45 protein-coding genes, 1 tRNA gene and 3 pseudogenes (1 of these 49 running past the window's edge) are annotated in these 57671 nt (G+C 70.7%); 16 read left to right on the top strand and 33 right to left on the bottom strand.

Annotated features, from left to right (window positions below):
* From AB0I53_RS29180 to AB0I53_RS29210, 7 genes and pseudogenes are all read right to left on the bottom strand, one after another.
* A pseudogene (locus AB0I53_RS29180) lies at window positions 1-492 on the bottom strand (type VI secretion protein); the annotation flags it as partial.
* A gap of 490 nt (window positions 493-982) precedes the next feature.
* Entirely contained in the window at window positions 983-2875 is a 1893-nt protein-coding gene (locus AB0I53_RS29185) for a conjugal transfer protein TraC (protein WP_358609739.1), read from the bottom strand.
* Window positions 2872-3156: pseudogene (locus AB0I53_RS29190) on the bottom strand (PrgI family protein); the annotation flags it as partial. The gene AB0I53_RS29185 and the pseudogene AB0I53_RS29190, both read right to left, overlap by 4 nt.
* A gap of 16 nt (window positions 3157-3172) precedes the next feature.
* Entirely contained in the window at window positions 3173-3763 is a 591-nt protein-coding gene (locus tag AB0I53_RS29195; RefSeq protein WP_358609742.1) for a LuxR C-terminal-related transcriptional regulator, read from the bottom strand.
* Between the two features lie 255 nt (window positions 3764-4018).
* The gene (locus AB0I53_RS29200) at window positions 4019-4840 is read right to left on the bottom strand and encodes a creatininase family protein (RefSeq protein WP_358609745.1); all 822 of its coding nucleotides are present in this window, start codon (window positions 4838-4840) and stop codon (window positions 4019-4021) included.
* Window positions 4841-4943: 103 nt separating this feature from the next.
* Window positions 4944-6521, bottom strand: coding sequence for a cytochrome c biogenesis protein DipZ (locus tag AB0I53_RS29205; RefSeq protein ID WP_358609748.1), 1578 nt, complete (start codon window positions 6519-6521; stop codon window positions 4944-4946).
* A gap of 383 nt (window positions 6522-6904) precedes the next feature.
* Window positions 6905-9427, bottom strand: coding sequence for a BTAD domain-containing putative transcriptional regulator (locus AB0I53_RS29210; protein WP_358609751.1), 2523 nt, complete (start codon window positions 9425-9427; stop codon window positions 6905-6907).
* Window positions 9428-9835: 408 nt separating this feature from the next.
* Between AB0I53_RS29210 and AB0I53_RS29215 the strand changes: the two genes are divergently transcribed.
* Window positions 9836-10591: a BTAD domain-containing putative transcriptional regulator gene (locus tag AB0I53_RS29215; RefSeq protein ID WP_358609754.1), complete on the top strand. Its 756-nt coding sequence runs from the start codon at window positions 9836-9838 to the stop codon at window positions 10589-10591.
* Window positions 10592-10881: 290 nt separating this feature from the next.
* The gene (locus AB0I53_RS29220; protein ID WP_358609756.1) at window positions 10882-11313 is read left to right on the top strand and encodes an organic hydroperoxide resistance protein; all 432 of its coding nucleotides are present in this window, start codon (window positions 10882-10884) and stop codon (window positions 11311-11313) included.
* Window positions 11314-11490: 177 nt separating this feature from the next.
* On the opposite strand, the gene AB0I53_RS29225 is transcribed toward AB0I53_RS29220, so the two are convergent.
* Window positions 11491-12528, bottom strand: a complete 1038-nt coding sequence (locus AB0I53_RS29225) for an alpha/beta hydrolase (RefSeq protein WP_358609759.1) — start codon at window positions 12526-12528, stop codon at window positions 11491-11493.
* A 160-nt stretch (window positions 12529-12688) separates the two neighbouring features.
* The gene (locus tag AB0I53_RS29230; protein WP_358609762.1) at window positions 12689-15415 is read right to left on the bottom strand and encodes an AAA family ATPase; all 2727 of its coding nucleotides are present in this window, start codon (window positions 15413-15415) and stop codon (window positions 12689-12691) included.
* Window positions 15416-15812: 397 nt separating this feature from the next.
* Here AB0I53_RS29230 and AB0I53_RS29235 point away from each other — a divergent pair, with 397 nt between their 5' ends.
* From AB0I53_RS29235 to AB0I53_RS29250, 4 genes are all read left to right on the top strand, one after another.
* Window positions 15813-17444 (top strand): tannase/feruloyl esterase family alpha/beta hydrolase, encoded by a 1632-nt coding sequence (locus AB0I53_RS29235; RefSeq protein WP_358609765.1) that lies wholly within the window; start codon window positions 15813-15815, stop codon window positions 17442-17444.
* A 127-nt stretch (window positions 17445-17571) separates the two neighbouring features.
* Complete coding sequence (locus tag AB0I53_RS29240) at window positions 17572-18342, top strand: alpha/beta hydrolase (RefSeq protein ID WP_358609768.1); 771 nt, start codon at window positions 17572-17574, stop codon at window positions 18340-18342.
* Window positions 18343-18380: 38 nt separating this feature from the next.
* Window positions 18381-18974 (top strand): TetR/AcrR family transcriptional regulator, encoded by a 594-nt coding sequence (locus tag AB0I53_RS29245; protein WP_132481709.1) that lies wholly within the window; start codon window positions 18381-18383, stop codon window positions 18972-18974.
* A gap of 384 nt (window positions 18975-19358) precedes the next feature.
* Window positions 19359-19844 (top strand): DUF6130 family protein, encoded by a 486-nt coding sequence (locus tag AB0I53_RS29250; RefSeq protein ID WP_358609771.1) that lies wholly within the window; start codon window positions 19359-19361, stop codon window positions 19842-19844.
* 93 nt (window positions 19845-19937) lie between these two features.
* Here AB0I53_RS29250 and AB0I53_RS29255 read toward each other — a convergent pair whose 3' ends face one another.
* Entirely contained in the window at window positions 19938-20900 is a 963-nt protein-coding gene (locus tag AB0I53_RS29255) for a quinone oxidoreductase (RefSeq protein ID WP_358609774.1), read from the bottom strand.
* Window positions 20901-21033: 133 nt separating this feature from the next.
* On the opposite strand from AB0I53_RS29255, the pseudogene AB0I53_RS29260 reads away from it, so the two are divergent.
* Window positions 21034-21411, top strand: a pseudogene (locus AB0I53_RS29260) (nuclear transport factor 2 family protein).
* Window positions 21412-21449: 38 nt separating this feature from the next.
* Window positions 21450-22559 carry an aldo/keto reductase gene (locus tag AB0I53_RS29265; RefSeq protein ID WP_358609777.1) on the top strand — a complete coding sequence of 370 codons (1110 nt, stop codon included), beginning with the start codon at window positions 21450-21452 and terminating at the stop codon, window positions 22557-22559.
* A gap of 775 nt (window positions 22560-23334) precedes the next feature.
* Here AB0I53_RS29265 and AB0I53_RS29270 read toward each other — a convergent pair.
* The 13 genes from AB0I53_RS29270 to mftA all read right to left on the bottom strand — a co-directional run bounded on the left by AB0I53_RS29270 (window position 23335) and on the right by mftA (window position 35666).
* Window positions 23335-23408 (bottom strand) — tRNA-Pro (locus AB0I53_RS29270).
* A 33-nt stretch (window positions 23409-23441) separates the two neighbouring features.
* A complete protein-coding gene (gene mftE / locus AB0I53_RS29275) occupies window positions 23442-24179 on the bottom strand; it encodes a mycofactocin biosynthesis peptidyl-dipeptidase MftE (protein WP_358609780.1) in 738 nt (245 codons plus the stop codon).
* The gene (gene mftF / locus AB0I53_RS29280) at window positions 24176-25528 is read right to left on the bottom strand and encodes a mycofactocin biosynthesis glycosyltransferase MftF (protein ID WP_358609783.1); all 1353 of its coding nucleotides are present in this window, start codon (window positions 25526-25528) and stop codon (window positions 24176-24178) included. The genes mftE and mftF overlap by 4 nt, the downstream gene beginning before the upstream one ends.
* Complete coding sequence (locus AB0I53_RS29285) at window positions 25525-26307, bottom strand: mycofactocin-coupled SDR family oxidoreductase (RefSeq protein ID WP_358609786.1); 783 nt, start codon at window positions 26305-26307, stop codon at window positions 25525-25527. The genes mftF and AB0I53_RS29285 overlap by 4 nt, the downstream gene beginning before the upstream one ends.
* Window positions 26304-27152 (bottom strand): mycofactocin-associated electron transfer flavoprotein beta subunit, encoded by an 849-nt coding sequence (locus AB0I53_RS29290; RefSeq protein WP_358609789.1) that lies wholly within the window; start codon window positions 27150-27152, stop codon window positions 26304-26306. The genes AB0I53_RS29285 and AB0I53_RS29290 overlap by 4 nt, the downstream gene beginning before the upstream one ends.
* A 1-nt stretch (window position 27153) precedes the next feature.
* Window positions 27154-27444 (bottom strand): 4Fe-4S dicluster domain-containing protein, encoded by a 291-nt coding sequence (locus AB0I53_RS29295; protein ID WP_358609792.1) that lies wholly within the window; start codon window positions 27442-27444, stop codon window positions 27154-27156.
* Window positions 27445-27666: 222 nt separating this feature from the next.
* The gene (locus tag AB0I53_RS29300) at window positions 27667-28971 is read right to left on the bottom strand and encodes an FAD-dependent oxidoreductase (RefSeq protein ID WP_358609795.1); all 1305 of its coding nucleotides are present in this window, start codon (window positions 28969-28971) and stop codon (window positions 27667-27669) included.
* Window positions 28964-29899: a mycofactocin-associated electron transfer flavoprotein alpha subunit gene (locus AB0I53_RS29305; protein WP_358609798.1), complete on the bottom strand. Its 936-nt coding sequence runs from the start codon at window positions 29897-29899 to the stop codon at window positions 28964-28966. Before AB0I53_RS29305 ends, AB0I53_RS29300 begins: the two co-directional genes overlap by 8 nt.
* Complete coding sequence (locus AB0I53_RS29310; RefSeq protein WP_358609801.1) at window positions 29896-31839, bottom strand: mycofactocin system FadH/OYE family oxidoreductase 2; 1944 nt, start codon at window positions 31837-31839, stop codon at window positions 29896-29898. The genes AB0I53_RS29305 and AB0I53_RS29310 overlap by 4 nt, the downstream gene beginning before the upstream one ends.
* Window positions 31836-33776, bottom strand: a complete 1941-nt coding sequence (locus AB0I53_RS29315; RefSeq protein WP_358609803.1) for a mycofactocin system FadH/OYE family oxidoreductase 1 — start codon at window positions 33774-33776, stop codon at window positions 31836-31838. Before AB0I53_RS29315 ends, AB0I53_RS29310 begins: the two co-directional genes overlap by 4 nt.
* Window positions 33773-34963, bottom strand: coding sequence for a mycofactocin radical SAM maturase (gene mftC, locus AB0I53_RS29320; protein WP_358609806.1), 1191 nt, complete (start codon window positions 34961-34963; stop codon window positions 33773-33775). Before mftC ends, AB0I53_RS29315 begins: the two co-directional genes overlap by 4 nt.
* A gap of 323 nt (window positions 34964-35286) precedes the next feature.
* Entirely contained in the window at window positions 35287-35559 is a 273-nt protein-coding gene (mftB, locus tag AB0I53_RS29325) for a mycofactocin biosynthesis chaperone MftB (protein ID WP_358609809.1), read from the bottom strand.
* The gene (gene mftA, locus AB0I53_RS29330) at window positions 35559-35666 is read right to left on the bottom strand and encodes a mycofactocin precursor MftA (protein WP_358304006.1); all 108 of its coding nucleotides are present in this window, start codon (window positions 35664-35666) and stop codon (window positions 35559-35561) included. Before mftA ends, mftB begins: the two co-directional genes overlap by 1 nt.
* 154 nt (window positions 35667-35820) lie before the next feature.
* On the opposite strand from mftA, the gene mftR reads away from it, so the two are divergent.
* Complete coding sequence (gene mftR, locus AB0I53_RS29335; RefSeq protein ID WP_358609812.1) at window positions 35821-36399, top strand: mycofactocin system transcriptional regulator; 579 nt, start codon at window positions 35821-35823, stop codon at window positions 36397-36399.
* 22 nt (window positions 36400-36421) lie between these two features.
* Here mftR and AB0I53_RS29340 read toward each other — a convergent pair whose 3' ends face one another.
* From AB0I53_RS29340 to AB0I53_RS29350, 3 genes are all read right to left on the bottom strand, one after another.
* The gene (locus AB0I53_RS29340) at window positions 36422-37549 is read right to left on the bottom strand and encodes an NDMA-dependent alcohol dehydrogenase (RefSeq protein WP_358609815.1); all 1128 of its coding nucleotides are present in this window, start codon (window positions 37547-37549) and stop codon (window positions 36422-36424) included.
* A 133-nt stretch (window positions 37550-37682) separates the two neighbouring features.
* Window positions 37683-38558: a universal stress protein gene (locus AB0I53_RS29345; RefSeq protein ID WP_358609818.1), complete on the bottom strand. Its 876-nt coding sequence runs from the start codon at window positions 38556-38558 to the stop codon at window positions 37683-37685.
* A gap of 65 nt (window positions 38559-38623) precedes the next feature.
* Window positions 38624-40333: a TIGR03767 family metallophosphoesterase gene (locus tag AB0I53_RS29350; protein ID WP_358609821.1), complete on the bottom strand. Its 1710-nt coding sequence runs from the start codon at window positions 40331-40333 to the stop codon at window positions 38624-38626.
* A 403-nt stretch (window positions 40334-40736) separates the two neighbouring features.
* Between AB0I53_RS29350 and AB0I53_RS29355 the strand changes: the two genes are divergently transcribed.
* Complete coding sequence (locus tag AB0I53_RS29355) at window positions 40737-40859, top strand: hypothetical protein (protein ID WP_358609824.1); 123 nt, start codon at window positions 40737-40739, stop codon at window positions 40857-40859.
* Window positions 40860-40898: 39 nt separating this feature from the next.
* Here AB0I53_RS29355 and AB0I53_RS29360 read toward each other — a convergent pair whose 3' ends face one another.
* Window positions 40899-41723, bottom strand: a complete 825-nt coding sequence (locus AB0I53_RS29360) for an oxygenase MpaB family protein (RefSeq protein ID WP_358609827.1) — start codon at window positions 41721-41723, stop codon at window positions 40899-40901.
* 90 nt (window positions 41724-41813) lie between these two features.
* Here AB0I53_RS29360 and AB0I53_RS29365 point away from each other — a divergent pair, with 90 nt between their 5' ends.
* The gene (locus AB0I53_RS29365) at window positions 41814-42440 is read left to right on the top strand and encodes a TetR/AcrR family transcriptional regulator (RefSeq protein ID WP_358609830.1); all 627 of its coding nucleotides are present in this window, start codon (window positions 41814-41816) and stop codon (window positions 42438-42440) included.
* A 313-nt stretch (window positions 42441-42753) separates the two neighbouring features.
* On the opposite strand, the gene AB0I53_RS29370 is transcribed toward AB0I53_RS29365, so the two are convergent.
* Window positions 42754-45066 carry a pyruvate dehydrogenase gene (locus AB0I53_RS29370; protein ID WP_358609833.1) on the bottom strand — a complete coding sequence of 771 codons (2313 nt, stop codon included), beginning with the start codon at window positions 45064-45066 and terminating at the stop codon, window positions 42754-42756.
* Between the two features lie 133 nt (window positions 45067-45199).
* Here AB0I53_RS29370 and AB0I53_RS29375 point away from each other — a divergent pair, with 133 nt between their 5' ends.
* Window positions 45200-45688 carry an Lrp/AsnC family transcriptional regulator gene (locus AB0I53_RS29375; RefSeq protein ID WP_358609836.1) on the top strand — a complete coding sequence of 163 codons (489 nt, stop codon included), beginning with the start codon at window positions 45200-45202 and terminating at the stop codon, window positions 45686-45688.
* Between the two features lie 124 nt (window positions 45689-45812).
* Here AB0I53_RS29375 and AB0I53_RS29380 read toward each other — a convergent pair whose 3' ends face one another.
* Window positions 45813-46844, bottom strand: a complete 1032-nt coding sequence (locus AB0I53_RS29380; protein WP_358609839.1) for a DNA polymerase IV — start codon at window positions 46842-46844, stop codon at window positions 45813-45815.
* 117 nt (window positions 46845-46961) lie between these two features.
* Between AB0I53_RS29380 and AB0I53_RS29385 the strand changes: the two genes are divergently transcribed.
* Both AB0I53_RS29385 and AB0I53_RS29390 read left to right on the top strand, forming a co-directional pair.
* Complete coding sequence (locus tag AB0I53_RS29385) at window positions 46962-47441, top strand: NUDIX domain-containing protein (RefSeq protein ID WP_358609842.1); 480 nt, start codon at window positions 46962-46964, stop codon at window positions 47439-47441.
* A gap of 143 nt (window positions 47442-47584) precedes the next feature.
* The gene (locus AB0I53_RS29390; protein WP_358609845.1) at window positions 47585-48415 is read left to right on the top strand and encodes an MOSC N-terminal beta barrel domain-containing protein; all 831 of its coding nucleotides are present in this window, start codon (window positions 47585-47587) and stop codon (window positions 48413-48415) included.
* A 14-nt stretch (window positions 48416-48429) separates the two neighbouring features.
* Here the strand turns inward: AB0I53_RS29390 and AB0I53_RS29395 are convergent, their stop codons facing one another.
* Window positions 48430-49434, bottom strand: a complete 1005-nt coding sequence (locus tag AB0I53_RS29395) for an aminoglycoside phosphotransferase family protein (protein ID WP_358609848.1) — start codon at window positions 49432-49434, stop codon at window positions 48430-48432.
* 91 nt (window positions 49435-49525) lie between these two features.
* Here AB0I53_RS29395 and AB0I53_RS29400 point away from each other — a divergent pair, with 91 nt between their 5' ends.
* Window positions 49526-50677: an aminotransferase class I/II-fold pyridoxal phosphate-dependent enzyme gene (locus AB0I53_RS29400; RefSeq protein WP_358609851.1), complete on the top strand. Its 1152-nt coding sequence runs from the start codon at window positions 49526-49528 to the stop codon at window positions 50675-50677.
* On the opposite strand, the gene AB0I53_RS29405 is transcribed toward AB0I53_RS29400, so the two are convergent.
* The gene (locus AB0I53_RS29405; RefSeq protein WP_358609854.1) at window positions 50663-52000 is read right to left on the bottom strand and encodes an MFS transporter; all 1338 of its coding nucleotides are present in this window, start codon (window positions 51998-52000) and stop codon (window positions 50663-50665) included. The two genes, AB0I53_RS29400 and AB0I53_RS29405, sit on opposite strands and share 15 nt — an antisense overlap.
* Before the next feature lie 472 nt (window positions 52001-52472).
* Here AB0I53_RS29405 and AB0I53_RS29410 point away from each other — a divergent pair, with 472 nt between their 5' ends.
* Window positions 52473-55454, top strand: a complete 2982-nt coding sequence (locus tag AB0I53_RS29410; RefSeq protein ID WP_358609857.1) for a GH116 family glycosyl hydrolase — start codon at window positions 52473-52475, stop codon at window positions 55452-55454.
* Here the strand turns inward: AB0I53_RS29410 and AB0I53_RS29415 are convergent.
* Both AB0I53_RS29415 and AB0I53_RS29420 read right to left on the bottom strand, forming a co-directional pair.
* Entirely contained in the window at window positions 55437-56594 is a 1158-nt protein-coding gene (locus AB0I53_RS29415) for a hypothetical protein (protein WP_358609860.1), read from the bottom strand. The genes AB0I53_RS29410 and AB0I53_RS29415 overlap by 18 nt on opposite strands.
* Window positions 56595-56686: 92 nt before the next feature.
* Window positions 56687-57671, bottom strand: the 3' portion of a protein-coding gene (locus AB0I53_RS29420; RefSeq protein ID WP_358609863.1) for a hypothetical protein. The gene runs 143 nt beyond the window's last position; only the last 985 of its 1128 coding nucleotides appear in the window; its start codon lies beyond the right edge, outside the window; it ends in the stop codon at window positions 56687-56689.

The raw sequence follows: 57671 nt of genomic DNA on the forward strand, positions 1-57671 counted from the left end.
GAGCAGGGTGGCGACGGCGTAGCGGATGACGGTCTCGTACTGGCTGCCACGTTGTTTGGCCACGATCGCGCGGTTGGCGGCGGAGTGCTCCAGCGTCACCTGCGGATCACGACTCGTCACGTCCCGGACGCTGCGGCCGCGGGTGGTGGCGCCGGGTGTGACGAGGTCCAGGATCCCGCCGGCGATGTGCCCGGCGGTGCTTGCGGTGTGGGCTTGCCGGGCGATGCGACGGGCGTGTGTGAGGCGGCGTCCGGTGACGGGGCGGGCGAGGATCTGCACGCAGGCATGCTCATCGCGATTCAGGCCGACGGGCGACCCGATCAGCGCCCTGATCGGGTCGGCGTCGAAGTCGGTTCGGATCGGCAGCGCATCGGGGCGTGCGAGACGAAGCTCGCCGCCGACAACGACGCTGCGCTGGCCGGTCCCGGCAGTGGGCAGGGGTGGCTCGGCGGGGTGGGTGTGGGTGTGTGCGCCGGGCCAGGCTGCTTCCACCGCCCGCTCGACCAACCCCGGGGGAATGACGCTGGGAACCCACAGTCGAATCTCTACGCCGGTGTGGGAGAACACGTACTCGCAGGCCACGTGTGGCTGGCCGGTTACCAGGCGTTTCCACCGTGGGCGCAGCACTCCGACGAGGTGGGCCCACAAGCCGCTCCGCCTGCCGGATCGACTGTGGGTGGTGCCAGCACGGTCACCACGCGAGCGTTGGTCATCAGTCGCGCATGGCAGTGTCGACGCCACCATCGCCTCGATCCCATCACGACAGCCAGACCCACGAGTAGACCTGGCACGGCGACAGGGGCTGCGGTGCTCGCCCAGTCGAGCAGGCCGGTGAGTGCGCGGTGCAGAGTGCCCCAGGGATCCCGCAGGTAGTCGTCGATCACTCTCCCGGCCAAGGTGGCCGGCGATGACGGGACGATCATGGCGTACCTCCTCGTCGTGACGTGCGCGGAGAACCCGGTGCGCGGAAATAGGGAAATAGTCACCGCGCGGGTTGGACATGGCTGACGCCGGAATCCGTGCCGGACTCATCACCCGTCAACGGCGCCGAAGCGTCGTCGATGTCGAGGTATCCAGAGTCCACTTCGGATTTCTCGCGGCTAGTGGCGTGGGCGAGTTCGGCGGGGTTGCTGGTGACCAGGGCGTGTTCGGTGGGTGAGGCGACGGTCTGGAAGGCCACGCGTTGGGTGCCGGCGGACAGCAGTCCTTGGCCTTGCTCCGCGGCGAGGAGAAAGTGGCGTTCGCCTGCGGAGAGGTCGAAGGTGCGGGTGATGTCGTCGATGGCTTGCGGTGCCTGCCGCAGCAGGATCTGGGTGGCGGCGTTGGCGACTACGGCTTTGCCGAGATCGCTGCCGAGGACGTCGGCGGTGTCCTGGGTCGCCACGGTCAGCCCGGCCCAGTGTTTCCGGGATGCCTTGGCCATGCGGAACAAGAACTCCGCGCCCGCGGGTTGGCGCATCAGCAGCCAGGCTTCGTCGACGACGACCAGCCGTGGCCGGCGCAGCACGGGGTTGGCGACCTGCCGCCATACCGCGTCGAGTGTGAGCAGGGTGCCGAGGGGTTTGAGTTCCTCAGGAAGATCCCGCAGCGAGAACACCACGAGGTGCCCCTCGGGGCGGGTCGTGGTGGGCCCGTTGAGGAGTTCTTTGAACGCTCCGTCGACGTAGGGGTGCAGTCGCGCCGCGAGCTCCGTTGCAACAGGGTCGCCGTGGGCGGTGAGGGTGTCGCGGAGGTCGCGGAGGGTCGGTGCGGGCCTGGTCCAGGTGCGGGAGTCGGAGGTGATCCCGGCCGTGCGGTAGGTGGCGGCGATCGCCTCATCCAGCATGGCCCGCTCCCCCGCGCTCAGTGGCGCGTCGAGCAGAACACTGATCACGGTGTGGAGGAACAGGCTGCGGCGCACGAGCGCGTCTTTCGGTGCCGTGCGCCGACCGTTGGTTCCGGTGGTGATGGGAAGGTCGAACGGGTTGAGGCGGACGCCGGCGGAACCGAGAGGGAGGTAGGTGCCTCCGACGGCCTCGGCGAGACGGCGGTACTCGTCTTCGGGGTCGATGATGGCGACTTCGATGCCCCGATACAGCGAGCGCAAGGTTTCCAGTTTGACGAGGTAGCTTTTTCCGGCGCCGCTGCGGCCGAGGATCACGCTGTTGTGGTTGTCGGCGGCGAACCGGTCCCAGTGCACCAGTCCTTGGCTGCCCACGTTGAATCCGTAGAGCACTCCCGTCGGCGCCGACACCGAGGTGGGGTCGGCGGGGGGGAGGTCGGCGCTGGTGAAGGGGAACGCCGCGGCCAGGGCGCTGGTGTCGAAGCTGCGGCGCATCCCCAGCAAATCGAGTCCCATGGGGAGGGTGGATACCCAGCCTTGCAGGCTGCGGTAGGTGGCGGGTTTGGCGTCCAGCAACAGCGACGCCGCCAAGGCGCGGACCGCGGCGACCTCGTCGGTGAGCGCTTCTTCGGTGGTGGCGTGGACGGTGAGGTAGAGGCCGAGGCGGAACAGTCGGCCTTCGCCGCGGGCGATCCGGGCGGACATTTCGTAGGCGTCTTCGGTGGCCGCGTCCACCTGCGGGTCGGCGAGGCGGCCGTGTTCGGCGGTGTGCCGGCGGCCGGATTCCAGTTTCGCCAGTTGCTTGCGCAGGCGGGTCGCGGCGGTGGTGGGGTCGATCGGCTCCACGTGCAGCGACACATCGAGGCGGCCGGGGTAGGTCAGCAGCGGCTGCAGCCATCCGGGGTGGACTTCGCGGGGATAGCCGGTGATGGCGAACGTGGCGACCCAGTCACCTCCGACCTCGACGTGCCGGGACCCGATGCTCAATGCCTCCGGTGCGAACACCTCCGCGCTCGTATCCAGTGGAGTGCGGTGGCGGGTGTGTGTCCTCATACGACTCGCCTCCACTCGTCCTCGCCGCCACCGTGCGCATCGGCGGTGTCGTGGAGGTGCGGGGGTGTGTCGGGCTGGTCGGGTGTGGGAGTGGTGATGATGTCCTCGGCACCGGCCATGCCGGCCGACGTTGGGGCGAGGCGGTCGGGGTTGCAGGCGGCAGCCAGCGCACTGGTGGCGTGCCCGGCATCCAGCGGGGTCACCACGATCCCGGCCGGTGCCAGCAAGTCCACGGCTTCGGACAGTCGGCGCACGAGACGCGCTTCGGCGGCACGACGGGCCGCATCCACACGATGCTCACCAATTGCGGAGCCCGAGTCGCTTCGTCAGGTCCTGGACGATCTTCTTGATCGTGCGCTCGGAGAGCCTGAGCCGAATGGCGACGTAGCCGGTGTCGTGCCCGTCGGCGAACATCCGGAGCACCTCCACCTCCCGGTCCGTCAGCCCGCCGTCGGCGAACCCCAGGGGCACTCGTCGCACGCTCTGGTGGAACTCCCTGGCCTCCTCCAGCAGCCGGCGAACCACTCTCTTGGGCATGACCGCCTCGCCCTTGCCGCTTGCGACCACGGCCCGCACGATCAGATGCGGTGTGATCGACGCGCGCGGCAGGATGCTCACCACACCGCAACCGACGACCCTGGAGAGCTGAGACTCCCGCATCGGGTCGGAGATCAGCACCATGCGCTGCCGCGGGTTCTCCGCCCGCCCCGCCACCTTCTCCATCTCCAGCAGGAGCGCGTCATCGACCCTGGTGGCCACCACCATTACGACATCCGCCTCGGCATGCCTCTTCAACGGCAGCACCCGGGCTTCAGGCGACTCGCTCAGGGTGCGCAGGAAGCGCGCCCCATCGCTGAGATCATCGGCGTACAAGGACACCGTGGTCACGTCATCGGCATGCCCGCCAAGGGCATCGGCTGCGCTTCTGCCGGCACGCCGCCCTTCCCTCGGCAGCAGACCGACCACCAAGTCCGGATTTCCCAGCGCAGTCCGCGCGTCGACGCTCACGGTCGCCCTTTCTCTGCGGTAGTTCGACCACAAGTCGACCACCCGGATGTCTACATCTCGCCGACAGCGCGGGGACGGCGCCGTTCGGCAGCGCGAAGTTCGCGGCCCGAACCCAGCCGGGCGGCCTCGTCGCGGTCACCACCCGTGCTCCGTCCACAGCCCGGCGGCGAGCTGATCCGCGAGCGCCTGGGCGCAGGCGTCGAGGAGCTTCTGCCCCTTCGCCGCACTTGCCGTCCGCGCGTCCCCGGCCACGCCCGAGCCGGTGATCTCGTCGAACGGCACGGCGAAGAACACCGGGTTCTGCGACTCGGCGGGCAAATCGATCCTCGGCCCGACCGCGTGCTGGAGCTCCTCGGTGCGCACGAGTTCCCGGTGAGCCGCGAGCATCATCGAGGTCTCCCCTTCGCACGCGTGCATGAGCGTGTCCTGCGTTTCCAGGGTTTCCCGCACCGCCCGACGCCCGACCGTGAAGTAGCTCGTGATCCCGATCCGGGCCCGCAGCTCCGTCGTCAACTCGGCGACGATCGCGTTGAGGGCGGCCATGTTCCCGCCGTGGCCGTTGACCAGCAGGATGCGTAGGAAGCCCGCCCGCAGGATCGACCGGCACAGGTCGCGCAGCAGCGCGTGCAAAGTGGACAGCGTCAGGGTCAGCGTGCCGCCGAAGGCCATGTGGTGCTCGGCCAGCCCGCACCACACCGTCGGTGCCACGACCACAGGACAGCGCCCCTGAACGAGCCAGGCCGCCCGGCGGCACACCTCGTCCGCCAAGAAGGCGTCCACCCCGGTCGGCAGATGCCGGCCGTGCTGTTCGGTCGAACCGACCGGCACCAGCACCGCGGCGCCCTGGGCGGCCAGCCCGCGCAGCTCATCCGCGGTCAGGCGGTTCCAAAGGGGTTCGTTGATCTCCGCCGCGGGAAGGCGGTCCCAAAGGGTTTCGTTCATGTTGTGTTCGCCCACGCCGCAACGCTAAGCAGTGCCCGCACCGCTCGGCGTCCGTCACGCGACGTCAGCCATGTACGTCAAGAGGTGCGGTTGTCCGCCTGCCCGGCCTCGGCGATGCTCAGCCGAACGTGAAGTCGTAGGCCTGCACATCGGGACTGAACGACAGCGTCATGACCCCGTGCCCGGATTCGTCGTTGTCCAGCAACGTGTGGAGCCGCGGAGGGCCGGCGACCTGGATCGTCCGGTGATCTCCGTCGACGTCCACGGTGAGCGTTCCCGTTCCGCCCAGCACGAGGTGGACCGACGCGGCATGGAAGTCGAGTCGGAGCCGGGCCCCGGGCCCGGATGCGAGGTATTCGCCCGCATCGGTCCAGGTTCCGTCGAGCGCGAACGTGTCGGAGGAGATCTCGGCCGGGAACGTGTAGTCGTGCGTCCGGCCGGCGGACAGGCGTTCGCCGCTCATGGCCGACGGGCCGAATCCGGAGCCCAGACGGGTTTCCGCCGTCTGCGAGCCGGACGGGGTGGTGTCGGGCACGTCGGTCGGCGGGGGCAGCCTGGACGCACCGGCTTCCCCGAGCAGGCTGCGGATCTCCTCCTCGAAGTCCGCGTAATCGCCTTCCCCGAAGTGCGACGCGCGGATCTGTCCGGCCGCGTCGACGAGATATGCGGCAGGCCAGTACTGGTTGCCGTAGGCGGTCCAGGTCGCGTAGTCGTTGTCGATCGCCACGGGATAGTCGACACCGAGTGCCTTCGCCTGATCGGCCACGTTCGCCGGATCGTGCTCGAACGCGAACTCCGGGGTGTGCACGCCGACCACGACGAACCCGGCGTTCCGATAGGTTTCGTACCACTGTTCCAGGTGGGGCAACGCCCGCTGGCAGTTGATGCAGCTGTAGGTCCAGAAGCTGACCAGCACGACCTTGCCTCGCAGCCCCGGCAGCGAAAGCGGCTGTCCGCCAGGGGTGTTCAGCCAGGCGGAGACACCCGCGAAGTCCGGTGCGTGCGTGAGCCGGTCGAGCTGGACGGAGCCGAAAGCGCTCTGCGTCGCGGCTGTGTAGTCCGGCACCGCGCGCTGCAGCGGCGAGGCGAGGTCGAAAGCGCTGACGGCGGCGACCAGCAGCAGAGCGACACCGGTCGTGACGCGCAGGCCCCGCGCGCGTGCCCGCAGGAAGCGCATCCGGCGAACGAGCGCACCGCCCGAAGCCGCGAGCACGAACAGGGGGATGCCCGTTCCCACGCCGAAGGCCGCGGTGAGCACGAGGGTGCCGAACCCGATCTGCTGCGTGGCCCCGACCACGGCGATGGTGGCCAGAACCGGCCCCGCGCAGGGCACGTAGACGAGTCCCAGCGCCAGGCCCGCGACGAAGCCGTTGCCGCCCGGCTCGGCCGCACGACCTCGCAGCCGGATGAAGGGACGTTCGAGCAGCTCGCCCACGCGGGGAAAGATCAACCCGACGCCGAGCAACGCCAGCGTCGCGATGCCCGCGTTCCGAAGAAGACCTGCAGGCAGGTGCAGCGCATCGAGCACGAGCGAGCCCAGCAGCGTCGACAGGCTGAAACTCGTTACAAGACCGCCCACGACTCCCCAGGGCCGTCTCGCCCCAGCGGCGAGAACGACAGGCAGCACCGGCAGCACGCAGGGCGAGAGGCTCGTGACCATCCCCGCGAGGAGGCCGACGAGGACCAGGGTGGGCATGGGTTCTCCTGAAATCTACCGCGGCGATGCGGTGTCCGATTCGGACGAACGCAGGTCTCGGTTCGAGCGGATCCGCCAAGCGTCCGGAGATCGCACCGCTGCCAACGCGGAACCTGTCGTCGGGCATGCCGTCGCGCCTGAAGTTCCGGGGCGGGGACGAGGTACCCCGGGGGTTAGGGCACCTCGTCCCCTTTGCCACACCCAGCGATTCGCGATGCGACCGCGGCCATCGCTCGGGTGGCCGAGACAACGTCCAGGTGGAACACCGCGATGCTATTCCGAAGCGCGCCGACGATCGGTATACGTTCTTCGATGGCACTTTTCCGGCACGATTTCGGTGCCACCACGTGACTTTCCCACTCCGGGCTTCGCTGCGACGGCGCTCAGCGCGCACCGGACGCGTCCTGCCGGGCGAACAGGTTCAGGCGTCGTTGCGCCCACAGCTCTTCGTCCAGGTGCCGATCCCGCCATTCCACCGGCGGTGCGGCTAGCCAGTCGTGGCCGAAGATCGAGTGCGGGTGGTCCGCGCCAACGCTCTCCAGCTCGTGGTGGCCCAGGTACTCCATCAACGGGCGCCAGAACTGCCCGTTGGAGAGGACCAGGTACGAGGCCGCCAGCCCGGGCTCGTGCAGGCAGGCACCCATCAGCCGCGCCTGGAAGGCGTCCGTGATGAAGGACGGTTCGGCTTCGCCAGCGGGACGAACGAGGTGCCGCGCAACCGCGACGTGCGCGTCGGCCGGCAGCTGCATCCGCCGGTGCACGTCGTGCCAGATCTCCTCGATGATCGGGTCGGCCGCGAGTTCTTCCCTCGCCGGAGCCGTGAGGACCAGCCGGCTCATGAAGGCTCGCAGCCGCTTCGTCTTGCGGTCCCGGAGCAGGTGGAACGCGTTCGGTTGACGTCCCAGCCAGAACCGGACGGAAGCCGCCGCGGACTCACCGCGGCTCTCCCACGTCATCGCGACAAGCTCGCCGTGATCTGCGAAAGTCGCCTCCACCGCCTGCAAATCCTCGTCACCGGCCACCGAAACGAACCGCGGCACGACCCCGCCGCGCCGGCGCAGATGAGCGATCGTTCGCATGACCGCCACGCTCGCGTGCGGGTCGCGGGTGTCGCGCAGGAGGCTGCCCATGACGTAATGGCGGATCCGTCGGTGCATCTGCTCGTAGCCGACCGGGTCCCGCCACCGCAGCTGGTATTCGAGGGATTCCCGCAGCACGCCGTTGATGTCCAAGCCGTGGGCAGCCGTTTCGACGAAGGGCTGAGCCCAGAGCCAGTCGAACAATTCCTCCGCCCGGCCGCTTGGCACCACAGCCCGGAGCAGATCTTCGGTGGTGTAGCGCGCGTGCGCGCACACGTGCAGCGCCCATCGATGCGCCGCCGTCGGTGCGGGACCTGCCAGCAACTCGATCACGTTGTCGACCACGTACCGCACGGCGTCACGCCGCGACGGCCTACCGGTGACCGGCAAGCTCCTGCCGACCTCGGCCACGAGCGACAACGCGAGGGGACTCCCGGCAGCGAAGTCCACAATAGACTCCCGGAGATCCGCGGCGACACCACGGGCTTCGACCAGCGCGGCGGATTCCGCATCGGAGAGGGCTTCGAGCCAGCGGATGGTGATCGTCCCGGACCAGGCCGGGTCGATGAGCCAGCCGGCGCTCGGCCCGGTCCTGCCCGCCACCACGATGATCGCCTCGCCCCGCAACTTCCGGAGGTATTCGTCGCGCAGCCAGTGTTCGAGATCGCCGAGCTCCTCGAAGGAGTCCAGGAGGAGTACCGGGCCGGAAACCGCCGAGAGCTCGTCAGCGATCTGCTCAAGGCATTCCCGGCGCTCGGCGGCGGCCCAGTCCTGGACGTGCCATACCTGGTGGCCCGCGGCACGGGCGTCCTCCGCGAACTTTCGCAGCAGCGTCGACTTGCCGATCCCGGCGGGACCGCAGACGAACAGCGGACCGCTCCGCTCGCCGCCGTTCGCCTTGAGCATGTCCCGGAAGACCGCTCGCTCCGCGTCCCGCCCGACGAACTGCCGATCGAGATACCCGCCTGGCAACGCGGCGATCGGCTCCGGGCCAGAGCGCGCGGTGCGCTGTCCGGCCCCGCCGGTTCGTGGGACGGCTATCTCGTCGTGAATGTCCGCGTCGGCCCGGAGGATCTTCTCGTGGATCGCCTGCAGCAGTGGCCCAGGGCCGACCCCCATCTCCTCGCTGAGCAGGTCGTAGACCGTCCGGTAGATCTCCAGGGCCTCGGCCCGCCGGCCGCTGCGGTACAGGGCGAGCAGGTAGATCTCGTACAGCGGCTCTTCGAGCCGGTTCTGCTCGATGAGCAACGGCACCTCGGCCACGACCTCGGCGTGCTCCCCCAGCTCCAGGCGGATCCGCAGCAGCTCCTGGGTGGCGGTCAGCTTCAGCCGTTCCAGCCGCGACCGCTCCCTTTCGGCGGCCTCGCCGGGAACTCCGGCCAGCGCGGTGCCGGTCCAGAGGTCGAGCGCGGCCGCCAAGTGGTCCGCCGCCGCCGAGGCGTTCCCCGCCGTGTGCTCTCGCCTGGCGCTCTCGACCAGGTCGGCGAACTCGGTCGAATCCAGCACGAACAGCGACGGGTCCAGCAGGTATCCCCCGGCCTGGGACCGGATCGCCGAGCCGAGCCCGTGCCCGGACAGCATCCGCCGCAGGCGGGAGATGTAGGTCCGGATGACGGCTTCGCCGGTGACCGGCGCCCGGTCTCCCCACAGGCCGTCGATCAGCTCGCCGACCTGCACGAACCTGCCGTTGTTGGCCAGCAGCAGCATCAGGACGGCTTGTTGCTGCGGCGAGCCGAGGTCCAGCTCCGTGCCGAAGCAGTCCAGGCCCGGCGGGCCGAGAACGGTGAACCGGCAAGGAGGCGAGTCCGTGGACGCTCGTCCGATCACCAGTGGGGCCTTTCCTTCGCAAGAGTCGCGGCGGCCGGCCCGGGTTTGCGGGTCCGCAGCAGGGCACGCCCGAAGGTAGGCGGGCTCGGATCGCCATCGCGTGCGTCAAGCGACGCCGAGGGCGTACGTCGCCCCGGGCAGCGATGCGACCGGGCGTTCGCCGCCTCGGCCCTTTCGGATGTCCTCGCCACGACTTCTCGTGCCGGAGCCTTCCTAGTGCCTCGGCGTAGACAGTGGATAGACGTTCGGTGACAGGGGGCATCGGCGTTCGGCGGACAACGGCGGAACCTAAAGTGTGCCGGTGTGTTCGACGCTGCACCAACAGTCCTGGTGGGACCCCGGCAGCGCGGATCGGCGACGGCCGGGCGGCACCGCAGGTCGCGATCAACGGGAGGAGCGCCAACCACGATGGCCGGTTTGAGCTTCGGGCTGCTCGGCCCGATCAAGGTCTGGAGCGGTGACAGGGAGCTGGCGGCAGGCTCCCCGCAGCAGCGGGGTGTGCTCGCGCTGCTGCTGCTCAGCGAGGGGCGGCAGGTCTCGGTCGACGAGATCGTGCGCGCGCTGTGGGGGCTGGAGGCTCCGCCCAGCGCCGTCGTCACGACCCGCACCTACGTCTCCCGGCTGCGCCGGGTCCTGGCGGGCGGTGAGGCGGAGATCCGCTCGGCGGGCCGCGGCTACCAGCTGGTCGTCGCGTCCAGCGCGGTCGACGTGTCGGTGTTCCGCCAGACCACGTCCGCCGTGCGCAAGGCCCGCGAACGGGGGCTGCTCGCGGAGGCGTCCCGCCTTTCGCGCGACGCGCTGGCGCTGTGGCGCGGGCCCGCGCTCGACGGGTTGGGCGGCGCCTTCTTCGAAGGCCGCCGCACCTGGCTGGAACGGCTGCGCGCCACGGCCATGGAGGATCGCTGGGCGCTGGACATCGAGCAGGGCCACTGCGACCAGGCGATCGCCGAGCTGACGCTCGCGACGACGGCGGAGCCGTATCGAGAGCGGCTGTGGGAACTGCTGATCTGGGCCTTCGACCGGGACGGCCGCCGAGGCGAGGCGTTGTCCGCCTACCAGCGGATCGCCCGGTTGCTGGCCGACGACCTGGGGCTGGAACCCGGCCCAGGTCTCCGACGGATGCGCGCCAGGATCGGGACGGCGGTCGGCGCCTCGCTGGTCTGAGCGCAGGTGACGTACGCGCATGACGTCATCCGACTGTCGCCAAGGCATTTCCCGAGTTCTTAACGTGGTGTCGTGCCGAGCCGCGGTGGTCGCGCTTCACGAACACCACGGCCGCACATCGAGGCGGGGGGAGAGCCCCCGAGCGCCAATGCCGTCACCGCGCAGAAATCCGCGCCGTCGCGCGGTGCACGGCCGCCCCCGCCTCCTGGACCGCCCCGGCCGGCTGGTGAGCCCGGCCGGGGCGGGCGCGGCGACACCCCTGTGAGAACGCGAAGACGAGAAGGAATGCCATGGCTGAAACCACCTACACCGCGGTAGCCACCTCCACTGCGGAGGGCCGCAACGGCGGGCGGGCGATCTCCGACGACGGCGTGCTCGACGTCGGCCTCGCCGTGCCGAAGGCGCTCGGCGGTGCCGGCGGCGGCACGAACCCCGAGCAGCTGTTCGCGGCGGGCTGGGCGTCCTGCTTCGTCGGCGCCGTGCGCCGCGTGGCCGGCGAGAAGAAGGTCAAGCTGACCGACCTCGCCGTGATCGCGGAAGTCACCCTGCACCACGACACCGACGCCGGCGAGTTCAAGCTCAGCGCCGCTCTGCACCTGGAAGCGTCGGGGATCGACCAGGCGACCGCCGACGAGCTCGTCGAGGGCGCGCACCAGGTGTGCCCGTACTCGAAGTCGACCCGGGGCAACATCGAGGTCACCCTCGACGCCACCGTCGACTGACGTCTGCCGGACGCTTTGAGCCCGCCACCACCCGGTGGCGGGCTCAAAGCCGTTCCCAGTCCGTCCACAGAGCTCACCCGGGTTCGACCACCGGAAGTCCTTACCCCGCAACCTGTTCCGATGAACAGGCGCGCGCCCGGTGGCCGGATAGGCCGCCGGGCGCGCGTTCTGCGTGGTTCAGAGCCGGTCCGCGTCGATGATCGCCTGGGCGAAGGGGCGCGGGGCTTCCTGCGGGACGTTGTGCCCGATCCCGTCGTAGACCCGGTGCTCGTACTTGCCGGTGAACTTGGCGCGGTAGGAGGCGCCGTTCTTGGCCGCGCCGTCGAAGTCGCTGCCGATCGTGATCGACGGCACCGAGATGGCCGGCCCGGCGGCGAGCCGCTGCTCGTACTGGTCGTACTGCGGCTCGCCGGGCGCCAGGCTCAGCCGCCACCGGTAGTTGTGGACGACGATGGCGGCGTGGTCGGGGTTGTCGAACGACGCCGCGCTGCGGTCATAAGTGGCGTCGTCGAAGTTCCACTGCGGCGACGCGATCTTCCAGATCAGCTTGTTGAAGTCGTGCCGGTTCCGGTCGTAGCCGAGGGCGCCGCGCTCGGTCGCGAAGTAGTACTGGTACCACCAGCCCAGCTCGGCGGCCGGGGGCAGCGGCTGCTTGTTCGCTTCGAGGTTGGTGATGATGTACCCGCTCACCGAGACGATCGCCTTGCAGCGCTCGGGCCAGAGCGCGGCCATGATGGCGACGGTCCGCGCGCCCCAGTCGAACCCGCCCAGAACCGCCTTGTCGATCCGCAGCGCGTCCATCAAGGCGATGATGTCGAGCGCCACCGCCGACTGCTGCCCGTTGCGGACCGCCTGCGGCGACAGGAACCTGGTCTGGCCCCAGCCGCGCAGGAACGGGACGATCACCCGGTAGCCCGCGGCGGCGAGCAGCGGCGCGACATCGGCGTAGCTGTACGGGTCGTAGGGCCAGCCGTGCACCAGCACCACCGGCTGGCCGCTGCTGGGGCCGAACTCGGCGTAGGCCATGTTGAGCACGCCGGCGTCGATCTGCTTGATCGGGCCCAGCGAGGTGTTCTCGCCCGATCCGACCCGGAGATCCGCGCCGGCGGGTGCCGCGGCGGCGGGGGTGGCGGGAGCATTCGACGAGCAGCCGGCCAGCGACGTCGCCGCCACACCCGCCGCGAACGCCTGCGTGAATCGTCTTCTGCTGATCATCTGGAACTCCTGCGCGAATCTCGTCCACCGGGGCGCGGGCGTGTTCTCCCGCGACGCGCCGGGAAGTCCGCGATCCGCGCCCTCCCGGCATGCCCAGGACGCTAGGCAGCCCGCGGAGGCTTCCGCGCCCGTCGGATGACTGCGCCGGTGTAAGTCACCGCTACTGAGCGGGCTCCTCCTCGAGCTTCTTGAGCATGCCCACCAGATCGGCCCGGGAGCTCACGCCCAGCTTGGGGAAGATCCGGTACAGGTGGGTGCCGACGGTCCGGTGCGACAGGTAGAGCCGCTGCCCGATCTCCCGGTTCGTCAGCCCGTCGGCGGCCAGCTGCGCGATGCTCAGCTCGTGCGGGGTCAGCTTTTCCCGCGCGTCCGGGCCCCGGTTCGGGCTCGACTCCCCCGCGCTGCGCAACTCCCGGCGGGCCCGCTCGCCCCACGCGGCCATCCCGAGCGCGTCGAAGGCATCCCGGGCCGTGCGCAGGTGCGTCCGGGACTCCACCACCCGGCGCTGCCGCCGCAGCCACTCGCCGAACGCCAGGTGGACCCGCCCGCGTTCCGCGGGCCACCCGCTCAGATCGGCCCGCAACGCGGCCTTGAACAGCTCCTCCGCCTCGTCGTTCGCGGCGAGCACCGCGCGCGCGTAGCGCAGCCCGATGTGCAACGCCGGCGACGGCGTCGATGCCGCCAGCGGTTCCAGCTCCCGCAAGATGTCCCGCATCGCGTCCGCTTGCCCGGCCCGCACCGCGGCCTCGGTGAGTTCCGCGACGAAGTACGCGCGCAAACCGAACTGATAGGCGGGATCCGCGGGGTCGAGGATCCGGCGCAGGTCGGCGAACGCGTCGTCGAAGCGGCCCTCGCTCAAGCCCAGCAGCCCGCGGGTGAGCTGGACGGTGGCCAGGACCGGCCGGGCGCCCGCGGCGAGGCCGACCCGTTCGGCCTCGTTCACCAGCGCCCCGGCCTGTTCGTGGTCACCCCGCAGCGCGGCGATCTCCGCCTGGACGGCCGTGGCCAGCCCGTGCATGAACGGCTGGCCGGTCTCCCAGGCGAGCGCGGCGGCCTCGGCGGCGATCGGGACGGCCGTGGCCAGGTCACCGAGCCGGGCCCGGCTCCACGCCTGGACGGTCAGCGCCCTGGGCAGCGTCCCGAGCCGCCCTTGGGCGCGCAGTCCGGGCACGGCCGCCGCGGTGAAGCGGGCGGCCAGGTCGAAGGCCCCGACCTGCATGGCCGCGCTGCCCAGGTAGCGGTCCACCTCCGGGTTGGATCCGGCGGCCCCGGCCAGCTCGCGCAGCCCGTCGACCACCCGGTGGCCGCGCTCGAACGGCGCGACGTACGCGGCGACGGCGACCATCCGCGGATCGCCGGCATCGATGGGCAGCCGGTCGGCCACGCCCAGCAGCGAGCGGCGCGCGGCCGGGCCGGGTTCGGACCAGAAGCAGCGCATGGCGGCGCCCAGCAGGATCCGGACGGCCGCCTCCACCTGCCCGTCGGCGGCGACCGCTTCGACCAGTTCGCCCAGTTCCGACACCCGGGAGACGTCCTCGCGCACCCCGTCCTCGAAGCCGCTGAGCAGCCAACTGGCGGTGGCGCGCTGACGCGGAGACAGTTCCAGGGCCTGCGCGTCGCGCACCAGGCGCTCGGCCCTGTCGCGGCGGCCGGATTCAACCGCCAGCTCGGCGGCACGCAGCAGGCGAACCGCCTGCCTGTCCTGCCGCTCGCTCAGCCTGACGGCCTGCTCCAACGCCGCGATCGCGGCGGCGAGCCCGCCCCGCTGCTGCGCCCGGTCGGCCGTCCGCTCCAGCTCGGCGGCCACGTCCTCGTCCGCTCCGGCAGTCGCGGCGGCCCGGTGCCACGCCCGGCGGTCCGGCTTGTCGAGCAGCGTCTCGGCCAGCGCCAGGTGGGCCTGCTGGCGCTCGGCCAGCGACGAAGCCGCCGTGATCGCCGACCGCATCAGGGGATGCCGGAACGTCACGGCGTCGATGACGAGCTCGACCAACCGGACCTCGACGGCCGGTGCCAGGACTTCCAGGTCGGCCGCCGCACCCAGGATCCGGCCGGTGGCCGCGAGCGTTTCGGCGACCGAGTCGGTCTGGTTGAGCGCCGCGACCAGCAGGGCGGTGCGGGCGGGTGCGGCGAGGGAGGCGACCCGGGCGGTGAAAGCGCGTTCGAGGCGGTCGCCCAGCGGTAGCACCGGGTCGATCCCGTCGAGGTCTGCCGTCGCCGCGGGCAATTCGCTCAACGCCAGCGGATTCCCCGCCGCCTCCGCCAGCAGCTGCGCCCGGAGTTCCGGGGCGAGGCCGGGCGCGATCGAGTCCAGCACCTCGGCGGCGCTCTGGTCGGAGAGCCGGTCGACGTGCATCGGGGACAGCCCGGCGTCCTGCAGCGGCGAGCGCTCATCGGTGCGGAGGGTCGCGATCAGCACGACGGGATCGAACTCGATTCGCCGCGCCACGAACGCGAGCACGTCCGCGCTCGCGCGGTCGAGCCAGTGCACGTCCTCCGCGACGATCAGCAACGGCCGGTCGGCGGCCTGGTCGGCCAGCAGGCTCAACGTGGCGAGGCCGACCAGGTAGGTGCTGGGTTCCCCGACGTCGGCGAGCCCCAGCGCCGTCCGCAGGGCGTCTCGCTGCGGGACCGGGAGGGCGTCCACGCCTGCCCGGACCGGGTGCAGCAGCTGGTGCAGCCCGGCGTAGGCGAGGTTCTGCTCCGCCTCCGCACCGGTGGTCTTCAGCACCCGCAGGCCGGCGACCGACGCCGCGGAAACGGCCTCCGCCACGAGCGCGGACTTCCCGATGCCGGCCTCGCCGTGCAGGAGAACGCCGCCGCGATCCCCTGGTCCGTCGATGATCTCGGCCAGGAGCTTCAGCTCGGCTTCCCGCCCGAAAAGTCGCATCGTGCGCACTCCTGCCCTGGGTGCCCTCGGCCGATTTCCCCGGGCCGTACACGGGTCCCCGAACACGACCCTACCGAAGGCGCCGGGCGGCGAATCCCGCCTGCGCACCGGAGCCACCGCACGGCATTCCGGCAGGCCGCCAACGCCCGGTTCGTCCGGAAACCGCACCCGGGCGCGGAAGTTGGCCCGGGAAGCGCGTCTACTCGGCGTAAATCGCCTGTCAACGAGGCCGCCGTAGCGTCGGTTCCGCGACCTTCACCCCGCGGCGCCCGAGAAGGCGCCGACGACCGGCCTACGCGGGATCCACCGCCGCCGGGGTCGCTCATCGCTCGCCGTGGCGGAACCGCCACGAGCTCGAGGGCGAATCCGAATGCGAGAAACAGCGAGAAGGAAGTCCATGCGGCTCTTGACGAAACTGGTAGCGGCGGCCGCGCCGCTCGCGCTGATCCCCCTGGGCGGGATCGCCGCGGCACAGCTGGGTCCCGGCGACCCGGCGCAGGTGGTGAGCACGGCCGAGCCGACGTGCTCCCCGGTCCCCGTCGACGCACCGCCCGGCTCGGTGATCGAGTCGGTGCAGGCGGCCCGGAAGCCCGGCGGAACCGTCACCTTCCCGGCGACACCGCTCTCGCCCGGGTCCGAGATCACCGGCGTGCCCGCGTACTGCGAGATCACCGTCACCCTGACCCACCCCGGCGCGAACGACCACGTCAAGGTCGTGGTGGCGCTGCCGGAGACCGGGTGGACGGGCCGGCTCCAGGCCATCGGTGGAAGCGCCTACTCCGCCGGGAACTTCGGCGCGCCGCTGGTCCAGGCCGTCAAGGACGGCTACAGCGGCGTGACGACCGACGCCGGAGTGTCCACCGACCCCCTCGAAACCGGTTGGGCGGTGACCGCCGACGGGAAGATCAACGCGCCGCTGGTGACCAACTTCGCGACCCGCTCGGTGCACGAAGAGGCGTTGATCGGCAAGGACGTGACCCAGGAGTTCTACGGCCGGTCGATCACGTACTCCTACTGGAACGGCTGCTCGACCGGCGGTCGCCAGGGCTACTCCGAGGCCCAGAACCACCCCGACGACTTCGACGGCATCCTGGCGAACGCCCCCGCCGTCGACTGGACCCGGTTCGCGGTCGCGACCCTGTGGCCGCAGGTGGTGATGAACCAGGACCGCCACTTCCCGAGCAACTGCGTCCTCAACGCGTTCCGGCAGGCCGCGATCGCGGCCTGCGACGCGGACGACGGCGTCACCAACGGCTTCGTCGACCGGCCGGACGAATGCAGCTACGACCCGCGCACCCTCGTGGGCACCAAGGTGCTCTGCGACGGCGAGGTACTCACCGTGACGCCCGCGGACGCGGAGGTCATGCGCAAGGTCTGGGACGGACCGACCGATGAACGCGGCCGGAGCCTGTGGCCGGGCCTGCCGAAGGGGGCCGACCCCGCGTGGCTGGCCGGAACGAAGGTCGACGCGGACGGGACCCCGTCGGCGCCGGGCTTCCCGGTGGCCGTGGGCTGGGTGCAGGCCTTCCTGCAGAAGCAGCCCGGCTTCGACACCTCGACGATCACCTACCGCCGGTACACCGAGCTCTTCCGCCAGTCGGTGCAGGAGTACGACGAGATCATCGGCACCGCGGACCCGGACCTGTCGGACTTCCGGCGCTCCGGCGGCAAGCTGATCACGTTCGTGGGCACCGACGACCAGTTGATCCCGCCGGGCGGCACGCTCGGGTACCGCGACCGGGTGCAGCGGCGGATGGGCGGCGCCGAGCGCGTGAACGACTTCTACCGCCTGTTCCTCGCGCCCGGAGTGGAGCACTGCGGCGGCGGCGCGGGCCCGGTTCCGGAGAACCCGCTGGGCGCCCTGGTGGACTGGGTCGAGCACGGCAAGGCCCCGGCGACCCTGGCGGCGTCGACCGATGCCGGCGGCCGGACCGCGACCCGCGATCTCTGCCCATACCCGCAGGTTTCCCGGTACGCGGGAGCAGGCGACCCCACTGCCGCGTCGAGCTACCGCTGCACGAACAACTGATCCCCGAAACGCCGTCTGCGCCGACGACCGTCCGGCGCAGACGGCCTTTTCCCGTGGCGGGGCCGAAACCCGCCCTCGCCCCGCGTCCACTTCGGGGCGACTCGCACGCAGAGATGAGGAAGACATGATGGCTGCACCGAGGCACCTGGTCCTCGTTCACGGCGCCTGGCACGGCCCTTGGTGCTGGGAGCGGCTCGTACCCGAGCTGGAGCGCCGCGGCTGGGCGACGTCCGCGGTCGATCTGCCCAGCACGTGGGGAAATCCGGACACCGGGATGCGCGACGACGCACAGGCGGTGCGGGAACATGTTGAGTCCATCGACGGCCCGGTCACCGTCCTCGCGCATTCCTACGGCGGTGTCCCGGTCAGCGAGGTCGCCGACACGCTGCCGAACGTGCGGCAGCTGGTCTACCTGGCGGCGCACATGCTGGAGGCGGACGAGGCGGTGACCTCGCCCCTCGGCGGGCCGTGGTTCCCGCTGGAAGCGGAGACCGCGCCGCACCTGCCGCCGCACGATGCCTTCTACCACGATGTTCCGGCGGAGTGGGCCGCCGAGGCGGTGGCGCGGCTCAGGCCGCAAAGCGCGCGGGTCTTCCTCGACGAGCAGACCCGGGCGTCGTGGCGAACCATCCCGTCGGCGCTGATCGTCTGCGACGACGACAGGAGCATCTGTTCATCAAGCGCGCGCTGCGGAGCGCCGAGGTCGTCCGGCACCTCCCCGGCGGCCATTCGCCGTTCCTCTCCCGGCCCGTCGAGCTCGCGGACGCGATCGACGAGGTCACCTTCACCCTCGCCACCGTCGCCGGCATCCGAGTTCCCTGATGGCACCGGGAAAGCGCGGCGCACCCCGCTTTCCCGGTGGCGGGACGGCGACCCCTCGCGAAAAATGAACCGCTGAGTACACTCCCGGTGGAGGTGCACGCCATGGGAGGACCGGTGCTCACGAAGAAGGGCGCTGCGACCCGCTCGCGGATCATCGACGCGGCCGCGGCGGAAATCCGCGAGCGCGGCGTGGGCACGACCACGCTCGAAGACATCGGCCGGCGCAGCGGCACCGGCAAGAGCCAGCTGTTCCACTACTTCCCAGACGGCAAGGAACAACTGCTGCTGGCGGTGGCGCAGCGGGAGGCCGACCGGGTGCTCGACGACCAGCAGCCGCACCTCGGGGAGCTCACCTCGTGGGCGGCGTGGCGGCGGTGGCGCGACGCCGTGGTCGAGCGGTACCGCAGGCAGGGCGTGCACTGCCCGTTGGGGGTGCTGATCACCGAAATCGGTCAGCACAGCCAGGCCGCCCAGGCGGTGACCGCGCAACTGCTCGGCCAATGGCAGCGCCAGGTCCAGGCGGGCATCGAGCACATGCAGGAAGGCGGGCAGGTCAGCCGCCATCTCGACGCGGCGCGCACCGCGGGCGCCTTGATCGCCGCGATCCAGGGCGGCGTGACGATCCTGATGTCGACGGACTCCTCAGAACACCTGGAATCCGCGCTGGACCTGTGCCTCGACTACCTGCGAACCGCACGCCCCGGCTGAGGGGTCGTTCCGGAATGGCGCGGACACGCGCGGGACGTGGAACGCCGGACGCCGGTTTCGCGCGAAACCGCCATCGGCGTCAGGCACCGGGTGCCTTCGGGATGAGCCTGGCGGAGCCATTCTGAAACACCTCCAAGTCGTGCGACCCGAACGCCCGCTCGCGGAGCTACCAGGACCGTCCGAAGTGGTCACTCCGCGGTCGGCTCCCGGGGTAGGCCGACCGTACAGGCGGGGGTGACGACGTACGGCGATGGCGTCGACCGACGGTCGCCGGGATTTCCGGCGGAAACCTAGCGTGGCCCCATGCCACACCACGACCTGCCAAGTTCTCCGCCATCGGAACGTCGTTCCACGCCGCGCAGGACAATGATCCGCCGAATCGCGATGGGCGCCGCGGCAACCACCTTCGCCGCACTCGCGACCGCCTGTTCGGCCGGCGCTCCCCCGTCGGCGCCGACGTCCCCGGCATCGGAGCCCGAAGCGCAGGTTGCCGCCGGTGCGGCAGGCTGGGAACCGGCTCCGGTCGTTCCCCTGCTGTCGCAACCACCTGCCTCGCTCGTCGTCGACGCCCCCTTGCCCGACCAGCTGGCGATGGGATTGGTCGTGATCCGGTACCGGGCGGAGAACCTGCGGATCGTCCCGGTGTACGGGCCCGCCGCACTCGACGTCTCGCCCCGGATCGGCCACATCCACGTCACGGTCGACGACGCCCCTTGGCACTGGGCGGACGGCAGCGGCGATCCGCTCATCATCCAGGGTCTGCCGCCCGGGCCGCACAAGGTGCTGGTCCAACTGGCCGACCCCACCCACAAGGTCATCGACAGCAAGACCGTGGACCTCGTCATCACCGCGCAGGGCGGCCACCACTGAGGCGCACCTGACTCTGTCCACATTGGATGCGACCGGGGTCGACACGGGTCTGCGGCGCGCGAAGTGCGCCGCAGACCCGAGAGACCGAACGGTTCAGGGCAGCAGCAGCAATTTCCCCGTGGTGCGCCGGGATTCGATGTCCCGGTGCGCCTGCGCGGCGTCGGCCAGGGCGTAGCGCTGCCCGATGCGCGGCGCGAACTGCCCCTTCCGGACGAAGTCGAAGAGCTCGTTCGTCCGCCGGACCAGGGCTTCGCGCGTCGGCACGTGGTCACCGACGGCCGGATAGGACATCAGGATGCTGTTCGGCATGTCCATCGGGCGGAACGTCGGGTTGCCGATCAGCACGCCGTAGTAGGCGTGGACGCCGTGTCGGCGGAGGGCGAGCTGAGACGATCGCAACGTCTCCGAGCCGCCGCCGTCGTACACGACGTGCGCGCCCTCGCCACCGGTGAGGTCCCGCACCCGGTCTTCGAAACCGCCGCCGCTGGACACGAGAACGTGATCGGCACCGGCTTCCTCCGCCACCGGCACCTTCTCCTCGCGGGACACCAGGGCGATCACCGTGCCACCCCGGGCCTTGATCAGTTGGGTCAGCGCCAATCCGACCCCGCCCGCGGCGGCGTGCACGACGGCCGTGTCGCCGGGCCGGATCGCGTACGTCTCGGTGGTGAAGTGGTTGGCGGTCAGGCCCTGCATCATGATGGCGGCGGCGACCTCGTCGTCGACGTCGTCCGGGACGCGCACCAGCGAATCCGCGGGAATGGCGAGTCGTTCGGCGTAGCTCCCCTGGTGGTAGTACCAGGCGACGCGGTCGCCGACGGCGAGGCCGTGCACGCCTTCGCCCAGCTCGGTCACGACGCCCATGCCCTCGACGCCCAGCACCGCGGGCAGCGACCACGTGGGGACGGGCATCTTCCGGACCCCGGTGTCCATGAAGTTCACCCCGGCCGCCCGCAGTCGCACTCCGACTTCGCCGGGACCCGGTGCGGGATCGGGGAATTCGGTCCAGTTCATGACCTCCGGGCCGCCGTGTTCGCGCACGAAGATCGCGTGCATCGGGAACCTTCTCTCGTTTCTGGAGCGGTGGACGGCGCGAGCTTAGGCAGCAGAAAATGGACCGGCAAGTACAGAAGCGGACCGACTGTTTCTGTACTTGCCGGTCCATTTTTCGTTCTCCACCCTGAACGGCATGGCCGAAGACAACGACACCCTGGTGCGCCGCTTCCTGGCGGCCTTCAACACCAAGAACGCCGACGAGCTCGCCCCCTACCTCCACCCCGAGGTCGTCTTCCTCAACTACGGCGACGACGAGATCCACGGCCGCGAAGGGGTCGTCAACCTGTGGAAGGCGGTTTTCGAGAACTTCGACCGGGTGGAGTTCGAGACCGTCCACCAGGCCGTGAACGGCAACGTCGTGATCGCCTAGCAGATCCACGGGCTCGCGCTGCCCGGCGGACCGCTGGCCCCGGTGATGAACATGGCCGTCTACGAGATCGAGGACGGCCGGATCATCGCCTGGCGCGACTACACCAATCCGGTCAAGGCCCGCGAACTCCTCGCGCCCTGAATCCCCCGCCTCGCCACCTGATCAGGAGCAACGAATCCATGTCATTCGCCCAGTACTACCTGCTGGGCCGGTCCGGACTCCGCGTCAGCCGCCTGTCGCTGGGCACGATGAACTTCGGCACCGGCGGTTTCCACGCCTCGTACGGCAAGACCGAGGACGAGGCCCGGCCGGTCTTCCGCCGCTACGTCGAAGCGGGCGGGAACTTCATCGACACCGCGGACTTCTACACCGCGGGCGAGAGCGAAGCGATCCTCGGCAACCTCGTCGCGGAAGCCGGGGTCCGCGACCGGATGGTGCTCACCACCAAGTTCACCAACAGCGTCGACCTGGGCGACCCGAACGCGGGCGGGAACGGCCGCAAGCACATGATCAGGGCGGTGGAGGCGTCGCTGCACCGCCTGCGCACCGACTACATTGACCTGTTCCTGCTGCACACGTGGGACCGGATCACCCCGGTCGAGGAGGTGTTGCGTACCTTCGACGACCTCACGAAGGCGGGGAAGATCCGCTACGCGGGCCTGTCCGACGTGCCCGCCTGGTACGCGGCCCGGGCGCAGACCCTCGCCGAGGCCAACTCGCTCGTGCCGATGATCAACCTGCAACTGCCCTACTCCCTCGTCGAGCGGACCATCGAGACGGAACACGTCCCGGCCGGCCAGGCCCTGGGACTCGGCATCACGGCCTGGAGCCCGCTCGGCAGCGGCTTCCTCACCGGCAAGTACCGCAACTCCGACAAGGGCCTGACCGGCGAAGGTCGCCTCAGCGGCGAAGGCGGCGCCGGATTCGACTGGACGGACCGGCAGTGGGCACTGCTGAAGACGCTGGAGACCGTGGCAGACAAGCTGGGCGTGACGATGGCCCAAGTGGCTCTCAACTGGGTCGCGACCCGACCCGGGATCGCCTCGGCGATCGTGGGCGCGAGCAGCGCCGAACAGCTCGGTTCCTCACTAGCGGCGCTTGATTTCGAACTGCCCGCGGAACTGCGCACCGACCTCGACGCGGCCAGTGCCGCACCGCCGGGCAAGCCCTATTCGATGTTCACGCCGGAGTACCAGTCTTGGCTGGTCAATCCCGGCATCAAGGTCGGCGACAAGCCCGCCGGATACCACCCGGCCGTACACAACTGGACTCCCGAGAACCAGAGCTGATCATGAGGCGCCGCCCGGGCGGCGCCTCACCCTAAGGGACCAAGCTACAAGCAGGGCTCCCAGGTGCACAGGTGGTCGAGGCAGAGAGTCCAGCGGCGTGGCGCTTTGTCGGTGACTCGAACCTGCGATGGTCGCTCACCTCCCCCGCCGTTTCGCACGGCGTTTCATCACCGACGGCACCGTTGCCTCTACGACCAAGGGCTTCGCCAGCCCATCCGCAGCTGGCCGAGGCCGAGCGACTCGGGCTTCCATGTGCATGCTGGACGAGCCAGCCCTCGGGCTCGAACGCACACTGGACACTGCCTTCAGCTGCGGCCCGTACCGGAGCCACTACGCGGCAGCCACAGCACGGCCCGCTCGAACAAGGTGGGGATTTGGTTCAACTCCGGCCTCAGACACAGTCGGTCACTCGCCTGTAACCGTGGAGCTTGTCCAAGGCCAGCGTTCACCACACCCGATGGGCAGGTGTACCGATGGCCAACAACCTGATGATCCAGCTCGCCCAGTCGATGGTCATCGAAGGCCAGACCCACATCTCCGCGTGATCAGCGCCAAGTGTCCAGCGCACACCGAAACCACCCACGCGGGTGAACAGCAACGCCTCCCACAACGCGACCCCATTTCAAACCCGCGAAACCGATCCTCCCAAAATCCTCCCAAAAATGCCGAAAAATCGAGACGGCACCCTTCGGGACGATCACCGAAGATCCACATCGGGACACGAAAAGGCCCGCTGACCTGCACTTTCGTGCCGATCAGCGGGCCTTCTCCACGGTCGGGCTGACAGGATTTGAACCTGCGACCCCTTGACCCCCAGTCAAGTGCGCTACCAAGCTGCGCTACAGCCCGTTCTTCAATTTTCGCCCCTCTTGGGGTGTGTCGTTAGCCTACCGCACCTCCGGATGGGCGATCATCGGGGCCCTCCGATTGGCGTTTTTCCTGGTCAGGACGACCCCAGGCCGCCACGGCCGCCGTCAGGGACGTCGTCCAGGCCGCCAGGATCCGGGCTCCTTCCTCCGGCGTCGCCCCTCCCGGGTCGCCCAGGACTCCGTTGGCCGTGGCCGCGCGGACTCCGCTGGTTCTGAGCGTGTTGATCAGGTTCGGCAGTGGCGTGGTGTTGCCTCGCTCCGCTCGGTCCAGGCGCACCGCGTGCGGGCGCAGCGCCAGCATCACCGAGGTCTCCGTTCGGCCCGCGTGGGTGTCGTCCGGCCTTCCGGCCGGCGCCCACGCGAGCACTCGGCGGCCTTCCGCTCGCAGCTTCCCGACCGCGCTGCGGACCGGCTCGGCGTTGCCTCCGTGGGCGGACACCAGCACCACTCCCGCGAACGCGTCCGCCGAGCGGACCAGTTCCACGAGCAGGTGCTCGATCGCTTCCTGGCCGATCGACAGCGTGCCCGGGAAGCCCGCGTGCTCTCCGCTGGAGCCGTAGGTCACCGCCGGTGCCACCAGGACCCGTCGCTGCTCCGCCAGCCGTTCGCAGAGCGCCTCCGCGATCTCGGTGTCGACCGTGAACGGCAGGTGCGGGCCGTGTTGTTCCGTCGCGCCGACCGGGACCGCGAGGAGGCTCCGCCCGGCGACTTCGGCGACCTCCGGCCAGGTCAGGTTCGCCAATGCCGTCATCGCGACACCTGGACGCTGCTCCGGCCGCCGCGATCCGTCAGGAAGGGCAGCAGCGGCGCGAGGCTGCGGGATCGGAAGGCGCCGCGCGCGACACCGCAGCCGTACGCCAGGTCGTCCGCCATGCGCGCCAGGCACCAGCGGACCGGGTCGAGCGGGGGCCACTTGCGCGCCCAGTCCAGCAGGTTCTTGAGCACCACCAGCACCAGCACCGCTCGGCCGCGGCGGCTGAGCATCAGCAGCGGGACGGCCACCGGCGCCCAGGCTCGTCCGATCGCGTCGGCGAAGAAGCGTCCCGCGCCTAGGTTTCCCTGTGCTGCCAGGCGGATCGCTTCGTGGGCCGGGATGCCGAGCTTGCCGAGTTTGCGGGTCAGCAGGGCCGCCGCGGCGCCTATCACGGCCAGCCCGGCGCCTGATCGGCCCGCGAGGATCAGCGTCCAGGCCACCGCGCTCCACAGCGATGCCCGCACCGGGGCGACGGCGTCGCCGTGCCGCTCCGCCAGCGGGCCTGCCGAGGTTCCGTAGTCGAATCGCTGGCGCAGCAGGGCGGTCCACCGCGGGCGCGGCGCGTGTTCGACGACGGATGCCGGTTCGTAGCGGACCAGGTGTTGCCGGGCGATCAGGCGCCAGATCAGGTCGACGTCCTCGCCGAAGCGCAGTTCCTCGTCGAAGCCGTCGAGCTCGCGCAGCGCCGAGGTGCGGATCACCAGGGCCGCCGTGGGGACGTAGCTGATCCGGCTGCCGGGTTGCACCAGGCCCGGCTCGTCGCCGAGGTCGAGCGGCGACTGGGTGCTCTCGTAGCGGGCCAGCGGCGTTTTCCCTGGCATGCTGCGGATTCTCGGCGCCACTGCCGCGACCGCCGGGTCTTCGAAGTGGCGGAGCACCGGTTCGAGCCAGCCCGGCTCGGGGATCGTGTCGGCATCCAGGAACGCCACGAGCGGTGTTCCGGCCAGCCGCCACCCGGCGTTGCGGGCCGCCGCCGGGCCCCGGGCGGCTTCGTGGCGGATCGCGGCTCCCGAGATCGGCTGCTCGGAGCCGTCGTCGACGACGATGGCGGGAGCGTCGAGCGCCGCGAGCAGCCCCGACACTTCGCCGTTGCGCACCGGGATCACTGCGGTCACATCGCTCGGCCTGTGCTGGGCCTGGTCGTAGCTCGGGTGCATCATTCCCGCCCGGACGAGCCGCTGAGCCAGAGCCGCACCACCGGTCACCGGCTCGCCCGCGATCCAGCCGTCGACCATCGCCGCGCCGCCGGCGGTCAGCCGCAGCACGCGGAACGGCGATCCGCCGGCGAGCGTCCGCCCGCCGTCCCAGCGGCGCAGGCTTGGGTCGGGCGCGAGCCTGGGCGTCATGCCGTGAATCCTCCGTCGGCGTGCACGACGGTTCCCGTGATGGCCGAGGATCCTTCGCCGCACAGCCAGCACACCGCTGCCGCCACCTCGTCGGGCTCCAGCAGGCGTTCGACCAGCTGGTGCTGGCTGAATTCTTCGACGTCCGGCAGGTCGTAGTAGGCCGCGGTGGCGGTGAGCATGTCCGTCCGGGTCGATCCCGGCGAGACCGCCGTTGCCGTGATCCCGGTGCCGCGGAGGTCGGTGGCGAGGCCGCGGATCAGGCCGACCACCGCGTGCTTGGCCGCGTTGTAGCCGGCGAGGTGGTAGAGGCCGCGGTGGGCCGCCGACGAAGCCAGGGCGACGAACCGGCCGGAGCGGGGTTGCGGTCGTTCCAGCAGCAGCGGGACCGCGGCGCGGGCCAGATTCGCCACGCCTCGGACCCCGACGTCGAACAAGGCGTCCCACTCGTCGTTCGAGGTTTCCCACAGCGGCCGCCCGCCTGCCATGACGGCGGCCGCCGCCACCGCCGCGTCGAGGCCGCCGAACTCGGTTTCCGCCACCGCGACGGCTTGCCGCACAGCGGCTTCGTCGCGGACGTCGGCGACGACGTCGCGCACGGACTCCGGCCATTTCTCCGCCAGCGCTCGGAGCTGGTCCCGGGTTCCCAGCGGGTATCCGGTTCCGGGGATGTCCGCGCAGATGTCGACGGCGACCACGCGCCAGCCGTCCGCGGCGAGCCGTTCCACGACCGCTGCGCCGATTCCGCGTGCCGCGCCCGTGACTATCGCGACCCTGCTCATGGCGTCTCCCCCGTGATGTAGCCGTGGCGTTGCAGGTAGCTCAGCAGTTCGTCGGCCGCTTCGGCGGCCGGCAGCGGGCCGACGACGGTCGGCGGCGTCCGATCCTGCAACGCGCCGGTCAGTTCGAGCATCCGGTCGTGCGCCGTCGTTCCCGCCGGGGCCGCCAGTTCCCGCGCGCGTGGGCGGAGCGGGCGGGCTGTGACCACGCGTCGGCGCCGCTGCGGCTCGGCGGCGATCGTTTCGATCGTCGCCTTCTGGGCCGCCAGCGCTGCCGGCAGGCTCGCTCGGCGGAGGCGCACACCGGCGGCCTCGACCGAGACGACCGCGGGCTTGGGCAGCCGCAGCACCTCCCGGCTGCCGCCGTCGAGCCGGCGCTGCGCCAGCAGCGATCCGCCGTCGGATTCGAGCTTCACGACACCGAGCGCCTGCGCGGCACCGAGCCGGGCGGCGAGGAACGCGGGCGTCGTTCCGGTTCCGCCGTCGTCCGATCTGTCGCCGCACAACACGAAATCCGGTTCCGCGAGCGCTGTTGCGATCGCCTTGGCCGTGTCGGCTCCATTGTGGACCAGGTAGCCGGGCTCCAGCTGGTCGTCTCGCGCCACGCGGATCGCCTCGTGCGCGCCGGCCGCCAGCGCTGCGCGCAGGACCTCCTCTGCCGCTGCGGGCCCGACGGTCACCGCCAGGACCCGGCCGTCGAGTTCTTCGGCGAGCCGGAGGCCGTGTTCCAGCGCCGCGAGTTCGGCGGCGTTGCCGCCCCGGTCTCCGGCGTCGAGCGCCCCGGTGAGCGGATCCACCCGGACCCGCCGCCAGGACCAGCTCAGCGCCACGACGATCTGCGGTCCCATGTCAGCCCTTCCGGAAGACGACGCCGTGCCCGCCATCCGGGTAGGTCCAGGTGATGGCGCCGGCGGAGTTGCAGATCTGGTAGCAGGTGCCGCATTCGAAGCACTGCTCGTAGTTGAACAGGATGCCACCGTCACCGGTGGGCACGAACAGCTTCGCCGGGCAGGCGTGCACGCATTCCTTGGTGGTGCACGACCGGCAGATCTCGGCGTCCACGGTGATGTGCGGGCGCTCGCCGACCTGGAAGTCGACGGTGCCCATCCGGTCCTCGAACGACACTTCCGGATACTGCATGCTCGCTCCTCAGGTCCGTTAATAAGCGGCGGTAGCCGCTTGCGGTGTGGGACTCAACTCGCACCGCCGCGGGTTCACTGAGCCCACCCCTCTGGGGTTCTCCCAGCGAGGACAGCCCCAGCGCCGCGTATTGGACATACATAAGTCGGGGATCCCGGAGTGAGGCGGCCCTTGAGGTTCCGCCACCCGCACCGCTACGCAAACCACTTTCGAAACAGTCCTTCAGCCGAAGACTCGGAGGCCTGCCCAGGCGTCCGCGGCCAGCTGCCTCAGCCGGACACCGTGCCGGGCGGCCGTCCGCCGGAACAGCTTGCCGAGGCCGGGTTTCGGTTCCGGGTTGCGGACGGTGAAGACCTCCTGCGCGAAGTCGCAGAGCAGCCGCGGGTACTGCCGCTGGACCCGGTCGGAGAGGACCAGGTGCGGGGCTCCCTGCAGGCTCTTGTGGTCGGTCAGCACGAAGTTGTCCTCCAGCCGCTTGCGGTAGCCGGCGAGCCTGGTGGGATCGCCGGCGGCGATGGCTTCGGCGGCGGTGCGGCCGGCGGCCAGGCCGGAGCCGATGGCGAAGTTGACGCCTTCCAGCCAGATCCCGGCCGCCAGGCACATCGCGGCCGCGTCGCCGGCGACCAGCAGGCCGTCGGCCTGCAGCGGCGGCATGGTGCGGTAGCCGCCTTCCGGAATCAGGTGCGCGGAGTACTCCTTCAGCTCCGCGCCCCGCAGGTAGGGCGCGATCGCCGGGTGCGCCTTGAGGTCCGCGAGGACCTCCTCCGGGCGCCGTCCGGAGGCAGCCAGGCCGGTCAGCGACAGCACCACGCCGATGCTGACGGTGTCGCGGTTGGTGTAGAGGAAGCCGCCGCCGGGGATGTCGCCGGTGCAGCCGAGGATTTCGAAGTCCGCGCCTTCGTCACCGCTGAGCCCGAAGCGTTCCTCGATTGATTTGCGCGGCAGGGAAAGGGTTTCCTTCACGCCGAGCGTCTGGTGCTCGGGGGCGGTCCGCGGCAGCAGGCCGGCCTGCTTCGCGAGGAACGAGTTGACGCCGTCGCAGGCGATGACGAGTTGTGCCCGGATGTCGCCGTCGGGACGATCCGTTCGGACGCCGATCACGCGGCCGGCAGCGTCGCGCAGCAGCTCGGTGGCAACGGTGGAGGTCACCAGTTGCGCGCCGGCTTCCACCGCCTTGCCCGCGAGCCACGCGTCGAAGTCCGCGCGGTAGGTGGTCATGCCGTTGTACGGCGCGCTCCCCCAGTCCTCGGTGCGGAAGTCGACGGTGAGGGCCTGGGTCGGGGTCATCATCATGGTGCTGCGGCGGGTGACCCAGCGCTGCACCGGAGCCTCTTCCCACCAGCGGGGCAGGACTTCGTCGAGCACCCGGCCGTAGACGACGCCGCCGTAGACGTTCTTCGCGCCGGGGAACGGCCCGCGCTCCAGCAGGATCACGCTGCGCCCGGCCCGCGCCAGCTCCAACGCCGCGGACGCGCCTGCCGGGCCCGCGCCGACCACCACGGCGTCCACTTCGGAGTGTTCAGGCATCGGCGGCTCCGTTCAGTCGGCGTGCCAGTTCGCGCAGCACTTCGGGCGCGTCGGCGACGATGCCCAGGTCGGCCAGCGCGGTCATCGGGCAGGACGGGTCGGTGTTCACGCTGATCACGTGCGCCGGACGGCCCAGGCCACCGACGTGCTGCGTCGCGCCGGAGACGCCGAAGGCGACGTAGAGGTCGGGGTCGACGACGACGCCCGTGGTGCCGATCTGGCGGTCGTGGCCCGCCCAGCCGGCGTCGATGATCACCCGGGTGGCGCCGGCGGAGGCGCCCAGGGCGGCGGCCACCCCGGTCAGGGTTCGCATCACCGCCGAGCCGTCCTCGCCGGGCCGCACCAGCCCGGCCCCGCCGCCGAAGATCCGCTTGGCTTCGGCGAGCTCGACCGTTTCGGGTTCCGGTTCCAGGATCTCGACGACCTCGGCGTCGAGCACCGCCGGCAGGATGACGGTCAGCTCGACCGGTTCCGGGGCCGGCACCGGCTGCGGCGTGCCGCGCACGCCCGGGATCAGGGTCACCACGGCGGGTTCGTCGAGGGCGACCCGGATCTCCAGCGAATCGTCCAATCTGGACAGATCGGCATGCTCCGGCGTGCACCGGGTGGCGGCGGCGAACAGGGGCCGTTCGCTCTGGAAGGCCAGGCGTGCGGCGATATCGCGCCCGTCCGGCGAGGCCGGTAGCACCACTACGGCGACCTCGGCGATCAGTGGCGCGAGCACCGCGGCCAGCGCGCCGGGTGCGATCACCGGAACTTCTGCCGCCCAAATGCGCTGCGCCGCGGTGAATGCGCGAGCGGCTTCCGGCGTGCCGGTGCCCACGACGAGCACCGCGCCGCCGCATTCGGCCGCGACCTCGTCGGCGCCGCCGGGCAGCACGCCTTCGCGGGCGATGACGACCGCGAGCATCTCCGGGAGTCCGTTCACAGGCCCACCGCCACTCGATGTCCCTCGACGACCGCGGCGTGCGCGCGGCGCGGCGCGATGCAGTCGCCGACCCGGTGCACCGGGAACGGGGATTCCTTGAGCTCGTGCCACAACGCGTCTTCCGGCGCCTGGTGCGTCGCGCACACGATCCAGTCGAAGCGGGATTCGGTCATTTCTCCGTTGGTGTGCTTGAGGATTTGCAGCGCGACAGCGTCCGCTTCGGCTGATGCCGACATCACGACCTCGTCGGTCGCCTGCTCGATTCCCTTCGCGTGCGCCCGGACGTTGAAGGTCTCCATGTCCAGCGTCACGCCGAGGTCCTGGCAGACCACCATGCCCGGCGTGGAGATCCGCACCCGGCAGCCTCGGTCGGCCAGCAGTTCAGCGACCGAAGACGCCTGGTGGAAGCCGAGCTCGTCGACGACCAGCACGTCGCCCTCCGGCGTCGCGCGGCCTTCCAGCACGTCGCGGACGTCGACGACCCGTTCGAGGCCGCCGGCCCAGTGCACCGGCTGCGGCCGGGCTCCGGTCGCGAGCACGACCGCGTCCGGGTGCTCGTCGCGCAGCATCTCCGCCGTCGCCGCGACGCCCGTCTTGACGTCCACGCCGTGGCGTTCGCATTCGGCGCGCAGATTCCTGACCACGTCGAGGAATTCCGCGCGGCTGGGTACCGTGGCGGCGACCGCGACCTGCCCGCCGGTCGCCTGCTCCCGCTCGAACAGGGTCACGTGGTGGCCTCGCTCCGCCGCGGTCGACGCCGCTTGTAAGCCCGCCGGACCGCCGCCGACGACCAGCACCCGCTTGCGGGCCCGGGGAATCGGCAGCGCCACCGCCTCGCGGCCGGTCCGCGGGTTCTCGATGCAGCCCAGCCAGCGGTTCAGGCCCATCCGGCCGACGCATTCCTGGTTGCAGGACAAGCAGGTCCGGATGTCGCTGCCGTGCCCGGAACGGGCCTTGGCCGCGAAGTCCGGGTCGGCGATCTGGCCGCGCACGACGCCGACCAGGTCGCAGTGGCCCTCCTCCAGCGCCCGTTCGGCCTGCAGCGGGTCCTTGATCCGTCCGACGCCGACCACCGGCAGGCTCACGGCTTGGCGGATCGCGTTGGAGATGAAAAGCGCGTAGCCCGGCGGGATCGCCATCGACGCCTCGATCATGTAGAGCGTCGACGTCGCCACGCCGATGGAGGTGTTGATGTAGTCGACCTTGCCGGTGGCCTCCACCATCCGCGCGACCTCGACCGCCTCGTCGATGGTGGTGCCGCCCTCGATCAGCTCGTCCCCGCACAGCCGCACGCCCAGCGCCCGCTCCGGGCCGAGCGCCTCGCGCACCGCGTCGATGATCTCCAGCAGGATGCGGGCCCGGCCGGCCAGCGATCCGCCGTAGGAGTCGGTGCGCTTGTTCGTCGCGGGGGAAAGGAAACCGCGCACGATGGACGAGTGCGAGCACTGCAGCTCGACGCCGTCGAACCCGCCCTCCGCGCAGTGCCCGGCGACGGTGCCGTAGCCGGCCACGACCTCGGCGATCTCGCGGGCGTCGATCGCCTTGGGCACCTCCCGGAACATCGGGTCCGGCACCGCGGACGGCGCCCACACCGGCAGCCGGGAGTACATCGACGACGCCTGCCCGCCGTTGTGGTTGAGCTGGGCGAAGATCGGCACGCCGTGCGCGTGGACCGCCTCGGTGATCCGGCGATACCCGGGCACGACCGACCGGTGGAAGCCGTGGATCAGCTTCTCGTACGGCCAGTCCGTCGGGTGCGTCGAATGCTCCTCGGTGATCACCAGGCCCGCACCACCGGCGGCGCGGGCGGCGTAGTAGGCGGCGTGCTGTTCGCTGGGCAGGCCGTCCTCGGCGTAGTTCGTCAGGTGCGCGGAGAACACGATGCGGTTGCGCACGGTTACCGGGCCGATCCGCAGCGGCGAGAACAGGTAGCGGGTCATCGCACGCCTCCCCCGACCAGCGCGGTGATCTCGTGCGCCGCGCGGCGGCCTTCGAGGATCGCCTCGTGGATCGTCCTGGGCGCCACGCAGTCGCCCGCCCGCGGCCACCCGGCCAGGTCCGGGTTGGGCAGTCGATGTCCACAGTGGACGACCGAGGCGCAGGGCAGGGTTCGGCGCTGCGCGGTAAAGGTGTCCTCCAGGATCACGTGATCTGTGTGGACTTCGCGCAGCAGCGAACGCTTCTCCAGCCGCACCCCGGCGCGCTGCAGCCGGCCGTTGGCGTCCGCCAGGTCGCCGGTGAGGGCCAGCTGGGTGCCCACGACCTGGTCCTGCGTGACGATCGCCGCTTCCCGGCCCTGCCCGGCCAGCAGCTCGGCGACGCCGACGCCGACCGCGTCGCCGACCGGATCGGACACCACCACCGGCCCGTCCGGCACGGAATGGTGGTCGAGCAGGTCGGCGACGTCGATGACCACGCCGCCGCGGAGCTCGTACGCGCGCGGCCCCGGGACGGATCCGATCGCCACCAGCACGTCCCGCCTGGTGCCGATCAGGTCGGCCTCGGTGACCTCGGTGCCGAGCGTGACGCGCACGCCGAGCCTGCGCACCTCCGCTTCCAGCCAGTCCACGAGCCGGCTCAGCCGACCGCGCCCGCCGACCTCGGCGGCCCATCGGGCCGCGCCGCCGAGCCGGTCGTCCTTCTCGACGACCTCGACCTCGTGCCCGCCCTCGGCCAGCACCCGCGCCGCCTCCAGCCCGGCCGGGCCGCCGCCGACGACCAGCACCTCGCGCCGGGCCGTGGGCGCGGGCTCGGGGGCGCTGCTCTCGTGCCCGCTGAACGGCTCGCCGATGCACGAGACGATCGGGTTTCGGTTGTCCCGGACGCGGCACTTCTGGTTGCACAGCACGCACGGCCGAATCCGGTCTGCGTGTCCTGCGCGGACCAGCTCGACCAGTCGCGGCTCGGCGATCTGGGCGCGCGTCATCTCGACGAGATCCGCGACGCCGTCGTCCAGCGCCTGCTGCGCCTGCTGCGGGTCGACGATGCTGCCCTGCAGCGCCACCAGCGGTCGTGAGTGTTCGTTCCGGTTCTTACCGGAGTTTTCACTCACGACCTCGCGGATCTGCTTGCAGAGGTCGATGTTGAAACCGGGCTCGGTGTGCAGGTCCGGCCGCGTCGCCGAGGTTCCCATCGCGGAACCGCGCACCACCACGAGGTAGTCGATCCGGTCCGCCACGGCTTCGACGATCCCGGCGGCCTGCTCCGGGGTGATCCCCGCCCAGGGCGCGAGTTCGTCGCAGGAAAGCCGCAGCCCCACCACGCGATCACCGACCACGCGGCGAACAGCGGACAGAACATCGCGCAGCAGCAGCGTTTTGTCCTCGCCATAGGCATCTGCACGCTGATTGGTGAGCCCGGACAGGAACTGGCGGAGCAGCGAGTACTGACCGGCCTCGATCTCGACGCCGTGCATCCCGGCCCGCACGGCCGATTCCGCCGCAGCGGCGAAACCCGCGACCAGCTCGTCGATTTCGCCCTGCTCCAGCTCCATCGGCAGCTCACGGCTGGCCACGTCCGGCACCCGGGACGGCGCCCACAGCGCATACTGCGAGAACGCCGAAGATCCCTGCGAGCCCGAGTGCCCGAGACCGGCGAGCACCACCGCGCCATGCGGCCGGCAGGCATCGGCGACGGCCGCCCAGCCCGCACCGCACTCCGCGGCCAGAGGAGCCCGCTCGTAGGGCCAGTCGGAGGCGTGCACACTGGCCGTCTCGGTGACGATCACGCCCGCGCCACCGGCCGCCCGGGCCGCGTAGTAAGCCACGTGCCGGTCGGAAATGCCGCGACCACGGCCCAGATTCGTCTCGTGCGGCCCGAACAGAACCCGCGACGGCGCGGTCACCGCGCCCAGCCGGACGCCGTCGGTCAGTCTCACAACTGGCTCGCCAAGGGGCTGGAGTCGCACGGCTTGGCGGGCATCGAAGGCATGCCCAGCCCGACTCGCCGCGAGGAGCGGGAGTGGTCCTGCGACGCCTTCGGCAGCCCGGAACTGTCCACAACGGACAGTGCCGTTCGCCCGTGGCCCTTCACGCACTCCGGATCGGGGCCGTCCAGCGGCAGGCCGGTGAAGAACTTCGCCGCCATGCAGCCGCCCTGGCAGGCGTCGAACGCCGAACACGACTGGCACGCGCCGCCGGACTGCGGCTGCCGCAGTTCGGTGAACAGCTCCGATTCCCGCCACACCCGGTCGAATCCACCGGTCTCGCGAACGTTGCCGGCCTTAAACGCGTCGTGGATCGCGAACGGGCACGCGTACACGTCGCCCACCGGGTCGATCAGGCACACCACGCGGCCCGCGCCGCACAGGTTCAACCCCGGCAACGGCGTGGAGCCCAGCGCGTTCAGGTGGAAGAACGAGTCGCCGGTGAGCACCTGCTCGCCGTGCTCGACCAGCCACGAGTAGATCTCGTGCTGCTGCGCATCGGTCGGGTGCAGCTCGTCCCACACGTCCGCCCCGCGCCCCGACGGGCGCAGCCGCGTGATCCGCAGCTGCGCGCCGAACCGGTCCGCGATCGCCTTGAAGTCGTCCAGTTGCGACACGTTCTGCCGGGTCATCACGACCGAGATCTTGAAATCCCGCATCCTGGCGGCCGACAGGTTCTCCAACGCGCGCATCGCCATGTCGAACGAACCCGGACCGCGCACGGCGTCGTTCACCTCGCGCGTCGCGCCGTCCAAGGAGATCTGCACGTCCACGTAGTCGGTGGCCGCCAGCTGCTCAGCGCGTTTGCGGTCGATGCGCAGGCCGTTGGTGGAGAACTTCACGCCCACCTGGTGCTCGATGGCGTAGTCCAGCAGCTCCCAGAAGTCGGGGCGCACCGTCGGCTCGCCGCCGCCGACGTTGACGTAGAACACCTGCATCCGCTGCAACTCGTCGATCACGGCCTTCATCTCGGCCGTGGTCAACTCGCGCGGATCCCGCCGGCCGGACGACGAAAGGCAGTGCTCGCAGGCCAGGTTGCAGGCGTAGGTCCACTCCCAGGTCAGGCAGATCGGGGCGGCCAGCCCGCCCTTGAACTGCTCCACCAGCGAGGGAACGGGCGCCGGTTCGACAGCAGTCACCTTTGACTCCACTCGTTCGGGCAGCACCGGCGCTTTCGCGCGAAACCGGCGCCTTCGGTGCGGGGCCGGCGGCGTTTTCGCGCGAAAACGCCGCCTTGGGTGTTTGTAAGCGGCGGCAGCCGCTTGCGGTGAGGGGCTCAGCTTGCACCGCGGCGGGTTCTCAGACTGTGCCCGCCCACTGGGGCTCTCGGCGAGGACAGCCCCAGCGCCGTGTATTGGACATACATAAGTCGGGGATCCCACAGCGAGGCGGCGACGATAACTCCCGCAGGGGGGCCGCTACCCGCACCGCTACGCAAGCCACTTTCGAAGCACTCCTCAGCTCATCGGGGCAGGATCATGTCGGTGGCCGCCAGCGAGGCCAGCGCCCGCCGGAACGACGCCCGGCGCTCCGCCGGAACGACCAGCAGCGCGTCCTCGACCGTGGCGTGCTCACCGAGGCCCCGCACGAGGTCCACCAGCTCGGGAACTTTCAGGAACGACAGCTTGCGGTTGCCGAAGTGGTACGCGAGCGCCCCGAACGGCTCGGGGCGCAACGCGACCTGCGGATTCAACCGATAGCCCTGGCTCGTGTCGAACTCCGCCGCGGTGGTCATCAGTAGACCCCGCACATCCCGTCGATCGAGACCTCTTCTACCAGCAATTCCTCTTCGACCGCCGGTTCGGCGGCGGCAGTGCCCAAATCGTGCTGCTCGTCAGCCATGCGATGCTCCTCGTCGAGCGGGCCGACCCGAAGTCGGCCGCCGGCCACTTCCGGCCACCGTATTTGCACCGAGTGCATTTTGGAAGACCTGGAGACGCATCAGTTGGGGCAGAACACGATCGGCTCAGTCCCGCGACCCGGCGGTCGACGGCGGGTGACCACCGCCGCCGAGCTGGAGCAGGTCGCATTCGAGCTCTTCGACGAGCAGGGTTTCGAGCAGACCACCGTCACCGACATCGCCCGCGCGGCCGGCATCGCGCGCCGGACGTTCTTCCACTACTTCCCGTCGAAGAACGACATCCCGTGGGGCGACTTCGACGGCGAGCTCGACCGGATGCGCGCGGATCTCCGCGCCGCGCCGCCGGAAAGCCCGCTGATGGACGCGATCCGGCACTGCCTGGTCGAGTTCAACCGGGTCGCCCCGGAGCAGATCCCGGCGCACCGCCGCCGGATGCGGCTCATCCTCGGGGTGCCGGCGCTGCAGGCCCACTCGACGCTGCGGTTCCAGGCCTGGCGGCAGGTGGTCGCGGAGTTCGTCGGCGACCGCCTGGGCGAACCCGCGGACGGCCTCGCGCCGCAGGCCATCGCCCACGCCACGCTCGGCGTCTCCGTCGCGGCCTACGAACAATGGCTGGACCGAGCCGATTCCGACCTCAGCGACCTGCTCGACACCGCGATGCGGGAGCTGGCGGCCGGATTCGGCGTGACCGGGCGGCCGGGCGCCACGCGGTGACGCCCGGCCGAAAAGCCCTCGATCAGTAGTCGTCGTCGCCGTAGATCACCATGCCGCGCAGGTTCTTCCCGTCGCGCATGTCCTGGTAGGCGGCGTTGATGTCCTCGAGCCGGTAGGTGGTGGTGACCAGCTCGTCGAGCTTCAGCGTGCCGTGCCGGTAGAGCTCCAGCAGGCGCGGGATCTGGGTGCGCGGGCTGACGCCGCCGAAGATCGCGCCCTGCACCCGCTTCTGCAGCAGCGTCAGCTCGAACAGGCCCAGCGTGGCGTCGGTCTGCTGGTAGTGGCCCATGCCGACGACCACGACCTGGCCGCCCTTGGCCGTCATGCGCAGCGCCGGCTGCAGGTCCGAGCCCTCGACCACGCCCTTGGTCAGGATGACGGCGTTGGCGTTCTGCCCCCAGGTCAGCTCACCGACCGGCTCCGCCGCGTCGGCCATCGACTCGAAGGCGTGCGTGGCACCGAGTTCCAGCGCCTTCTCCCGCTTGAACGCCACCGGGTCGACGGCGATCACATAGCGCGCTCCCGCCGCCGCCGCGCCCTGCACCGCGTTGATGCCGACGCCACCGACGCCCACGACCACCACGGTGTCACCGGCGCGGGTGTTGCCGATCTCGGTCGCCGAGCCCCAGCCCGTGGACACGCCGCAGCCCAGCAGCGCGGCCTTGTCCAGCGGGATGTCGTCCTCGATCTTGATCACTGACGCCTGGTTGACGGTCACGTACGGCGCGAAGGTTCCGAGCAGGCACATCGGCACCATCGGCTCGCCGCGCAGCGACAACCGGTGCGTGCCATCGGAAATCGCCTTGCCGGTCATCAGGCTGCCGCCGGCGTCGCAGAGGTTCTGCATCCCGCGCGCGCACGATCGGCACGCCCCGCACCCGGGGATGAACGCCAGCACGACGTGGTCGCCTTCCCGGAAAGCGGTGACGTCGGGCCCGACCTTTGTGACGACCCCGGCGCCCTCGTGCCCGCCCACCGCCGGGTAGAACGCGACCGGGCTCGCGCCGGTGCGCAGGTGCTCGTCGGAGTGGCACAGCCCCGAGGCCGCCAGCCGCACCTGCACCTCGCCCGCCACCGGGTCACCCAGGTCGATCTCCTCGATTTCCCAGTCCTCGCCGGGGCCGTGCAGCACTGCAGCCTTGGTCTTCATGTCCCACTCCTCGTCGAAATGGCGTTCAAGGTCACATATGGCCACCAGAGCATGGAAAATCCGGGGAACGCCGTCAAGGGGTGATCAACCGGACGGCCGCCGGAGGCGAACTCGCTTGCGGCGAAAGGGATTCCTACCGCGGGGTGTCGCGGACGACGAGCACCGGGCACGGCGAGTGGTGGATCAGCTTGTGGCTCGTCGAGCCCAGATGCGCGCCCGCGACGCCGCCCCTGCCGCGGGCGCCCACCACGACGAGCTGGGCTTCCGTGGCGCGGGCGAGCAGTTTCGCGGTCGGCGAGCCGCGGCCGACGAACCGCCGCACCTCGACGTCCGGGAACCGCTCGCCCCAGCCCGCCAGGGCCTCCGCGACGAACCGCTGTTCGTTCTCGCTGACCTCCTCCTCGGGCAGCCGCGCACGCAGCCACCTGAGGTCGATCCCGACCACTTCCCAGGCGTGCACGACGTGCACCGGCACCGCCCGGGACGCCGCCACCGCGAAGGCGTGCGCCAGCACCGGCTCCGCGGACAGAGCGTCGTCCACCCCGGCCACCACCGGTCCGGTCACCGGGAAGGTCAGCGGATCGCCGGTGTCGGGCACCACGGCCACCGAGCAGCGCGCGTGCGCGGCGGCCTTCACCGCCACCGCCCCGGCCAGCAGGCCGGTGAACCCGCCGAACCCGCGATCCCCGACCACCAGGAGCCCGGCCTGCTCGGACTCCGCGATGAGCACCTTCTCCGCCGTGCCCGGCACGGCCGCGGCATCGAGGGGCACCTCCGGTTCCTGCTCCCGCGCGGCGTCCGCGCTCGCCCCGAGCCAGCGCGCGACATCGTCGCGGACGTGGTGTTCTGTCGGCCGGTGCACGTCCGCCAACATCGGCTGCGCGGTCGCGTCCGCGTAGACGATCCGCAGGCCGACCCTCCGGCGCACCGCCTCCCGCGCCGCCCAGCGCGCGGCGTTGCGCGCGACCGCCGAGCCGTCAACGCCCACGACCACAGGTCCGCCGTCCATCTCAGCCTCCCGGTGCCTGTCGCGTCACGACACCAGGGTGGTCCAGGCCGCCTCGGCGCGCGCGCTCAGCGGGTCGGCATGCGCCCGGCGACGAACAGCTCGGTGTTGCGGTCGCCGGCCTCGCCGAGCTGCGCGAGGTCGGTGTGCGGGTCGTTGAACGACAGCTCCCGGTACAGCGAGGCGAGGCCCGCCGGAGAGCGGTCGTCGTAGTCCACCTGGTACGGGCTGTCGGCCTCGATCAGCGTGGTGAACAGCGACAGCGTGCCGTCGCCGTTGTCGACCAGCTCGATGACGCGCGCGAGCTGCGGGAAGTCCACATGGGACGCCGTGTTGATCTCCCAGAACCCGCACGCCGGATCGTCGGCGTGGTGCGGCGTGATCGCATTGCGGTGGGTGTGCCCGTTGACCCAGGCCAGCACGTTGGGAAAGCGCTTGAGCAGCCGCACCACCGAGCTGCCGCTCTTCCGGATCTCCCCGGGCCTGCGGAAGTCCGGCAGCAGCGCCGTCATCGACGTGCTGGTGTGGTGGCTGAACAACACGAACAGCTCGTCGGAAGCGGACTGCCGCTGCTTGCACCCGAGGGCGTCGTAGTACTCCGAACTTCCGCGCGTGAGCACCTTCTCCAGCCATTGGTACTGCGCGAGCCCGAGGGAGCCTTCGGCGAATCCGGCGGTGTTCGTGCTGTCCAGGCTGATTCCGGTGACGCCGGGCGCGATCTGGAAGGTGTAGTACGGCTCGGTGTGGTCGGCGTCGAACCCGTGGCCGACCGGCCCCGGCCCGGTGTTGGCCGGATCCAGGTGGGCCCGGATGAACTCCTCGGTGTCGAACGGTCTGCGGTGCTCGTCCGGCGTGACGGTGCGGATGATGCCGCTGCGGGATTCCACCGCCAGCGACGACTTCTCCCGGTCGCCGCGCAGGAGGGCGGCGACCTCGCGGGTCTCGCGCTCGTCCCGGCCAATGATCTTGCGCGAGCCGGTGTACCAGTTGTGCAGGCCCGGGATCAGCTCGTCCGGCACCGTCCCGACGACGGCGTTGTCGTGGTTGCCGAAGACCGCGTACCACGGGATGCGCAGCCCGGGGCTGTCGAACGGCCGGAGCGCATCCGCGAAGAACCCGTCCAGCACGGGGAAACCCAGCTCGCGGAACCGGTCCGCGACGCCGCCTTCGGGATGCCAGTACAGCGGGTCGCCGGAGTCCTGGACGCCCTCGTAGTTCTTCGGGTCGCCGGTGTTCTGCGCCAGCCGCCCGCCGTTGAGCACCGCGAAGTACCAGTCGAGCTCGGCCTGCTCGTGGTTGTCGGTGCTGTCGCCGGTGGTGATCATGAAATCCAGCGTCCGCCCGGTGACCGGCCCGCCCTGCAGGGCGTTGACCCGCCGCACCAGGTGCGCCGCGGCCAGCGCGCCGAGCGTCTCCTGCGGCCGCCACGCCCCGCCCGCCAGCGGGTGCACGTACTCGAACCGCGCCGGGCTCTGCGCGTCCACCAGGTGCAGGTCGGTGAACTGGGTGAAGGCGGCGATCGGCACCCGGCGGTCGTCCCGGCCTGATCGGCCCTCGACCAGGTCGGTGCGCACCACCTGCGGCCAGCCCGGACCGGCCACCAAGCGCCGGTAGCCGCTGCCCGGTGCGGCGACGGCCGTGCGCTGCAATGTCGTCCCGGCGGCGTTGACCACCCTCGGGTTCGCGCCTCTCGCGAGCGCCGGGCCGGCGCCGAGCAAGCCGCTGCCGAGGACGGTTCCGGTGATGCCCGCGGCCCGGAGGAAACCGCGCCTGCTCATCCCTGCCATGTCTAGTTCCCAGTCCCTGCGTCCCTGATCAAACAACTGATCAGAAAATCTTTCATGTTTACCGGACGCAGCACACCCCCGAGCAGGTGACGATCAGGAGAACGAAAACCGACGAATCGACATCCGGCCGCTCGCGCGGTCCACATCGGCCGATTCTGGTCGTGAGCGCGAAAGCCGGCTCTTACCGGTTTTTTCGCTCACGAGTCCCGACCTGAGCAATCGGCGGCGCCCGAACATCCACCTCTGAAGGACCGCCGCTCCACAATGACAACAGCTTCGCGTGGCACATCGAAGACGCGTTGCAGCACTCGGACGCGGCCGACGAGATCGGGCTGCTCAAGGTGACTCGGGCCGGCGAGCCGGCGGCGGAAGGCGCCGTGGAGCACGAGGCCAGGTGACTGTGGAGCGGTACACGATCAGCGCCGAGGACGACGTCGCGGTGTGCATGACGGTCACCGCCACCACCATCGGCGAAGCAGGCCCTGCGTCGGCCATCCTGCCGCCGACGTATTCCTAGGCGCTCTCGGCCACCGTCGCCGACGGGTCCTGCTGAGCCTCACACCAGCGGGCGGCCGGTCCTGATGCGGCGGCGCAGGTCCCAGAGGATGAGGTTGAACGGGAACCGGCGCACCACCGGCGGTAGCCGTCGCACGATCGCCGCCAGCGCCGACATCAGCGCGTCGAACCGGCGCTGGTCCCGGCCGCTCCACGGCAGCCGCATCTCCGCGCGGAACCGCTCCGGCAGGAACCCGGTCGTCACGAACCTGTTGAAGCGGCCGAAGATCAGCGCCACGGGGCGCGGCAGCCAGGCCAGCATCGTCACGTCGTGCAGGTAGGCGCGCACGGTGTCGTCGATCGAGACGCGATCCAGCGATTCGGTCCAGTACTCCTCGAAGGCGTCCCGGTCCCGCGGCCACGCATCCGCCGGCACCTGCAAGGTCGTGCCCAGCACCGCGCCCTCGCAGTAGAAGGCCTCCGCCGTTGCGGCGTCGGGCTCGCCGAAGAAGATCCGGTAGTTGTCCTCGAATCCCTTGTACAGGCAGGCCGCGACCCAGAGCTGCAGATCCGGGTCGAAGGCGTTGTAGGCGACCGGGCTGGCATCCGTCGAGCGCACCTGCGCGTGCGCCCGGTTCACCCCGCGCCGGAACAGCGTCTTCTCCCGCTCGGTGCCCATCGCCGCCACCACCAGGTAGGCCAGGGTCGTGCGGGTCCGCTTCACCGGATGCCGGAACAGCTGGCCGCCCTCGACCCTGCTCTCCACCACGCCGTGGCCCACCCCGGCGCGAGCCAGCTGCATGATCACGTTCGCGTTGCCGGCCAGCAGGCCCACGCCGAGCACCGCGTCCTCGATCCGCTTGGCCTTCGTCACCGAAACCGTCACCGCCCGCCGCCCTCCGCACCGGGGTCATTTCTGCACACGGCCGTTCCCAGATAGGGAACAGTGGTGTCGGCGATCTGTCAAGATGGGCGGATGAGCACGTCTCCACTTCGGGTCTACGGCGGGGTGCAGGGCGATCACCGCCAGGCCGAGCGCCGGGCGCAGTTCATCGAGGCCGGACTGGACCTGCTCGGCGCACCGGGCGACAGCCCGACCCTGACGGTGCGCGGCGCATGCCAGCGGGCGGGCCTGGCGACGCGCTACTTCTACGAAAGCTTCGCCGACCGCGACGCGCTGGCGGCGGCGGTGTACGACCACGTGGTCGACGACCTCGCCACGACAACGCTGGACGCGGTCACGTCGGCGGAGCCGGGCGAACGGGCAAAAGTCCGGGCGGGACTGGAGAACATCGTCCGCACGATCGCCCGCGACCCGAGGCGCGGCCGGCTGCTGTTCTCGATCTCGCTCTCCAGTCCCCTGCTGGCACAACGCCGCCTGGATTCCTCCAGGCTGTTCGCCGCGCTACTGGGCGGCCAGGCGCAGGACTTCTACGGCATCACCGAAAGCCCGCACCTCGAACTCACGACGCACTTCATCGTGGGCGGCCTGGCCCAGGCTCTGACGGCCTGGCTCGACGGCACCCTCGACGTCGACGAGCCGCGCCTCATCGAGCACTGCACCGAGATCTTCCTGGCCATAGCGGCAGGCTTCGGCACCTGACACCCGTGCGTACTTTTTGTTGCTATAGAGGCTGTTTTGGATGTGGTGACGTGCGGATGTGGTAACGCGGGCGTTTTGTATTTGAAGCGGCGCAGCCGCTTAGCCCACCTACTCAACCGGCACCGCCGCGGGTTCTCAGAGGTCTTCTCGCGAGGACAGCCCCGACGTGGTGAATTGGCATTCATGATGTCGGGGATCCCACAGCGAGAAGACCTCTGAGGTTCCGCCACCCGCACCGCCACGCAGGACGAGTTTGGAAACAGGCTCTATAGCGACCCAAAGTACGCGCGGGTGCCTGGCCCGCCGCGGCGGATCAGGCGTGGTCGGTGATGTCGAGGGCCGTGCGGACGATGGTGTCGGCATCCAGGCCGTGGTAGCGGTAGACATCCTCCAGGGAGCCCGACTGGCCGAAGGCCGTGACGCCGAGGTGGGCGGCCCGGACCCGGTTGATCCCCGCCAGGAACGCCAGCGTGTGCGGATGTCCATCCAGGACGGTCACCAGCGGCGTCGCCCGGTGCGCCGGGAAGACCTGGTCCAGGATGCCCGCCGATCCCCCGGCGCCCTGCCGCGCCCGCAACGCCTCGAACAGCAGGCCCGGGCTGGTCACGCACACCACGTCCGCGCCGACGCCCTGCTCTTCGAGCCGGTCGGCGGCCGCCAGCGCCTCGGGCACCAACGCGCCCATCGCCGCCAACGTCACCTCCGGCGCTGTGTGGCGGCGCAGCGGGTAGGCGCCGCCGATCGCCAGGCGGCGACGGCGTTCGCGGGCCGCCGGGTCGGCGGGCACCGCCGCGAGCGTCTGGTCGACCGGCCGGGTCGACAGGCGCAGGTACGCGGAGCCGCCGTCGGGCCTGCCGAGGCGGGCCATCCCGGCCAGCAGGCACCACTCTGTGTCGATGGCGAACGCCGGCTCGTAGCTGGTCAGGCCCGGCTGCTCCAGGCCGATCGACGGCGTGATCACGGACTGGTGCGCGCCGCCCTCCGGCGCGAGGCTGACGCCCGAGGGCGTGCCCACCAGGATCGACTGGCCGCCCGCGTACATCCCGAACGACCACGGTTCCAGCGCGCGCCCGACGAAGCAGTCGTAGACGACGCCGATCGGCAGCAGCGGCTGGCCCCAGCGGCTCCAGGTGGCGCCGAGCTCGCCGAGCAGGCCGACCAGGTTCGTTTCGGCGATGCCGAGTTCGATGTGCTGACCGGCCGGGCGTTCCCGCCAGTGCAGGATGGTCTCGGCGTCGTCGGCGAACCAGTCCACCCGCTCCGTCGGCGACCACACGCCGACCTTGTTCAGCCAGCCGCCGAGGTTCGTCGACGAGCTGACGTCCGGCGCCAGCGTCACGATCCGCGCCGCCGCCTCCGGCGCACCGCGCGTCAGGTCCAGCAGCGCGCGGCCGAGCGCGGCCTGCGTCGTGGTGGTGCCGGTCGGCGTCCGCCCGATGTCCGCCGGCAGCTCCGGTGGCGACACCTGCGGGCGCTCGCGGCGGCGCAGGCGCGCAGCGGCGTCGGCGCACCGCTGGCCCGCCGGGCTGCCGGCAGCGAAGCGGTGCCACGGGTCGCTCAGGTCGGCGCCGACGCTCTCGGCGAGCTGCTGCATCTGCTCGGCGCTCAGCAGCGAGCCGTGGTTCTGCGGGTGGCCCTCGCTGGCCAGGCCGTATCCCTTGACGGTGTAAGCGAAGATGACGGTGGGCCGGGTGTCGTCGATGGCCCGGAACGCGCCGTCCAGCGCCGCCAGGTCGTGCCCGCCGAGGTTGCGGATCGCCGCGGCGAGCGCCTCATCGTCCACATCGGACAGCAGTCGGGCGATCTCGCCGCCGTCGACGCCGGGAAGCCGCTCGCGCAGCTGTTCTGGCGTGCACCGCAGCAACCGCTGGTACTCCGGGTTGCTCATGCCGTCGATGCGCGCCCGCAGCGCCTCGCCGCCCGGCCGGGCGAACAGCTCTTCCAGCAGCCGCCCGTACTTCAAGGTGAGCACCTGCCAGCCCGCGGCGGCGAACATGCCCTGCAGCCGGTTGGCCGCGATGTTCGGCACGACCCGGTCCAGCGACTGGCGGTTGAGGTCGACGATCCAGACGATCTCGCCGAGGTCGGCGACGGTCGGATCCATGATCGCTTCCCAGCAGGCGCCCTCGTCCAGTTCCGCGTCGCCCAGCAGCGAGTACTGCCGACCGGTGCCCGCGCCGCCGACGTGGCTGTCGACGTAGCGGCGGGCCACCGCGCCCCAGATCGGCGCGGTCGCGCCGAGGCCGACCGAGCCCGTCGAGTAGTCCGCCGGGTCGGGATCCTTGGTGCGGCTCGGGTAGCTCTGCAGGCCGCCGAACTCGCGCAACGTAGTCAGGTGCGACTCGTCGAGCTCGCCGAGCAGGTAGTTGATCGCGTGCAGCACCGGCGACGCATGCGGCTTCACCGAGACCCGGTCCGCCGCCGTCAGGTGCTCGAAGTACAGCGAGGTCATGATCGACACCATCGAGGCGCAGGACGCCTGGTGCCCGCCGACCTTGAGCCCCGAGGCGTTGGGCCGCACCCGGTTGGCGTGGTCGATGATCGCGGCCGACAACCAGAGCACCTGCTGCTCGACCTCGCGCAGGGATTCGGCCGTCGCCGCCTGGACCGGTGCCGCGCTGGTCATAGCGCCTCCTCGGGAAAGTTGCCACATTGCTTCAAGGAGAACACCAAGAGCACAATCACTGCACAAGTTATGGACCCGATTTTGCGCATTCTGCACCGGCACGGTTCGGTGCGAGCGGACGAAGGTGAGCATTGTGCCCAGCACTGACACGCTCGACGAGGTGGACATCCGGCTGCTGCTGGCGTTGCGGGAGGAGCCGCGCGCGACGGTGGTCGCGCTGGCCGAACGCGTCGGCCTGTCCCGCAACACCGTGCAGGCCCGGCTCGCCAAGCTGGAACCCAGGCTCGGGTCGTTCGAGCGGCGCATCGACCCGGCCGCGCTCGGCCATCCGCTGACGGCGTTCATCACCGTGCAGGTCACCCAGCAGATGCTCGGCGAGCTCGCCGAGTCGATGGCGCAGATCCCGGAGGTCGTCGAGGTCTTCGGCCTCACCGGCGCGACCGACCTGCTGGTTCGGGTGGTCGCGGTGGACGCCGACGACCTGTACCGGATAGCCGGTCAGGTCCTGGCGACGCCGGGCGTCGAGCGCACCAACTTCGCGCTGGCGATGCGCAGCCTCGTCGACTTCCGCCTGACCCCGCTGCTGCGCAAGGCCCTCGCCGACCGCACGCACGCGGACTGAAGCGAACGGACCGATCACTCCGCCTACCGGGACAAACGGTCCGTTCACCTCAATCCACGACGATCACCGGACCGGAGCGAACGGACCGATCACTCCGCCTAGCGAGGCGAACAGGCCGTTCGCTTCAGTCTGCCGCGCGGGCGATCTCGGCCCGGACGCCGAGCAGGCGGACCGGGCGGTCCAGCGGGAACCGGCCGAGGGCCGTCTGGGCCGCCTCGTCGATGGCTTCGGCGTCGCGGGTGGGGGCCTGTAGCGACACGCCGTGGGTGTGGGTGGCGAAGCGGGAATCCCGCACCTTGACCACGACCCGGCGGGCCAGGACGTCGTCGTCCGCGAGGTCGTCCGCGACGACGTGCGAGAGGCGGGTGATCTCCGAGCGCATCTCGGCCTCGTCACGCAGGTCCTGCTGGAAGGTGACCTCCCGGCCGTGCGAGCGCGCCCGGTAGGGCTCGTCGGTGACCGGGGTCGAGTCGTAGCCGTGCGCGAGCGCGACCAGCCAGGGCCCGATGTTGGGCCCGAACTCGCCTGCGAGGTCGGCCATCGCGGTCCGCGCCAGGTCGCCGACCGTGGCGATGCCGCGCGCGGCGAGCTTCTTCGCCGTCTTCGCGCCGACGCCCCACAACGCTTCCGGCGGCCGGGATGCCATCACCTCGACCCAGTTGGACATGTCCAGCCGGAACACCCCGGCCGGCTTGGCCAGCCCGGAAGCCAGCTTCGCGCGGAGCTTGTTGTCGCCGATGCCCACCGAACACGCCAGCGCGGTGCGCTCCCGCACGTGCCGCTGAACCGATCGCGCGGTCAGCTCGGCGTCTTCGGTGTCGACCAGCATGAACGCCTCGTCCCACCCGGCGACCTCCAGGATGCCGCCGACCTCCCGCAGCGCCGCCATCACGTCGGCGGACGCGGCGAGGTAGGTTTCGCGGTCTGCGGGCAGGAACACCGCCTCCGGGCAGCGGGCCGCCGCGGTGCGCAGCGGCGTCCCCGAGCGAACCCCGAACTCGCGGGCCTCGTAGGACGCTCCGGCCACGACGCCGCGTTGCTTCGGGTCGCCGGATCCGCCGACGAGCACCGGCCGCCCCCGCAGCTCGGGGTGGCGCAACAGCTCGACGGCGACGATGAATTGATCGAGATCCACATGCAGCACGACCCGTTCCACGCTGCCAGCATCGACGGATTTCGGGATTTCCGCCAGAGCTGACCGGCAGCCGGCTCGCACCACCATCCACATCGGACACCGTGCGGCGGCACCGACCTGGTGCGCGACACTGGTGGGATGAGCAAACGAAGCGCCGGCATCCTGCTGTTCAAGGTCGACGACGGATCGCCGCAGGTCCTCGTGGTGCACCCGGGCGGGCCGTTCTGGAAGAAGAAGGACGCCGGAGCCTGGTCCATCCCGAAGGGCGAGCACGAGCCCGACGAGGACGCGCAGGCGGCGGCGGTCCGGGAGTTCGCCGAGGAGACCGGCATGCCGCTGGCCGACCGCGACCTGTCGCCGCTGGGCGAGGTGAAGCAGCGCAACGGCAAGCTCGTGACCGCCTGGGCCGTCGAGGGCGACTTCGACCCGACCGCCTTGCGCAGCAACGAGTTCGAGATGGAGTGGCCGCCGAAGTCGGGCCGCCGCCAGAGCTTCCCAGAGGTCGACCGGGCCCTGTGGTGCGATCCGGACACCGCCCGCGAGAAGCTCAACGCGGCCCAGGCCGAGTTCGTCGACCGCCTCCTCGACCTGCTGCGCACCTCCGGCCGGCTGCCGTGAGAATTGCGTTGACTGCGAGGCCGCGAATAGGCAAGCTGCCTGAGGACGCGGTCGAGAGGCGCTGCGACGGGTTGTGCCCGCCACGCTTGACCGCCGATACGAACGGAAACAAGGGCGCCTCCTGACCAAGGAGGCCTGTCACCTTGTTCACCGCGCCAGGCGAGATCGCCGCTCTCATCAGCTATCCGGTGAAGGGATGCGCTGGAGTCGCAACGAGCGGTTCCACGCTGACCCCGGCCGGACTCGAACACGACCGCGCGTTCATGGTCGTCGACCTCGACGGCACCTACCGGACCCAGCGCAAGCACCCCCGGCTCGCGCTGGTGCAACCCCATGTCGACGGGGATCTGCTGAGCCTCTCGGCGCCGGGCATCGAACCGGTGGCCGTCGCGGTGAACCGCACGGGCGCACGCCGACCGGTCGACCTGTTCGGCGCGCCGTTCCTGGGGATCGACCAGGGCGACATCGCCGCGGAGTGGCTTTCCGAACTGCTCGGCGCGCGCAGCAGGCTGGTGCGGGTCCCACCCGAACACGATCGCGTGACCGACGGCGCGACACCCGGGACGTCCGGCTACGCCGACAGCTGCCCCGTTCACCTGATCTCCACGGCCTCGCTGGAGCTGCTCAACGAGCGGCTGACCGAGAACGGGGCGGTGCCGCTGCCGATGAACCGGTTCCGCCCCAACATCGTGATCAGCGGCTGGGAAGAGCCGCACGTCGAGGACCTGGCGCGCACGATCTCGATCGGCGAGGCGGTGCTGGGTTACGCCAAGCTCGCGATCCGCTGCGCCGTCACGACCATCGACCAGGCGGACGGTCGCCGAGCAGGCCCGGAGCCGCTTCGCACCCTCGCCCAGTACCGGCGGGCGGATGACGGAATCGCCTTCGGCACCAAGTTCGCCGTCCTGCAGCCCGGAAGGTTGTCCGTCGGCGACAAGGTCGTCGTCGACGCTTGGGGCGAAGCAGAAATCTAGCCCGTGACCGCCGCTCAGCCGGTCTGCGCCGAGGCGAGGGCGAGACCGGCGAGCCCGGCGGACGACACCACGCCCTGGAAGATGGACAGCGCTTCCGCTCGCTCCGCCTCTGGGGCGCGGAGCTCCAGCACCTGGGCGGCCGGGACGGCGAGGTCCTCCATGGCGCGAACGCACCGGTAGTAGGCCAGGCGGTGCGGGTCGACGTCCACCGGCCCGTACCCGGCGAAGAACCACTGCTGTTCCTGCCGGCTGACCGGCGCGAACGGGAGCAGGACCCCGCCGATCGCGAACAGGAGATCCCGTTCGCGCGGAGCGAGAACCGCGTCGTCCCAGTCGATCAGGAACACGTCCGCGCCGCGCAACAGCAGGTTCCCCAGGTGCGGATCGCCGTGGCAGACGACGTTGGGCGCGTACTGCGCGCGGAGTTTCCGCCCCAGCGCATCGGCCTGCGCCAGCAGCGCCGCGATGCGATCCGCCGCGGCGCGCCACGCCGAGATCAGGGAGCGCACCAGATCATCGGCCGGAAGCTCGCCGGAAACGCACTCGCCGTGGAGGACGCGCACTGCTGATGCCCAGCGCTCGTGCGTGTGCTCCTCGCGCGGCAGCGACTTCGGCGCCTCCGCCGCGGGCATGGCGTGCACCTGCGCGAGCATTGCTCCATACGCCTCCCAGTGTTGTGCCGTCATCCCGCCGTTCAACGCGCCCTCGTCGGATGCCCACGGCGCCAAGGACAACCGGCGCCCAGCGCGCTCGCTCCACAACCCGCCGCCGCGCGTCGGCACCGGCCCGGCAACACCCGACACTCCGCGCTCGGCGAGCCACGCCGACACCGCCAACCCCGCCGTCGTGCCGCCGCCGCTCCACTTGACCGCGTACCGCTCCCCCTCCGCGGAAGTCCCGCGCCGGACTTCCGCGGCCACGTCCGCGCCGCTTCCGACCGGATCGATCGCCACGAGATCGATGCCGAAGTCTTCCCGAACCCACGCCCGCAGGCGCTCAGCAGCGGCAATGTCGGACATGACCGCACCTAACCACGCGAACCCGGCGTCGCGCCAACGAATTTCGCCGATCGTGGACCGCCTCGACCGCTGCCGCCGCATAATCGCGGGAATGACGGTTGCGGAGCTGCACGCCGAGTTCGATGCCCTGCGCCCCGAGGAGCTGCGGCGGCGCAGATCGCAGAAGTGGGCCCTGGTCGAGCCCGACGTCCTGCCGGCCTGGATCGCCGAGATGGACTACCCGCTGTGCCCGGTGGCCCGAAACGTGCTGCTGGGACTGGTCGAACGCTCCGACTTCGGCTACCCGGTGATCGACGAGTACCTCGCGGCGTTTGCCGATTGGGTTGCGCGGGAACAGGATTGGCGCGTCGATCCAGCGCTGGTCTCGCCCGTCGCCGACGTGATGGCCGGGCTCGACGCGGCGGTGCGCCGCCTGACCGCGCCCGGCGACGGCGTCGTGCTGCTGACCCCGGCCTATCCCCCGTTCCTGGCGCTGCTCGACCACCTCGACCGGCCGATCCGGGAGTGCCCGCTGCGCGCCGCCGAGGACGGCTGGCGGATCGACTTCGACGCGGTCGCCGACGCGCTCGCCACCGGTGCGCGGGCGGTGCTGCTGTGCCACCCGCACAACCCGACGGGCCGGATCTGGTCGCGCGACGAGCTGCGGACGATCGCCGGACTAGCCGACCGGTACGGGGCTTTCGTGATCAGCGACGAGGTCCACGCGCCGCTGCGCGCGAGCGATCAGGACTTCGTCCCCTTCGCCGCGGTCGGCGACCGGGCCGTCACCGTGACCAGCGTGTCCAAGGGATGGAACGTGCCGGGGCTCAAGTCCGCGGTGCTGGTGTGCCAGGAGTCCACGAAGCACCTCCTCGACACCGTCCCGCCGTACGAGAAGATGCGCGCCTCGGTTCCCGGGCTCGCCGTCGCGACCGCGCTGTGGCGGGACGACGACGGCTGGCTCACCGCGGTGCGCAGCTACCTGGACCGCACCCGCGACCGGTTGCAGGAGTGGGCGGGCGAGCGCTCACGGGTCCGGGTGCACCTAGGGCAGGCCGGCTTCCTGGCCTGGCTGGACGTCCGCGAGCTCGGCCCGGAACCGGCGGAAGTGCTGTTGCGGGACGCCCGGATCCGGGTCAACTCCGGAACGAACTACGCCCCGCCCGGCTCGACGGCCGGACGGGGCTTCGTCCGCTTCAACCACGCGACCTCGCTGCCGCTGCTGGACGAGCTGCTCGCGCGGTTGGGTTCAGTCCTCGATTGACGCCTCGCGGGTCTCCCTGGTGATGATCAGCGCGATCAGCGTGATCGCGCCCATCGCCGCCAGGTAGACGCCGACCCAGCCCAGCCCGTAGGAGCTGGCCAGCCAGGTCGCGATGTACGGGGCGACCGAGGCGCCCAGCAGGCTGGCGAGGTTGTAGGACACCGAGGCGCCGGTGTAGCGCACCGCGGTCGGGAACAGCTCCGGCAGCACCGCGCCCATCGGCCCGAACGTCATGCCCATCAGGCCGAGCCCGACCACCAGGAACGACACCGTGGCCACGCCGGAGTCCGCGCCGAACCACGGGCCCAGCAACAGGCCGAACACGATGATCGCGACCGTGGTGATGATCAGCGTGGGCCGCCGCCCGTAGCGGTCGGCCAGCCAGCCGGCCAGCGGGACCGTCAGGCCGAAGAACACCACGCCGACCAGCAGCATGACCAGGAACTGCGAGCGCTCGTAGCCCAGGCCGGTCTTCGCCGTGCCGAAGGACAGCGAGAACACCGTCATCAGGTAGAACAGCACGTAGGTGGCCAGCATGATGAACGTGCCGAGCATCAGCGCCTTGAAGTCGCTGCGGAAGACCTGCGCGAACGGCACCTTCGCGCGCTCGTTGCGCGCCACGACCTTCGCGAACGCCGGGGTTTCGTGCATGCTCAGCCGCACCCACAGGCCGACCACGACCAGCACCGCCGACACCAGGAACGGCACGCGCCAGCCCCAGGCCAGGAACGTCGCGTCGTCCATGAACTCGGACAGCAGCAGGAACAGCCCGTTGGCGAAGAAGAACCCGATCGGCGCGCCCAGCTGGGGGAAGGTGCCGAAGAAGGCCCGCTTGTTGGCGGGCGCGTTCTCGGTGGCCAGCAGCGCGGCCCCGCCCCACTCGCCGCCGAGGCCCAGTCCCTGGCCGAACCGGCACAGCGCCAGCAGCAGCGGCGCGACGACGCCGATCTGCTCGTAGCCGGGCAGCAGGCCGATCAGCACCGTCGAGATGCCCATCGTCAGCAGCGACGCGACCAGCGTGGACTTCCGGCCGATGCGGTCGCCGAAGTGGCCGAACAGGGCGGAGCCGACCGGGCGGGCGACGAAGGCGATCGCGAACGTCGCCAGCGACTGCAGGGTCGCGGCGGTCGGGTCGCCCGCCGGGAAGAACAGGTGCGGGAAGACCAGCACCGCGGCGGTCGCGTAGACGTAGAAGTCGTAGAACTCGATCGAGGTTCCTACGAGGCTGGCGAGCACGACCTGCCGGGTCGAGTTCCGCGGGGTGGGATCTCCCGATGCTCCGGAACCCCGCACTCCCGGTGCTGGGGCTTGGCCGACAGCCATGGCGTCGAAACCTTCCTCGTTGACCAAATACCTGTTTCCAGGCTCGTTTTGCGTGGCGGTGCGGGTTGCGGAACCTCAGAGGCCTTCTCGCTGTGGGATCCCCGACACACGTATGTCCAATACGACGCGTCGGGGCTGTCCTCGCGAGAAGACCTCTGAGAACCCGCGGCGGTGCCGGTTGCGTAGGTGGGCTAAGCGGCTGCGCCGCTTCAAAGACAACAACCCGCCCTACTGCACCCGCATCACCACATCCAAAACAGCCTCTGCAGCACTCTAAACCTCGGCCGACCACTGGCCGAGACACGACTCCCGCATAGTGGGCATCCTCACGGCCGGTAACGATCGCCGGCCGTTCCTCCGACCGGATGATCAACGTACCGAGTAACCGCGCGATGACACAGCGAATTCCTAGAATCGACTGGTTTCGCACCGAAATCGGCCGCCCGCGCGGGAGCGCAGAGGGAGTTGCGTCGTGTCTGCCGAAACTGAACGCGAGGACCTGTCCGACCGCGGCGCCCCGAGCCGGTTGCGCGGCGAGGAGCTGAAGTTCGTCGGGATGCCGATCGGCGGCATCGGCTGCGGGCAGCTCTACCTGGGCGGCGACGGGCGGCTGTGGCACTGGGACGTCGACAACCGGACCGCCCCGGCCAACATCAACGACCTGCACTTCACCCGGCCGCCGCTGCCGAGTTCGCCGTTCGAGCACGGCTTCGCGGTGCGCGTCACCGACGGCGACGGCGAGCGCGCCCGCTGGCTCGACGCGCGCGGCTTCCCGGGTGTGACCTTCGCCGGGCGGCCACCGGCGGCGGAGGTCGACTACGCCGATCCGGGCGAGCCGGTGCGGATCGCGCTGAACGCCTGCTCGCCGTTCGTCCCGACCGAGATCGACGACAGCTCCTACCCCGCGGTGTTCCTCGACTACACCGCGACGAACACCGGAACGACCACGGCCGAAGTCGAAGTCGCCGGCTTCCTGGCGAATCCCGTCTGCCTGACCAGCAGGCACACCCGGCCGCTCCGGCTGCACTCCCGGGAGCTCGACGGCGCGCCCGGCGTGCAGTTCACCGCCACCGAAGGCGCGGCGGAGAACCCGGCGCGCGCGGACCTCGTGCTGGAGGACTGGGAGAAGCCCGACTACGCGGGCTGGTTGGTCACCGGCGACGCGTTCGGCAGCGGCCCGGTCCGCACTCTCGACCGGCCGGACTACCAGGGCGAGGCGGGAGCGTTCGGGATGCGGATGGCCGATTCGCACGCGAGCGCGCCCGGCGACGACGCCGGAGCGCGGGACCGCGCTACCGGGACGCTGCGCAGCGAACCGTTCCGGATCGAGCGCAACTACCTGCGGTTCCGCATCAGCGGCGGCAACTATCCCGGCACGTGCTGCCTCAACGTCGTCGTGGACGGCGCGGTCGTCGGCACCACCACCGGCTCGTTCAGCGACCAGCTGGCCGACCGGGTGCTGTACCTGGGGCCGTGGAAGGGCGAGGACGCGGTCATCGAGATCATCGACGCCGAGACCGGCCCGTGGGGGCACGTCGGCGTCGACCAGCTCCGGCTCACCGATCACGCCCCGGCGCAGCCGCCCCTGCCAGAACTGCCGGACCACGGCAGCGTCGCCTTGGCCGTGCTCGGCGCGGACCGGGCGCGGGTGTGCCCGGCGACGGAGACCTTCGAGTCGCCGAGCGATGTCTTCGCGCCGACGCCAGGATCATCCACAGTGGACGGCTTGACGGAGCGCGGTGCCGGAGTGGTCACGGCTGGCGTGACGCTCAGGCCGGGCGAACAGCGGACGATCCGGTTCGTGCTGGCCTGGTACTTCCCGGTGCCGGACCGGGAAGGGCTGGCGTTCCTGGAGCACGGCCGGGAACTGCTGCGGCACTACGCGAGCCGATTCGGCAGCGCGCAAGATGTCGTCGCGCACCTGGCCCGCGAACAGGAACGCCTGCTCGGCGCGACGCGGGCGTGGACGCGCGCCTGGTACGAGGATTCGACGCTGCCGCACTGGTTCCTGGAGCGGGTCGCCACGAACACCACGATCCTGTCGACGTCGACCTGCTACCGCTTCGCCGACGGCCGGTTCTACGGCTGGGAAGGTGCCTACTGCTGCGCCGGCACCTGCACGCACGTGTGGCACTACGCGCACGCGCTCGCCCGGCTGTTCCCCGCCGTGGAGCGGGACACCCGGGAGCGCGTCGACCTTGGCATCGGATTCCACGCCGCGACCGGGCAGCTGAGCATGCGCGGCGAGGCCGACCGCAGCCCCGCGGTCGACGGGCAGGCCGGGACGATCCTGCGGATCTACCGCGAGCACCAGATGTCACCGGATTCCGAATGGCTGCAACGCGTTTGGCCGCGAACCCGGCAGGCGGTCGAGTACCTGATCGGCTCCGACGCCGAGCCGGACGGGATCCTCGACGGCGCGCAGCCCAACACCCAGGACGCCACCTGGTTCGGCCGCAACAGCTGGCTTTCCGGGCTGTACGTGGCGGCGCTGCGGGCCGCCGGGGCGATGGCCCGCGAGGTCGGCGACGACGCGTTCGCCCTGCGCTGCGCCGAGCTGGCGGCCAGCGGAGCCGAGGTGATCGTCCGGGACCTGTTCAACGGCGAGTACTTCGTCCACGAACTCGACCCGGCGCACCCGGGCTCGGTCAACACCAATCGGGGCTGCTTCGCCGACCAGCTGCTCGGGCAGAGCTGGGCCGCCCAGCTCGGGCTGCCCCGCGTGCTGCCGCCCGGGCCGACCCGGTCGGCGTTGCGCAGCATCTGGCGGCACAACTTCGTGCCCCGGCCGATGGAATACCGGAAGCACAGCCCGATCGACGGCGGGCGGATCTTCTACGACAACGACGTCCCGGCGCTGGTGATGTGCACCTGGCCCAACGGCGGCGGCGACGAGGCCGGCAACAACTGGTCGACCAGCTACTTCAACGAGGCCTGGCACGGCATCGAGTACCAGGTGGCCGCGCACCTGATCACCGAAGGCATGGTCGGCGAGGGCCTGGCGATCGCCCGCTCCGTGCACGATCGGTACGGCCCGCTGCGCCGCAACCCGTACAACGAGATCGAATGCAGCGACCACTACGCGCGCTCGATGGCCAGCTTCGGCGTCTACCTGAGCGCGCTCGGATTCGAGCACCACGGTCCCAACGGGCACCTCGGATTCGCCCCCAAGATCCGCGCCGAGGAGTTCGCGGCAGCCTTCGCGACGGCCGAAGGCTGGGGCCGGTACCGGCAGACGCGCACCGAATCCGAACGCACCAGCACGCTCGAGCTCCACCACGGCCGCCTCGACCTGCGCAGCCTCCGCCTCGACGCGATCGGCACCGCCGCGCGGGCCACCCTCGACGACGCGCCGGTCGACGTGCGGGTGAGCGCCGACGAATCCGGCCCGCTGCTCCGCTTCCCCGAAACCTGCACGATCAACGCGGGTCAGCGCCTACGCATCAACCTCTGACAGTTCCGGCCCGCCCTGGCGGATCGAATCGAGCAACCGCAGCGCCTTGGCGTACCGGTCGGCCGATTCGCGCAGGCCCTCGGCGGCCTCTCCGAGGATGCCGGGATCGCGATCGGCGGCGGCATGGCCGAGCTCATCCAGCGGGATCATGGCCAGCTGGAAAGCGTCCGGGGTGTTGGGCCGGATCATCGGCATCCAGTCGTCCGCCGTGCCCACCAGGTCCTGGCAAGCCCAGTGGTTCGGCCCGTTCCGGATCAGCGTCTCGCCCAGGTAGCGGACCGCGCCCACGACGAACGGATCCTCGGCAGCCTCCCGGACCGCGGACCGATCGGGGAATCGGTCGAGCACGAGCTGCCCCAGCACGTCCAGGGAGTCGAGGGAGAAGTCGAAGGGAAAGTGCTCCGGCAGGAAACCGGCACGCCACTCGTCGAGCGCACCGTCCATATCGGACAGCCACCGATCGAGGAATTCTTTCGCCGGCTCGGTCATGTACCGGCGGTCCTCCTGCATGTGCCACTCGACGGTGCCGGGCTCCGCCGTCGGCGCCGCCCCGCGCCGCGGCCACACCGCGTCCAGCCCGTGGAAGTCCAGATCGAACTCGTCGCGAAGCGCCCTGGCCTGCTCCGGCGACGCCAGGACGTACACATCGTCCTGGCAGGCCTCCACTTTCTCCCGCTGCAACTGGAAGAAAATGCGCGGATCGTCACCACCTGGGTTCAGGTCGCCGATCTGCTGCGCCACCGCTACCTGGTCCGCGTAGTCATCGGACTGGTGCTCGACCGACCACCAAACCGGCTCGCCATTGTGCAGGAAGTGCAGGAACTCATCGTCATCGTCCTCGTCGTCTTCGTCGCGCACCAGCACGAGATCGGTGACGACCACCGCACCACCCGTGCAAGCGGCCACCTCATCTTCCAGCAGGTAGCGGTAGTAGTACTCGACGTAGTCGACGTCTTCACCGTGCACCGAGATCGCGATGCCGAACTCCGGGAGCCAACCGAAGAGGTCGTCTTCCGCCAGCTCCTCGTCCAGACTGTTCCACTTGCCGATGCGGGCCAGCATCTCGGCGGCCTTGTCCTCCGCCACCATGCCCAGACCCACCAGCCGACCGGTCAGCTCCCGAACCGTTCTCCTCGCCATGCCGCGAGATTCTGGCACCAACCCCCGACGCCGAGCAGCGGAATCGTCCAACGCGCCGCAACCCGTACACCGAGATGCAGCCGGGCCAGCGCCTAGACATCCACCTCTGACCGCCGGATCGAGTCGAGCGCCCGCAGCGCCCTCGCGTACCGGTCGGCCGCGTCGTGCAGCTCCTCGACCGACCTGCCGAGGGCACCGGGCTCGCGGCGGTCGGCGGCTGTGCCGAGCTGGTGCAGCGGGATCACGATTCCCCAGAACGCGTCCGGCGTGTTGGAGCGGATCAGCGGAACCCGGTCGTAGATCGAATCCACCAGGTCCCGGTAACCCCAGTGTCCCGCCCCGCTCCGGACCAGCGCCTCCCCCAGGTAGCGGACCGCGCCCACCACGAACGGGTCCGCCGCGGCCGCCTCGACGGCCGGCCGGTTCGCGAACCGGTCGAGCACGAGGCGTTCCAGCGCATCCAGGGAGGCCGGGGAGAAGTCGAACGGGAAGTCCGCCGGCAGGAACCGGGTGCGCCACCCGTCGAGCGCACCGTCCATATCGGACAGCCATCGGTCGAGGAATTCCTTCGCCGGTTCGGTCATGTACCGGCGGTCCTCCTGCATGTACCACTCTTTCGTGCCCGGCTCCGCCGTCGGCGCCGCCCCGCGCCGCGGCCACTCCGAGTCCAGCCCGTAGAAGTCGAGGCCGAACTCGTCGTGCAGCGCCCTGGCCTGCTCCGGCGACGCCAGGACGTAGATGTCGTCCTGGGTCACGTCCACCTTCTCCGGGCGCAGTTGGTGAAACGTGCGGGGATCATCGCCGCCCGGGTCGAGGTCGTTGATCTGCCCGGCCACCGCCGCCAGATCGACGTAGTCGTCGGATTCGTGCGAGACGCTCCACCAGACCGGCTCGCCGTTGCGCACCAAGTACAGCTTCTCGATGCCGTCGTAGCGCACCAGCACGACGTCGGAGATGACCACGGCGCCGCCAGTGCACGCCGCGATGTCCTCCTCAAGGAGGTCCGGGTAGTAGTCCTCGACGTAGTCGACGTCCTCGCCGTGCACCGAGAAGGCGATGCCGAATTCCGGAAGCCAA

This window comes from Saccharopolyspora sp. NPDC050389 (assembly GCF_040655595.1).
Taxonomy (GTDB): domain Bacteria; phylum Actinomycetota; class Actinomycetes; order Mycobacteriales; family Pseudonocardiaceae; genus Saccharopolyspora.

Bases quoted from the DNA above. Each gene is read 5' to 3' on its own strand.
- AB0I53_RS29415 (WP_358609860.1), bottom strand. From the start codon at position 56,594: ATGGCGAGGAGAACGGTTCGGGAGCTGACCGGTCGGCTGGTGGGTCTG.
- AB0I53_RS29385 (WP_358609842.1), top strand. From the start codon at position 46,962: ATGAGCAAACGAAGCGCCGGCATCCTGCTGTTCAAGGTCGACGACGGA.
- AB0I53_RS29285 (WP_358609786.1), bottom strand. From the start codon at position 26,307: ATGAGCAGGGTCGCGATAGTCACGGGCGCGGCACGCGGAATCGGCGCA.
- AB0I53_RS29350 (WP_358609821.1), bottom strand. From the start codon at position 40,333: ATGAGCAGGCGCGGTTTCCTCCGGGCCGCGGGCATCACCGGAACCGTC.
- AB0I53_RS29310 (WP_358609801.1), bottom strand. From the start codon at position 31,839: ATGACCCGCTACCTGTTCTCGCCGCTGCGGATCGGCCCGGTAACCGTG.
- AB0I53_RS29400 (WP_358609851.1), top strand. From the start codon at position 49,526: ATGACGGTTGCGGAGCTGCACGCCGAGTTCGATGCCCTGCGCCCCGAG.
- AB0I53_RS29220 (WP_358609756.1), top strand. From the start codon at position 10,882: ATGGCTGAAACCACCTACACCGCGGTAGCCACCTCCACTGCGGAGGGC.
- mftE (WP_358609780.1), bottom strand. From the start codon at position 24,179: ATGACGGCATTGGCGAACCTGACCTGGCCGGAGGTCGCCGAAGTCGCC.
- AB0I53_RS29290 (WP_358609789.1), bottom strand. From the start codon at position 27,152: ATGGGACCGCAGATCGTCGTGGCGCTGAGCTGGTCCTGGCGGCGGGTC.
- AB0I53_RS29295 (WP_358609792.1), bottom strand. From the start codon at position 27,444: ATGCAGTATCCGGAAGTGTCGTTCGAGGACCGGATGGGCACCGTCGAC.
- AB0I53_RS29240 (WP_358609768.1), top strand. From the start codon at position 17,572: ATGGCTGCACCGAGGCACCTGGTCCTCGTTCACGGCGCCTGGCACGGC.
- AB0I53_RS29405 (WP_358609854.1), bottom strand. From the start codon at position 52,000: ATGGCTGTCGGCCAAGCCCCAGCACCGGGAGTGCGGGGTTCCGGAGCA.
- AB0I53_RS29340 (WP_358609815.1), bottom strand. From the start codon at position 37,549: ATGAAGACCAAGGCTGCAGTGCTGCACGGCCCCGGCGAGGACTGGGAA.
- AB0I53_RS29215 (WP_358609754.1), top strand. From the start codon at position 9,836: ATGGCCGGTTTGAGCTTCGGGCTGCTCGGCCCGATCAAGGTCTGGAGC.
- AB0I53_RS29225 (WP_358609759.1), bottom strand. From the start codon at position 12,528: ATGATCAGCAGAAGACGATTCACGCAGGCGTTCGCGGCGGGTGTGGCG.
- AB0I53_RS29205 (WP_358609748.1), bottom strand. From the start codon at position 6,521: ATGCCCACCCTGGTCCTCGTCGGCCTCCTCGCGGGGATGGTCACGAGC.
- mftA (WP_358304006.1), bottom strand. From the start codon at position 35,666: ATGGCTGACGAGCAGCACGATTTGGGCACTGCCGCCGCCGAACCGGCG.
- AB0I53_RS29365 (WP_358609830.1), top strand. From the start codon at position 41,814: ATGAGCACGTCTCCACTTCGGGTCTACGGCGGGGTGCAGGGCGATCAC.
- AB0I53_RS29345 (WP_358609818.1), bottom strand. From the start codon at position 38,558: ATGGACGGCGGACCTGTGGTCGTGGGCGTTGACGGCTCGGCGGTCGCG.
- AB0I53_RS29300 (WP_358609795.1), bottom strand. From the start codon at position 28,971: ATGCCTGAACACTCCGAAGTGGACGCCGTGGTGGTCGGCGCGGGCCCG.
- AB0I53_RS29370 (WP_358609833.1), bottom strand. From the start codon at position 45,066: ATGACCAGCGCGGCACCGGTCCAGGCGGCGACGGCCGAATCCCTGCGC.
- mftB (WP_358609809.1), bottom strand. From the start codon at position 35,559: ATGACCACCGCGGCGGAGTTCGACACGAGCCAGGGCTATCGGTTGAAT.
- AB0I53_RS29395 (WP_358609848.1), bottom strand. From the start codon at position 49,434: ATGTCCGACATTGCCGCTGCTGAGCGCCTGCGGGCGTGGGTTCGGGAA.
- AB0I53_RS29235 (WP_358609765.1), top strand. From the start codon at position 15,813: ATGCGGCTCTTGACGAAACTGGTAGCGGCGGCCGCGCCGCTCGCGCTG.
- AB0I53_RS29185 (WP_358609739.1), bottom strand. From the start codon at position 2,875: ATGAGGACACACACCCGCCACCGCACTCCACTGGATACGAGCGCGGAG.
- AB0I53_RS29265 (WP_358609777.1), top strand. From the start codon at position 21,450: ATGTCATTCGCCCAGTACTACCTGCTGGGCCGGTCCGGACTCCGCGTC.
- AB0I53_RS29255 (WP_358609774.1), bottom strand. From the start codon at position 20,900: ATGCACGCGATCTTCGTGCGCGAACACGGCGGCCCGGAGGTCATGAAC.
- AB0I53_RS29230 (WP_358609762.1), bottom strand. From the start codon at position 15,415: ATGCGACTTTTCGGGCGGGAAGCCGAGCTGAAGCTCCTGGCCGAGATC.
- AB0I53_RS29250 (WP_358609771.1), top strand. From the start codon at position 19,359: ATGGGCGCCGCGGCAACCACCTTCGCCGCACTCGCGACCGCCTGTTCG.
- mftF (WP_358609783.1), bottom strand. From the start codon at position 25,528: ATGACGCCCAGGCTCGCGCCCGACCCAAGCCTGCGCCGCTGGGACGGC.